Source organism: Pseudomonas sp. H1_A03 (assembly GCF_054685145.1).
The window spans coordinates 4,003,090-4,059,122 of the sequence record NZ_CP162829.1 but is presented as its reverse complement, the minus strand read 5'-3'; the positions used below and the strand labels follow the sequence as shown (position 1 = coordinate 4,059,122).

Annotated in this window: 52 protein-coding genes, 3 pseudogenes and 2 riboswitches (1 of these 57 running past the window's edge); of the genes and pseudogenes, 24 read left to right on the top strand and 31 right to left on the bottom strand. The window is 60.5% G+C overall.

The features are described from left to right. Together AB4O35_RS18945 and AB4O35_RS18940 are read right to left on the bottom strand one after the other, a co-directional pair. Window positions 1–410, bottom strand: partial view of a metallophosphoesterase gene (locus AB4O35_RS18945; protein ID WP_371913935.1) — the start only. The gene continues 565 nt to the left of window position 1, outside the view; 410 of the gene's 975 nt are visible here — the first part of the coding sequence; it begins with the start codon at window positions 408–410; its stop codon lies beyond the left edge, outside the window. Beyond that, window positions 407–1,297, bottom strand: coding sequence for an NAD(+) kinase (locus tag AB4O35_RS18940; RefSeq protein WP_003217892.1), 891 nt, complete (start codon window positions 1,295–1,297; stop codon window positions 407–409). The genes AB4O35_RS18945 and AB4O35_RS18940 overlap by 4 nt, the downstream gene beginning before the upstream one ends. A gap of 145 nt (window positions 1,298–1,442) precedes the next feature. Between AB4O35_RS18940 and AB4O35_RS18935 the strand changes: the two genes are divergently transcribed. Beyond that, entirely contained in the window at window positions 1,443–2,390 is a 948-nt protein-coding gene (locus AB4O35_RS18935) for a DUF1853 family protein (protein WP_065876389.1), read from the top strand. A gap of 135 nt (window positions 2,391–2,525) precedes the next feature. Here the strand turns inward: AB4O35_RS18935 and AB4O35_RS18930 are convergent, their stop codons facing one another. The 5 genes from AB4O35_RS18930 to AB4O35_RS18910 form a co-directional block, all read right to left on the bottom strand. After that, the gene (locus AB4O35_RS18930; RefSeq protein WP_065876390.1) at window positions 2,526–3,128 is read right to left on the bottom strand and encodes a vWA domain-containing protein; all 603 of its coding nucleotides are present in this window, start codon (window positions 3,126–3,128) and stop codon (window positions 2,526–2,528) included. A 53-nt stretch (window positions 3,129–3,181) separates the two neighbouring features. After that, entirely contained in the window at window positions 3,182–4,180 is a 999-nt protein-coding gene (locus AB4O35_RS18925; RefSeq protein WP_065946416.1) for an ATP-binding protein, read from the bottom strand. Then, window positions 4,180–7,941, bottom strand: coding sequence for a cobaltochelatase subunit CobN (gene cobN / locus AB4O35_RS18920; protein WP_186754624.1), 3,762 nt, complete (start codon window positions 7,939–7,941; stop codon window positions 4,180–4,182). Before cobN ends, AB4O35_RS18925 begins: the two co-directional genes overlap by 1 nt. A gap of 3 nt (window positions 7,942–7,944) precedes the next feature. Further along, window positions 7,945–9,006: a cobalamin biosynthesis protein CobW gene (gene cobW / locus AB4O35_RS18915; protein WP_065876393.1), complete on the bottom strand. Its 1,062-nt coding sequence runs from the start codon at window positions 9,004–9,006 to the stop codon at window positions 7,945–7,947. 92 nt (window positions 9,007–9,098) lie between these two features. After that, window positions 9,099–9,298: riboswitch (cobalamin riboswitch) on the bottom strand. Between the two features lie 168 nt (window positions 9,299–9,466). Beyond that, window positions 9,467–10,855 carry a M10 family metallopeptidase C-terminal domain-containing protein gene (locus tag AB4O35_RS18910; RefSeq protein ID WP_460149182.1) on the bottom strand — a complete coding sequence of 463 codons (1,389 nt, stop codon included), beginning with the start codon at window positions 10,853–10,855 and terminating at the stop codon, window positions 9,467–9,469. A 385-nt stretch (window positions 10,856–11,240) separates the two neighbouring features. Beyond that, window positions 11,241–11,454: riboswitch (cobalamin riboswitch) on the top strand. A gap of 96 nt (window positions 11,455–11,550) precedes the next feature. On the opposite strand from AB4O35_RS18910, the gene AB4O35_RS18905 reads away from it, so the two are divergent. From AB4O35_RS18905 to cobM, 4 genes are all read left to right on the top strand, one after another. Next, window positions 11,551–11,739, top strand: coding sequence for a CbtB domain-containing protein (locus AB4O35_RS18905; RefSeq protein ID WP_012723860.1), 189 nt, complete (start codon window positions 11,551–11,553; stop codon window positions 11,737–11,739). 11 nt (window positions 11,740–11,750) lie between these two features. Then, window positions 11,751–12,455 carry a CbtA family protein gene (locus AB4O35_RS18900; RefSeq protein WP_065910627.1) on the top strand — a complete coding sequence of 235 codons (705 nt, stop codon included), beginning with the start codon at window positions 11,751–11,753 and terminating at the stop codon, window positions 12,453–12,455. After that, complete coding sequence (locus AB4O35_RS18895; RefSeq protein WP_065876395.1) at window positions 12,452–12,844, top strand: cobalamin biosynthesis protein; 393 nt, start codon at window positions 12,452–12,454, stop codon at window positions 12,842–12,844. Before AB4O35_RS18900 ends, AB4O35_RS18895 begins: the two co-directional genes overlap by 4 nt. Before the next feature lie 70 nt (window positions 12,845–12,914). Continuing rightward, window positions 12,915–13,661 (top strand): precorrin-4 C(11)-methyltransferase, encoded by a 747-nt coding sequence (gene cobM / locus AB4O35_RS18890; RefSeq protein ID WP_065910628.1) that lies wholly within the window; start codon window positions 12,915–12,917, stop codon window positions 13,659–13,661. A 190-nt stretch (window positions 13,662–13,851) separates the two neighbouring features. Here the strand turns inward: cobM and nfuA are convergent, their stop codons facing one another. The 3 genes from nfuA to AB4O35_RS18875 form a co-directional block, all read right to left on the bottom strand. Further along, window positions 13,852–14,436, bottom strand: coding sequence for a Fe-S biogenesis protein NfuA (nfuA, locus tag AB4O35_RS18885; protein ID WP_065876144.1), 585 nt, complete (start codon window positions 14,434–14,436; stop codon window positions 13,852–13,854). 59 nt (window positions 14,437–14,495) lie between these two features. Beyond that, window positions 14,496–15,521: an acyltransferase family protein gene (locus AB4O35_RS18880; protein WP_065946427.1), complete on the bottom strand. Its 1,026-nt coding sequence runs from the start codon at window positions 15,519–15,521 to the stop codon at window positions 14,496–14,498. A gap of 87 nt (window positions 15,522–15,608) precedes the next feature. Continuing rightward, complete coding sequence (locus AB4O35_RS18875) at window positions 15,609–17,900, bottom strand: fatty acid cis/trans isomerase (RefSeq protein WP_065946418.1); 2,292 nt, start codon at window positions 17,898–17,900, stop codon at window positions 15,609–15,611. Between the two features lie 165 nt (window positions 17,901–18,065). On the opposite strand from AB4O35_RS18875, the gene metH reads away from it, so the two are divergent. Then, the gene (metH, locus tag AB4O35_RS18870) at window positions 18,066–21,776 is read left to right on the top strand and encodes a methionine synthase (protein WP_065946419.1); all 3,711 of its coding nucleotides are present in this window, start codon (window positions 18,066–18,068) and stop codon (window positions 21,774–21,776) included. 206 nt (window positions 21,777–21,982) lie between these two features. After that, a pseudogene (locus AB4O35_RS18865) lies at window positions 21,983–22,195 on the top strand (DUF2970 domain-containing protein); the annotation flags it as partial. Between the two features lie 3 nt (window positions 22,196–22,198). On the opposite strand, the gene AB4O35_RS18860 reads toward AB4O35_RS18865, so the two are convergent. Further along, complete coding sequence (locus tag AB4O35_RS18860; RefSeq protein WP_065876140.1) at window positions 22,199–23,260, bottom strand: ABC transporter substrate-binding protein; 1,062 nt, start codon at window positions 23,258–23,260, stop codon at window positions 22,199–22,201. A gap of 410 nt (window positions 23,261–23,670) precedes the next feature. Here AB4O35_RS18860 and AB4O35_RS18855 point away from each other — a divergent pair, with 410 nt between their 5' ends. From AB4O35_RS18855 to poxB, 3 genes are all read left to right on the top strand, one after another. Further along, window positions 23,671–25,329: a nitrite/sulfite reductase gene (locus AB4O35_RS18855; RefSeq protein ID WP_065881088.1), complete on the top strand. Its 1,659-nt coding sequence runs from the start codon at window positions 23,671–23,673 to the stop codon at window positions 25,327–25,329. Next, window positions 25,313–25,807: a DUF934 domain-containing protein gene (locus AB4O35_RS18850; protein ID WP_048727764.1), complete on the top strand. Its 495-nt coding sequence runs from the start codon at window positions 25,313–25,315 to the stop codon at window positions 25,805–25,807. The genes AB4O35_RS18855 and AB4O35_RS18850 overlap by 17 nt, the downstream gene beginning before the upstream one ends. Before the next feature lie 251 nt (window positions 25,808–26,058). Further along, window positions 26,059–27,783, top strand: coding sequence for a ubiquinone-dependent pyruvate dehydrogenase (poxB, locus tag AB4O35_RS18845; RefSeq protein WP_065876137.1), 1,725 nt, complete (start codon window positions 26,059–26,061; stop codon window positions 27,781–27,783). Between the two features lie 128 nt (window positions 27,784–27,911). On the opposite strand, the gene AB4O35_RS18840 is transcribed toward poxB, so the two are convergent. Further along, window positions 27,912–28,469, bottom strand: coding sequence for an NADPH-dependent FMN reductase (locus tag AB4O35_RS18840; RefSeq protein WP_049708674.1), 558 nt, complete (start codon window positions 28,467–28,469; stop codon window positions 27,912–27,914). 227 nt (window positions 28,470–28,696) lie between these two features. Here AB4O35_RS18840 and AB4O35_RS18835 point away from each other — a divergent pair, with 227 nt between their 5' ends. Beyond that, on the top strand, window positions 28,697–28,933 hold the full coding sequence (locus AB4O35_RS18835; RefSeq protein ID WP_016979714.1) for a hypothetical protein: 237 nt from the start codon (window positions 28,697–28,699) through the stop codon (window positions 28,931–28,933). A gap of 61 nt (window positions 28,934–28,994) precedes the next feature. Here the strand turns inward: AB4O35_RS18835 and AB4O35_RS18830 are convergent, their stop codons facing one another. Continuing rightward, window positions 28,995–29,339: a hypothetical protein gene (locus tag AB4O35_RS18830; RefSeq protein WP_065876136.1), complete on the bottom strand. Its 345-nt coding sequence runs from the start codon at window positions 29,337–29,339 to the stop codon at window positions 28,995–28,997. Window positions 29,340–29,448: 109 nt separating this feature from the next. On the opposite strand from AB4O35_RS18830, the gene AB4O35_RS18825 reads away from it, so the two are divergent. Next, window positions 29,449–30,342: a LysR substrate-binding domain-containing protein gene (locus tag AB4O35_RS18825; RefSeq protein WP_065876135.1), complete on the top strand. Its 894-nt coding sequence runs from the start codon at window positions 29,449–29,451 to the stop codon at window positions 30,340–30,342. A gap of 2 nt (window positions 30,343–30,344) precedes the next feature. Here AB4O35_RS18825 and AB4O35_RS18820 read toward each other — a convergent pair whose 3' ends face one another. From AB4O35_RS18820 to AB4O35_RS18800, 5 genes and pseudogenes are all read right to left on the bottom strand, one after another. Beyond that, window positions 30,345–30,920, bottom strand: coding sequence for a GNAT family N-acetyltransferase (locus AB4O35_RS18820; protein ID WP_065876146.1), 576 nt, complete (start codon window positions 30,918–30,920; stop codon window positions 30,345–30,347). A gap of 8 nt (window positions 30,921–30,928) precedes the next feature. Next, window positions 30,929–33,185 (bottom strand): annotated as a pseudogene (locus AB4O35_RS18815) (Orn/Lys/Arg family decarboxylase). A 204-nt stretch (window positions 33,186–33,389) separates the two neighbouring features. After that, window positions 33,390–34,130 carry a DNA polymerase III subunit epsilon gene (gene dnaQ, locus AB4O35_RS18810; RefSeq protein WP_175403081.1) on the bottom strand — a complete coding sequence of 247 codons (741 nt, stop codon included), beginning with the start codon at window positions 34,128–34,130 and terminating at the stop codon, window positions 33,390–33,392. A gap of 70 nt (window positions 34,131–34,200) precedes the next feature. Further along, complete coding sequence (gene rnhA, locus AB4O35_RS18805; protein WP_010210917.1) at window positions 34,201–34,653, bottom strand: ribonuclease HI; 453 nt, start codon at window positions 34,651–34,653, stop codon at window positions 34,201–34,203. A gap of 30 nt (window positions 34,654–34,683) precedes the next feature. Next, complete coding sequence (locus tag AB4O35_RS18800; RefSeq protein ID WP_065881662.1) at window positions 34,684–35,442, bottom strand: class I SAM-dependent methyltransferase; 759 nt, start codon at window positions 35,440–35,442, stop codon at window positions 34,684–34,686. Window positions 35,443–35,507: 65 nt separating this feature from the next. Between AB4O35_RS18800 and gloB the strand changes: the two genes are divergently transcribed. The 8 genes from gloB (at window position 35,508) to AB4O35_RS18760 (ending at window position 46,484) form a co-directional block, all read left to right on the top strand. Next, window positions 35,508–36,275, top strand: a complete 768-nt coding sequence (gene gloB / locus AB4O35_RS18795) for a hydroxyacylglutathione hydrolase (RefSeq protein WP_065881664.1) — start codon at window positions 35,508–35,510, stop codon at window positions 36,273–36,275. Between the two features lie 98 nt (window positions 36,276–36,373). Then, a complete protein-coding gene (locus tag AB4O35_RS18790) occupies window positions 36,374–37,783 on the top strand; it encodes a lytic transglycosylase domain-containing protein (RefSeq protein ID WP_065876130.1) in 1,410 nt (469 codons plus the stop codon). Between the two features lie 234 nt (window positions 37,784–38,017). Continuing rightward, window positions 38,018–39,847, top strand: coding sequence for an extracellular solute-binding protein (locus AB4O35_RS18785; RefSeq protein WP_065881666.1), 1,830 nt, complete (start codon window positions 38,018–38,020; stop codon window positions 39,845–39,847). Next, window positions 39,844–41,688 (top strand): extracellular solute-binding protein, encoded by a 1,845-nt coding sequence (locus AB4O35_RS18780; protein ID WP_065881667.1) that lies wholly within the window; start codon window positions 39,844–39,846, stop codon window positions 41,686–41,688. Before AB4O35_RS18785 ends, AB4O35_RS18780 begins: the two co-directional genes overlap by 4 nt. Continuing rightward, the gene (locus AB4O35_RS18775; protein ID WP_049708685.1) at window positions 41,689–42,765 is read left to right on the top strand and encodes a microcin C ABC transporter permease YejB; all 1,077 of its coding nucleotides are present in this window, start codon (window positions 41,689–41,691) and stop codon (window positions 42,763–42,765) included. A 1-nt stretch (window position 42,766) separates the two neighbouring features. Continuing rightward, the gene (locus AB4O35_RS18770; protein ID WP_065881669.1) at window positions 42,767–43,786 is read left to right on the top strand and encodes an ABC transporter permease; all 1,020 of its coding nucleotides are present in this window, start codon (window positions 42,767–42,769) and stop codon (window positions 43,784–43,786) included. 1 nt (window position 43,787) lies between these two features. Then, window positions 43,788–45,389: an ABC transporter ATP-binding protein gene (locus AB4O35_RS18765; RefSeq protein WP_065876127.1), complete on the top strand. Its 1,602-nt coding sequence runs from the start codon at window positions 43,788–43,790 to the stop codon at window positions 45,387–45,389. Window positions 45,390–45,590: 201 nt separating this feature from the next. Beyond that, window positions 45,591–46,484 carry an AraC family transcriptional regulator gene (locus AB4O35_RS18760; RefSeq protein ID WP_065876126.1) on the top strand — a complete coding sequence of 298 codons (894 nt, stop codon included), beginning with the start codon at window positions 45,591–45,593 and terminating at the stop codon, window positions 46,482–46,484. On the opposite strand, the gene AB4O35_RS18755 is transcribed toward AB4O35_RS18760, so the two are convergent. Together AB4O35_RS18755 and AB4O35_RS18750 are read right to left on the bottom strand one after the other, a co-directional pair. Next, window positions 46,426–47,013 (bottom strand): LysE family translocator, encoded by a 588-nt coding sequence (locus tag AB4O35_RS18755; protein ID WP_065876125.1) that lies wholly within the window; start codon window positions 47,011–47,013, stop codon window positions 46,426–46,428. The genes AB4O35_RS18760 and AB4O35_RS18755 overlap by 59 nt on opposite strands. A 159-nt stretch (window positions 47,014–47,172) precedes the next feature. Then, window positions 47,173–48,057, bottom strand: coding sequence for an NAD(P)/FAD-dependent oxidoreductase (locus tag AB4O35_RS18750; RefSeq protein ID WP_065891246.1), 885 nt, complete (start codon window positions 48,055–48,057; stop codon window positions 47,173–47,175). A 142-nt stretch (window positions 48,058–48,199) separates the two neighbouring features. Here AB4O35_RS18750 and AB4O35_RS18745 point away from each other — a divergent pair, with 142 nt between their 5' ends. Beyond that, window positions 48,200–48,637 (top strand): Rrf2 family transcriptional regulator, encoded by a 438-nt coding sequence (locus AB4O35_RS18745; protein WP_049708692.1) that lies wholly within the window; start codon window positions 48,200–48,202, stop codon window positions 48,635–48,637. Here AB4O35_RS18745 and AB4O35_RS18740 read toward each other — a convergent pair. After that, entirely contained in the window at window positions 48,634–49,263 is a 630-nt protein-coding gene (locus tag AB4O35_RS18740; protein WP_065946422.1) for a ribonuclease T2 family protein, read from the bottom strand. The two genes, AB4O35_RS18745 and AB4O35_RS18740, sit on opposite strands and share 4 nt — an antisense overlap. Before the next feature lie 36 nt (window positions 49,264–49,299). Continuing rightward, entirely contained in the window at window positions 49,300–50,280 is a 981-nt protein-coding gene (locus AB4O35_RS18735) for a Gfo/Idh/MocA family protein (protein WP_065910632.1), read from the bottom strand. 125 nt (window positions 50,281–50,405) lie between these two features. Between AB4O35_RS18735 and AB4O35_RS18730 the strand changes: the two genes are divergently transcribed. Then, complete coding sequence (locus tag AB4O35_RS18730) at window positions 50,406–50,768, top strand: NUDIX hydrolase (protein WP_065876121.1); 363 nt, start codon at window positions 50,406–50,408, stop codon at window positions 50,766–50,768. Here AB4O35_RS18730 and AB4O35_RS18725 read toward each other — a convergent pair. The 6 genes from AB4O35_RS18725 to AB4O35_RS18700 are packed head-to-tail and all read right to left on the bottom strand — an operon-like array spanning window position 50,754 to window position 53,480. After that, on the bottom strand, window positions 50,754–51,467 hold the full coding sequence (locus AB4O35_RS18725) for a transporter substrate-binding domain-containing protein (protein ID WP_065946423.1): 714 nt from the start codon (window positions 51,465–51,467) through the stop codon (window positions 50,754–50,756). The two genes, AB4O35_RS18730 and AB4O35_RS18725, sit on opposite strands and share 15 nt — an antisense overlap. Beyond that, complete coding sequence (locus AB4O35_RS18720; RefSeq protein WP_139132535.1) at window positions 51,460–51,672, bottom strand: hypothetical protein; 213 nt, start codon at window positions 51,670–51,672, stop codon at window positions 51,460–51,462. The genes AB4O35_RS18725 and AB4O35_RS18720 overlap by 8 nt, the downstream gene beginning before the upstream one ends. Then, window positions 51,669–52,136, bottom strand: coding sequence for a periplasmic heavy metal sensor (locus AB4O35_RS18715; protein ID WP_065946424.1), 468 nt, complete (start codon window positions 52,134–52,136; stop codon window positions 51,669–51,671). Before AB4O35_RS18715 ends, AB4O35_RS18720 begins: the two co-directional genes overlap by 4 nt. Further along, the gene (locus AB4O35_RS18710) at window positions 52,133–52,564 is read right to left on the bottom strand and encodes a hypothetical protein (protein WP_065876118.1); all 432 of its coding nucleotides are present in this window, start codon (window positions 52,562–52,564) and stop codon (window positions 52,133–52,135) included. The genes AB4O35_RS18715 and AB4O35_RS18710 overlap by 4 nt, the downstream gene beginning before the upstream one ends. After that, the gene (locus tag AB4O35_RS18705; protein ID WP_065876117.1) at window positions 52,561–53,139 is read right to left on the bottom strand and encodes an RNA polymerase sigma factor; all 579 of its coding nucleotides are present in this window, start codon (window positions 53,137–53,139) and stop codon (window positions 52,561–52,563) included. The genes AB4O35_RS18710 and AB4O35_RS18705 overlap by 4 nt, the downstream gene beginning before the upstream one ends. Window positions 53,140–53,168: 29 nt before the next feature. After that, window positions 53,169–53,480 carry a YXWGXW repeat-containing protein gene (locus tag AB4O35_RS18700; RefSeq protein ID WP_065881675.1) on the bottom strand — a complete coding sequence of 104 codons (312 nt, stop codon included), beginning with the start codon at window positions 53,478–53,480 and terminating at the stop codon, window positions 53,169–53,171. Window positions 53,481–53,693: 213 nt separating this feature from the next. Between AB4O35_RS18700 and AB4O35_RS18695 the strand changes: the two genes are divergently transcribed. After that, entirely contained in the window at window positions 53,694–53,834 is a 141-nt protein-coding gene (locus AB4O35_RS18695; protein WP_167345841.1) for a hypothetical protein, read from the top strand. On the opposite strand, the pseudogene AB4O35_RS18690 reads toward AB4O35_RS18695, so the two are convergent. Then, a pseudogene (locus AB4O35_RS18690) lies at window positions 53,831–53,965 on the bottom strand (DUF1652 domain-containing protein); the annotation flags it as partial. The gene AB4O35_RS18695 and the pseudogene AB4O35_RS18690 overlap by 4 nt on opposite strands. Before the next feature lie 140 nt (window positions 53,966–54,105). Between AB4O35_RS18690 and AB4O35_RS18685 the strand changes: the two are divergent. Beyond that, window positions 54,106–55,050 (top strand): sensor domain-containing diguanylate cyclase, encoded by a 945-nt coding sequence (locus AB4O35_RS18685; RefSeq protein ID WP_065881677.1) that lies wholly within the window; start codon window positions 54,106–54,108, stop codon window positions 55,048–55,050. 266 nt (window positions 55,051–55,316) lie between these two features. On the opposite strand, the gene AB4O35_RS18680 is transcribed toward AB4O35_RS18685, so the two are convergent. Next, window positions 55,317–55,577 carry a hypothetical protein gene (locus tag AB4O35_RS18680; RefSeq protein WP_083207219.1) on the bottom strand — a complete coding sequence of 87 codons (261 nt, stop codon included), beginning with the start codon at window positions 55,575–55,577 and terminating at the stop codon, window positions 55,317–55,319. A gap of 4 nt (window positions 55,578–55,581) precedes the next feature. Further along, a complete protein-coding gene (locus AB4O35_RS18675) occupies window positions 55,582–56,028 on the bottom strand; it encodes a GNAT family N-acetyltransferase (RefSeq protein ID WP_065946425.1) in 447 nt (148 codons plus the stop codon). Window positions 56,029–56,033 lie beyond the last annotated feature (5 nt).

Here is a 56,033-nt window from a genome sequence, read left to right as displayed (position 1 = left end):
GGCATGTCATAGAACCAGCCGAGGAAGTCGTGCCAGTCGGCCGGGTGGTGTTCGAACTGGGTCAGCGTCTCCTGGAGCAACCGTGCATGCCGTGGGTTGTGTTCACGCACAAACTGCTTGCCGCTGCCCGGCGGCGCTGGCGTGCTCCAGCCCAGCGCATTGAACTCGTGGTTACCCATGATGCACAGCGCCTGGCCAGCCTCGGCCATGTCGTGGACGATATGCAACGCCTCGCGGATACGCGGGCCACGGTCGATGATATCGCCGAGGAACACCGCCATACGCGAAGGATGACGCCAGGTGCCGCCCTGCTTGTGGTACCCCAGCCGCTCGAGCAAGTGCTCAAGGGTATGGGCGCAACCGTGCACGTCACCAATCAGGTCGTAGCTACGCGCGGGATCGAGCATCAGTCGCCTCCACCCCCCAAGCGGCTGCCCCAGCCCAACTTGGTGCGGCACACTTCGTAATAGTTGTGGTCCAGCGGGTGGATCAACCGCAACTTCTGTGCCTTCTTGCTCACGGTGATGGTGTCACCGGGCGCGCAGGTGAAATGGTTCTGACCGTCACAGGACACCTGCGGGTAGATCTGCATGTCTTTGGACACCACGATTTTCAGCTCACTGTTGCCGTCGACCACGATGGGCCTGCTGGACAACATATGGGGATACATCGGCACGATCACAATGGCATCCAGCTTGGGATGCATGATCGGGCCACCCGCCGACAGCGCGTAGGCGGTGGAGCCGGTCGGCGTGGCGACGATCAGGCCGTCAGCCTTCTGGCTGCACACGAACTGGCCGTCTATATACAGTTCGAACTCGATCATTCGCGTGGACTTGCCGGGGTGCAGCACCACGTCATTCAAGGCGTCGCCCTGGCCGATAGCTTCGCCGTGGCGGCGCACTTCGGCCTGCAGCAGGAAGCGGTTTTCCACCAAGTAATGGCCGTCGAGCACCTTGGCCACTTCGACTTCCAGCTCATCGGGGCGGATATCGGTCAAGAACCCCAGGCTGCCCCGGTTGATCCCCAGCACCGGCACATTATGCCGCGCCAAGGCCCGGGCGGCGCCGAGCAGGCTGCCGTCGCCACCGACCACGATGACCATGTCGCAGACTTCGCCGAGCATCTTGCGCGACGAGGTTTGCAGGCCGTGGCCTGGGAGGATTTCGGCGATGGTGTCTTCGAGGATCACATGCAGGTGGCGTTCCAGCAGGAATTTTTTCAGCCGGCGGACGGTGTCCAACACCTGGGTACTGCCCAGGCGACCGATAATGCCGATATTGCGAAATTGCTCCATGGGGCTCCTGCGGGATTTGGGGTGGGGCAAAAAAGAACGATTATGGGCGAAAGGCCGCCCCAGGCAAAATCCTTTGTCGCCATGAACCCTTGATGACAACGGTTCTCAGCCACCTGCGCCACCGTTAAAAGGCTATGCTCGGACCATGACTGTGTTCCCGGATCTGCACACCCTGCCCCGCCAGCTGCGCCACCCTGAAGTGCGCGACCTGGCGTGGGTGATGCTCGCCCCGCCAATGCTGGCGCAGACGCCGTGGCCGCAACGCCACCCGTTGGCCGGCAGTGACTGGGTGCAAGCGCCGCACCTGCTCGAACAATGGTTACGTGCACTCGATCACGACAGCAGCCCCTTGCAACACTGGCTGAGCCTGGCCCGTACCCGTCGTCTTGGGCTTTATTACGAGCGGTTATGGCAGTTTGCCGTGCAGCACGCGCCGGGCGTGGAGTTGCTGGCCGCCAACCTGCCGATCCGTCGCGCCGGGCATACCCTCGGCGAGCTGGATATGTTGCTGCGCGACCGCGATGGCGTGCATCACTTGGAACTGGCGATCAAACTCTATCTGGGGCCGCAGGACGGCGACGGCCAGGACACGGCGCAGTGGCTGGGGCCTGGCTGTCATGATCGGCTGGATCGCAAGCTGGCGCATCTGGCCCAGCACCAATTGCCAATCTCGGCGCGGGCGGAGAGCCGCGAGGTGTTGGCGGCGCTGGATATCCAGCAGTTCGATGCGCATTTGTGGCTGGGCGGGTATTTGCTGTATCCCTGGCCCGGTGAAGCGCAGGCACCCGTGGGTGCCCACCCGCAGCATTTGCGTGGGCGCTGGTTGCATCAGCGCGACTGGCGGGCATTTGTCAGCGCCAGCGCACCCGGCCGCTGGCAACCCCTGCCTCGGCATGCATGGCTGGCGCCGGCGCATTACCCGGTGGATGACGTATGGAGTGAAGAGCAGATGCAGGGTTGGCTGGCGGACCTGGATCCGATGGCGCCAGCGCAGCTATTAGTGCGGCTGGTTCAGGTGGGTGAGGATTGGGAAGAGGCTGAGCGGCTGTTTCTGGTGGCGGATCTTTGGCCGAATGTGCCGGGGGCAGGCTGAAGGATTTGTAGTGAGCGGGCTTGCCCCGCGCTGGGCTGCGAAGCAGACCCAATAAGGCAACCGTTTTTTGTCAGGAAAACCGTGGTGCCTGATTTTGGGGCAGCTTCGCAGCCCAGCGCGGGGCAAGCCCGCTCACTACACGCTATCGATATGCCGATAATCCAGCTGCAACCCGGCCGCCAATTCCTGAGCCCGGCCCAACCGGATCGGCCCACGCTCGATATCTATCAACAATCCCGAGCACTCCAGCAACGGCAGTCCTGCGACATCCTTAAGCCGGCCATCGGTAATCACCAACAACCGCTGCTGCTCAGTCGGAAACCGCTCACGTCGCACCGCCAGCCAATGCCCAGCCTCGTTCAGCGCCGCGAGCAACGGCGTGCCCCCGCCCGCCCCCAACTGGTCCAGCCATCCGGCCAAACCCTTCGCCGCTTTCAGCCCCTGTACCTGCCATTTGGGCGATTGCCCGCTGGCCGTCAACAAGGCCATCCGCGCGCGTTGGCGGTAGGCGTCATCAAACAACTGGGCCAGCAAACCTTTGGCATCGGTGAGCGCACGATGGCGCCGGGTCGACGCCGACGCATCGACAATCACCAGCCACAATTCATGGGCCGAGCGACTGCGCAGGTGAAACCGTAGATCTTCTCGCGATTGCGGCCGGCCATCGAGCAAAGTGCCCGGCCAATTGATCGAACCCTGTTTCGCACTCCGTGCCTTACCGTGCCTGCCTCTATCCAGCCGCCCTGCCTTGGGCCGGGCATCCGCCCCCGCGTCAGGTCGAGGGCGAATGCCTAGGGCTTTTTTGGCCAGGTGGGTACATCCCGGCGTGCGCCCGTGGGCAGGGCCGGTGCGGGCATGTCACCCCATTGGCCTTGACCCGGCGACGTGTCGGAGGACGTTGGCGACTGCCCTTCGCTCGGCGCATTAGACGGCGGCGATGGTGCCTGGCGGCGATGGCGCAGGGCAAACTCGGCGACGGCTTCAATGTCCTCCTCGGCGATGGCATTCGCCCCGCGCCATGCCGCATGCGCCCTGGCGCCGCGCAGCCAAACCAGATCCGCACGCAAGCCATCGACACCGGCGGCAAAGCACCGCTCGGTGATCTGCGCCAGTGCCTGGTCATCCAGTTCGATAGTGTCGAGTCGCGCCCGCGCCTGGGTGCAGCGCTCGCGCAGGGCGGCTTGGGGCGCTGCCCAGTGCGCGCAGAACGCCGCCGGGTCGCTGTCGAAATCCAGGCGACGACGGATGATTTGCCCGCGCTCGGCTGGCAGGGTCTGCCCACTCAAAGCCACGTTGAAACCGAAGCGGTCGAGCAGTTGCGGGCGTAACTCGCCCTCCTCCGGGTTCATGGTGCCGATCAGTACAAAACGCGCCGAATGGCGATGGGAGATGCCGTCACGCTCGATCAGGTTGGTGCCGCTGGCCGCCACGTCGAGCAGCAGGTCCACCAGGTGATCGGCCAGCAAGTTGACTTCATCGACATACAGCACGCCGCCGTCAGCCTTGGCCAAGACGCCGGGGGAAAACTGCGCGCGGCCTTCGCCCAATGCGGCGTCCAGGTCCAGCGTTCCCACCAGCCGCTCTTCGGTAGCGCCCAAGGGCAAGGTGACGAATTGACCACTGGCCAGCAGGTCCGCCAGGCCCCGCGCCAAGGTGGACTTGGCCATGCCGCGTGGGCCTTCGATCAGCACGCCGCCGATCTTCGGGTCGATGGCAGTCAGGCACAGGGCCAACTTCAAGTTGTCGGCGCCGACCACGGCGGACAGCGGAAAATGTGGAATATCAGTCATCAGCTGTCTTCTTCTATATCCAGCAACAGGTTTTCCAACGCTTCTTTATAAGCCCCCGGCTCTTGCCACTGGCCACGTTGCTGCGCTTCCAGCATGCGTTCGGTCATGTCACGCAGGGCGCCGGGATTGTGCTGTTGCACAAAGGCCCGGGTGTCAGGGTCCAGCAGGTAGGCGTCGGCGAGCAAGGCGTATTGATGATCGTCGATCAGCGCGGTGGTGGCATCGAACGCGAACAGATTGTCCACGGTCGCGGCCATTTCAAACGCACCTTTATAGCCATGGCGCTTCACGCCGTCGATCCACTTGGGGTTGGCGGCGCGGGAACGGATCACCCGGTTCAGCTCTTCCTTCAGCGTTCGGATCTTCGGCAGGTCCGGTTGGCTGTGGTCACCGTGGTAACTGGCGGCCTTTTCGCCGCTCAGGGTTTCCACGGCGGCGAGCATGCCGCCCTGGAACTGGTAGTAATCATTGGAGTCGAGCAGGTCGTGCTCGCGGTTGTCCTGGTTCTGCAACACCGCCTGCACCTGGCTCAAGCGCTGGGCGAATTGCTCGCGGGCGGCGGTGCCCTCATCGGAGCCGCCGTAGGCGTAACCACCCCAGTTCAAATAGACCTCGGCCAGGTCTTCGCGGCTTTGCCACAGGCGACCATCGATCGCGCCCTGCACACCCGCACCATAGGCACCGGGTTTCGCGCCGAAGATGCGCCAGCCGGCCTGTTTCGCCGCGGCTTCGGCGTCCAGGCCCGACTTGAGCAACGCCTCACGTTCACTGCGCACTTTGGCCGCCAGCGGGTTCATGTCGTCTGGTTCGTCCAGCGCGGCCACCGCCTGCACCGCCGCGTCGAACAGGCGGATCAGGTTGGCGAAGGCGTCACGGAAAAAGCCAGACACGCGCAACGTGACGTCAACGCGCGGACGGTCCAACAGGCTGATCGGCAGGATTTCAAAGTCGTCCACGCGCTGGCTGCCCGTCGCCCACACCGGCCTCACACCCATCAGCGCCATGGCCTGAGCGATATCGTCGCCGCCGGTGCGCATGGTGGCGGTGCCCCACACCGACAGGCCGAGCTGGCGCAGGTGGTCGCCATGGTCTTGCAGGTGCCGCTCAAGAATCAGGTTGGCCGACTGGAAGCCGATGCGCCAGGCCGTAGTGGTCGGCAGGTTGCGCACGTCGACGGTGAAAAAGTTGCGTCCGGTCGGCAGCACATCCAAACGCCCACGACTCGGTGCGCCACTGGGGCCGGCAGGCACGAAGCGGCCGCTCAAGGCGTCCAGCAGCCCGCGCATTTCTGCCGGGCCACAGGCGTCCAGGCACGGCGCCACCACCTTGCGCAGACTTTCAATCACCGCCTTCACCTCCTCCCAACCGGGCGCTTCCAACTGTTCAAGCGGCCCTTCCAGCGCCTGTTCGATCAACCGCGCTGCATACAACTCCAAGCGCTCGCGGGTATCGCCGGCGGTGCGCCACAACTGCTCATCGATGTTCAGCAACACGTCGGGCCGACGCCCGGTCCAGGGTTCGGCCAGGGCGCAGTCGAGTGGGTCGAAGTCCAGCTCGAAAGCCTTGGCCAACACCCGCAGTACGCTCGATTGCGGACCTCGGCCGTCACCACGCGGGATGCGCAGCAAGGCGAGCAAGGTGTCGATACGCAAGCGGCCTTCAGGCGACTCGCCAAAGATGTGCAGGCCGTCGCGGATCTGCGATTCCTTTAAGTCACACAGGTAGGTATCGAGGCGCGGCAGCCAGATGGCGGCGTCGGCGTCCTTGTCCAGCTCAAGCTCCTGGTCGATACGGGTTTCGCGCACCAGCTTGAGGATGTCTTTCTGCAATTCCAGGGCGCGGCGTGGATCGAGCAGTTGCGCCTCGTAATACTCGTCGGCCAACAACTCCAGGTCACGCAACGGGCCGTAGGTTTCGGCGCGGGTCAGCGGCGGCATCAAGTGATCGATGATTACCGCCTGGGTGCGTCGTTTAGCCTGGGCGCCCTCGCCCGGGTCATTTACGATAAACGGGTAGATATTCGGCAGCGGGCCCAGCAGCGCATCGGGCCAGCAGTTTTCCGACAGGCCCACGCCCTTGCCCGGCAGCCACTCCAGGTTGCCGTGCTTGCCCACGTGGATCACGCCGTGGGCGCCGTAGGTGTGGCGCAACCAGAAGTAGAACGCCAGATAGCCATGGGGTGGCACCAAGTCCGGGTCGTGGTACACCGCGCTGGCGTCCACCTGGTAACCTCGTGCCGGCTGGATACCGACGAAGGTCAGCCCTAGGCGCAGACCGGCGATCATCATGCGACCTTCACGGAACATCGGATCGTTATGAGGCGTGCCCCAGCGCTCCATCACCGCTTGGCGATTGGCCTCGGGCAAGCGACTGAACAGTGTCTCGTAGTCGTCCAGGCCCAGGCTTTGATGGCACGGACGCAGGTCGAGACTGTCCAGGTCGTTGGTGACACCGCCCAGCAGTTGATGAATCAGTGCAGTGCCGCTGTCGGGCAAGGTGTCCGGCAGCGGATAGCCTTCGGCCTGTAGGGCACGCAGGATATTCAGCGCCGCTGCAGGCGTATCCAGGCCTACGCCGTTACCGATACGGCCATCGCGGGTCGGGTAGTTGGCGAGGATCAATGCGATACGCTTGTGCGCATTCGGCACCCGCGCGAGTTCGACCCAGCGCCGCGCCAGCTCAGCCACGAAATCCATACGCTCGGGCGCTGCCCGATAGCACACCACATCCGACTGGCTGCGCTCGCTGCGCCAGGCCAGGTCCTTGAAGCTGATCGGCCGGCTGATGATGCGCCCGTCCAGCTCCGGCAACGCAATGTGCATCGCCAGATCGCGCGGGCCGAGGCCTTGCGCACTGGCCTCCCAGCCGGGCTGATTGTCTTGGGCGCAGATCGCCTGGATCACCGGAATATTGCGGCGAAACGGACGCACGTGCGGCGCTTCGGGGCTGGATTGGGCAAAGCCGGTGGTGTTGAGGATCACCGCCGCGCCGACCTCATCCAGCCAATCCTCGACCACCGTCAGGCAGCCGGGCTCTTTCAAACTGGCCACCGCCATCGGCAACGGGTTTAACCCCGCCGCCTGCAAGCGCTGGCAGAACACATCAATAAAGCCGGTATTGGCCGCCTGCAAATGCGAGCGGTAGAACAGCACCGCCGCCACCGGCCAATCAGCGTTCCAATCCGCCTGCCAATCATTCAGGCGAGCATTGGCGTTGCGCGGGTGATAAATCGCCGTGCGCGGCAGGGTTTGCGGTTCAGCCCAGGCATAGTCGCGGCCCAGGTAAGCACTGGCCAGGCAGCGGTAAAAATCCAGCGCGTTAGCCAAGCCACCCTGGCGTAGGAAGTGCCACAGGCGGTCACGCGCCTGTGCGCCAACAGTGCTCAAGCCGCTGAGCTCAGGGTCCGGGCGATCACACCCCGGCACCAGGATCAGTTGCACGCCGCGTTCCGCCAACTCCACCAGACGCTCGATGCCGTAACGCCAATAACCAATGCCACCATGCAGCGAAATCAGGATGACCTTGGCGTGGCGCAACACCTCATCGACGTACAGGTCGACCGAGGCATGATTCTGCACCTGCATCGGGTTGGCCAGGCGAAACGTCGGGTAATCGTCCGGCAAGTGCTGGGCCGCTTCGGCCAGCAGTGCGAGGCTCGAATCGCCGCTGCACAGGATCACCAGTTCAGCGGGGGTTTGGCCAAGGTCGGCAATATTGTCGTCCGAGACGAAACCACCGGGCTGGGTCCTGAGCAGGTGCATGGGTTAAACGCTGAGGGCGGCGCGCAATTGCGCTTCAAGGCCCGCCGCGTCCAGCGCCTGGCCGATCAGCACCAGCCGCGTTATGCGGGCTTCGTCGGCGCCCCAGGCGCGGTCAAAGTGTTTGTCGAAACGCGTGCCCACGCCCTGGATCAGCAGGCGCATCGGCTTGTTCGGAATAGCGGCGAAGCCTTTGACGCGCAGGATGCCGTGTTGCACGACCAATTGGGTCAGCGCATCGAGCAGCAGCGCTTCGTCAGCCTGCGGCAGGTCGATGGAAATGGAGTCGAAGGCATCGTGGTCATGATCGTCCTCGCCCTCGTGGTGGTGATCGTGATGGCTGTGACGACCGTCGATGTGCTCTTCAGAGCCAGCGCCCAGGCCAATCAATACGTCCAACGGCACGCGACCGCTGCTGGCTTCGATGATCTTTACCGCCGGCGGCAGCTCTTCGGCGACTTCCAAGCGCACCCGGGCCAAGTCTTCAGGGCTGATCAGGTCGGATTTATTGAGGATCACCAGGTCGGCGCTGGCCAGTTGGTCAGCGAACAGTTCGTGCAGTGGCGATTCGTGGTCCAGGTTCGGGTCGAGTTTGCGCTGGGCATCCACTTGATCCGGGAATGCCGCGAACGTGCCAGCGGCCACGGCCGGGCTGTCGACCACGGTAATCACCGCATCAACGGTGCAGGCGCTGCGGATTTCCGGCCACTGGAAGGCTTGCACCAGAGGCTTTGGCAGGGCCAGGCCGGAGGTTTCAATCAGGATATGGTCAAGGTCACCGCGACGGGCGACCAGTTCGCGCATCACCGGGAAGAATTCTTCCTGCACGGTGCAGCACAGGCAGCCGTTGGCCAATTCGTACACGCGGCCGCTGGCTTCTTCTTCGGTGCAACCAATGGAACACTGCTTGAGGATTTCACCGTCAATGCCCAGTTCACCGAATTCGTTGACGATCACGGCAATGCGACGGCCCTGGGCGTTGTCGAGCATATGACGCAGCAAGGTGGTTTTGCCCGAGCCGAGAAAGCCGGTAACGATGGTGACAGGGAGTTTGGCCAGTGTTTTCATCGGATGCCCTTTGGGGCGGGCATACGGGACGATAGGCCCTGCGACGGCGCGCAGCAGCGGATTTCGTCACCGGATCACCCCGCCCGGTTGAATTGAAAATCGGTTGCGAGGCAGGTCTCCTGGCTTGGGGCTTGCGGGTCTTGCGACCGGCGCTGGCTGCGCCTTCCCGCCGTATCGGCAGTGGCGTGGCAGTCAGATAAACCCTTCACAGTTGCGGGGGCAGCCGCGGCTTGGACCGCGTTCCCTTCTTAGCTTCGGCCTGGGCCGAAGAACCTCGAAGGTGCAAGGCTACGCAGTGAGTGACAGCCGGTCAATGTCGGTGTAGCGATTGCTTGAATATCACGAAACACGAATAACAAACCCGCCATATGCCCGCGAACAAATGGCGGGGAATGCCGCCGTAACGCGCATTCAGCTCGCACCCTCATCAGGAAAAATCCGGCATCTTGGAAGCTCTTTTTCAGGAATAACGCCACATAATCGGGACGTTACTGACGATATCGGGTGTATTTATCGGACCGCGGCTTTTGAGGAAAAAGTCAAAACGGCCGTTGCCCGTCAGATCGATAGCCAACCTCGACTCGTTGGTGTTGCGGTTGTAATGCAGAACGGCTTGACCCGGCTCACCCGACAGCCGCTTTACAAACGTTAACGCGGTAATACCGGCGTTTTTCAACAAGACCGAAATGTCGATTTTGTCGGTGCCACTCACAAAGTCCATGATCTGGTCAGGGCGTTCCAGTGTGGAGTCGCTGACGTTGTCGTAGACAAAGGTATCTGCCCCCCTCCCCCCTGAGCCAATCAGCGCCCGCTCCCCCTTGAGCATGTTGTCTGCATGATTACCGATGATCACATCATGGCCAGAACCGCCGATTGCGTTCTCCAGCGTAACGCCTTTGGCGATAGAAACATTCCCCCGCAAGCCTCCAACATCGGAATAGGATTCAGGGTTGAGGTTGATAGTCTGGTTTTGGCGATACTTGGAACAATCCAACGTATCGTTACCGCCACCGTCCCACACGCAGAAGAGTGCCGTATCATTGGGATTATTGAGTTGATAATAGTCTCGACCCGAATTGGAGTTAAAACCGTAAGTGGTGTCTGAATTGCGCGTCCTGTAATTGGCACCATACAAACGCTGGGCAGCAGCAATATCACCCATCAATGGAGCAGCAGAGTAATTTTCTTTATGGTTCTGACCACCTTCGTGAGCGTCGAAGTAGCTCATGACAGTATGACCACGAGTATCCTGCGCATAAACGGCACTGCGAGCGTAACTGGGAGAGGTAGAATTAGAAGCGTCATAGTCTGCGGGGTGCGCAAGACCCAACGTATGGCCTATTTCATGGGTTAGTGTATATCGGCCATGATTATGAAGTGCAGGAGAAGTATTGGTGCCATAGTGGGGATTGATGAACACTTTACCGTCTTGGCCTGGGTACTGGCCAAAAGCAACCGCGGGGCCCTCGTTGTTGGAAAAAGCCAAGCGTCCTTCGCCACGGCCGGTACGTTCTTCGAACGACACATTCGCCACATCGGCCCAAGATTGCATGGACAGTCTGGCTTGGTTTTTCTGTGTAGTATTGAACTCTCTATCCCCTCTCGTCAATTTGTTGAATGAAAAGGAGATTGCCGTGACACCATCACCGTTTCTGTCAGCCCATTTCACATTTTCTCGAGTGAGCTGCTGAGCAACTTGATCCACGGTAAAGATCGGTTTGGCAAAGTTCCGCCTTATATGCGGGTCGGCGCTGCGCAACGTGGGATCTGAGGAACCGGCTCGCTGAAGGCCGGCGGACGGATTATAGGAAGGCTGCTGGCTATTAGTTATTTTCAAAATCACCACCATATTTAATTATTCGACGGAGATAAACCTCGATCACAAGCACAATTTGGAAAAAATCACTCAACCCGTTCCTGAATAACCCGGCAATCTTTAAAATCTGGAAATACAATAACTGGCAACGATAACAATTTAACATTACTCCACGGCATCTGGCCGCCCCAATGGCCGACTGAAAAAAAAGCAAAATTCAACTTAAACTCAAATATCTACACAATATATTTTTAGATTTCAGCAACAGGATGAACAACAGGCGAAACTTATGAAACACATGGGAGGATAAGCCCCTGCATCAGCCCGCCAATAGAAACTCCGGCGTCAGACATTTTCACCTCTCGTGCCATCAAGGCGGCGCAGTCCTCATTTGACGGGAGCGTTCTCTCCATGCTCTCCTACACATCTTGTTTCGGGTGCCCTTCACAGGGTGAAACGGGAAACCGGTGCGCCATAGATCTATGGCAAGTCCGGTGCTGCCCCCGCAACGGTAAGCGAGCGAAGCGTCAAATCCACTGTGCTGTGCATGGGAAGGAGATGCTTATCAGGCTGGGCTCTTTCAAGAGCCGCCCCTCGCAAGCCCGGAGACCGGCCCGAAAAATCAGATAACAAACCCGCGGTGGGCGGGCGCTGTTCAGAACCCTGCGTGCCTGGCTCGCGGGGTTTTCATGCGCTCGTTTCACCCTGACACCTGAAAGGGACGCGCCATGTCGATCATCAGCAGCACTTCGCACTCCGCCAGCAGCACCTCCACCTTGAGCCAACGCCTGACCGCCGCAATCGGCGCGTCGATCCTGGGCGCGTGCCTGGTGTATTTCGCCGGTTTCTCGCACATCGAGGCGGTGCATAACGCTGCCCACGATACCCGCCACAGCGCCGCGTTCCCGTGCCACTGAGACCTGCCGACATGATCAAGCGTATTGCGCAAACTGCAGGTTTCACCGGTCTTCTGGCTGCCCTGCTGCTGACCCTGCTGCAAAGCTTCTGGGTCGCCCCATTAATTCTGCAGGCGGAAACCTTTGAAAAGGCCCCGGCCGCGACTGAAGTGGTGCATGAGCACGCAGCCGGTAATGCCGCGCACACCCACGACGCCGAAGCCTGGGAACCGGAAGACGGCTGGCAGCGCGTATTGTCTACCACCGGCGGTAATCTGGTGGTGGCTGTCGGTTTCGCGCTGATGCTCGCCGGCCTCTATACCCTGCGCGCACCCACCCGCACTGCCCAGGGCCTGCTTTGGGGTTTGGCCGGCTACGCGACCTTCGTGTTGGCGCCGACAATGGGCCTACCGCCTGAGCTGCCAGGCACTGCTGCCGCTGATCTCGCACAACGGCAGATCTGGTGGGTGGGCACCGCCGCCTCCACCGCTGCGGGCATAGCGCTGATCGTGTTCGGCCGCAATTGGCTGCTCAAAGCGCTGGGCGTAGCGATTCTGGTCGTGCCACACGTGATCGGCGCGCCGCAGCCGGAAGTGCATTCGATGCTAGCCCCCGAAGCCTTGGAAGCGCAGTTCAAGATTGCTTCGCAGTTGACCAATGTCGCCTTCTGGCTGGCGCTGGGCCTGATCAGCGCCTGGCTGTTCCGCCGCAATCGTGATGATCAATACTCAGCATGATTTTAGTGGTCGGCCTGGGGTGCCAGCGGGGTTGTGACGTTCACACCCTGCGGGCCCTGCTCGACAGCGCCCTCGCCGAGGGCGGTATCGAGCTTCAACGGATCACCGCGCTGGCCAGTATCGACCGCAAGCGCGATGAACCTGGCCTTCAAGCCCTGGCCGATCTGTTGAACTTGCCATTCCAGTGTTTCGATGCTGATCAGTTGGCGGGTTATGCAGAACAGCTGAGCCACAAATCCGCGATCGCGTTTGCCCATACGGGCTGCTACGGCATTGCCGAAAGCGCCGCCCTGGCCCTGGCTGAATACCTCGCCAACGCCCCTGCTCGCCTGTTGATTAGCCGCAAGCAAACCGCCCAGGCCACCTTCGCATTGGCTTGCGCCGGCTGAAAACCTGATAATCGCCCGTTCCGATCATGAGCGTTGTTCATGCTCGTGCGTTTTTCCATAGGATATTCCCATGACCGTCTACTTCATCGGCGCAGGCCCCGGCGACCCGGAATTGATCACCGTCAAAGGCCAGCGGCTGATCCGCAGTTGCCCGGTGATCATCTATGCCGGCTCGCTGGTGCCGACGGCAGTGCTCAAAGGCCACCAGGCAGAACAGTTGGTCAACAGTGCCGAATTGCACCTTGAACAGATTATCGACCTGATCAAGACCGCCCATGCGAAAGGCCAGGACGTGGCACGCGTGCATTCTGGCGACCCAAGCCTGTATGGAGCGATTGGCGAGCAGATCCGCCATTTGCGTGAGCTGGGCATTCCATTCCAGATCATTCCCGGCGTCACCGCAGTGGCGGCTTGTGCAGCGTTGTTGGAAACCGAGCTGACCCTGCCGGACATCGCCCAGAGTGTGATCCTGACCCGTTATGCGGATAAAACCAGCATGCCCGCTGGCGAGGACTTTGACAGCCTGGCGCGACATGGCACCACCATGGCGATCCATCTGGGGGTCAATCACTTGGAGAAAATCGTCGCGCAACTGCTGCCGCACTATGGCGCAGATTGCCCGATTGCCGTGGTGCACCGCGCGACGTGGCCGGACCAGGATTGGGTCGTTGGGACGCTGAGCGATATTGCCGGGAAGGTGGCCGAGAAGGGATTTCGGCGGACGGCGTTGATTGTGGTGGGTCGGGTGTTGGGCAGTGACGGTTTTAGTGAGTCTTCGCTGTATCGCGCAGGGCATGCGCATCTTTACCGATCTTAACAAGCCAAATTAAATTAAAGATACAACATATTGATTTATATGAATAAACACTATTAAAACTGTGGGAGCGGGCTTGCTCGCTCCCACAGTTGATTTGTTTTGTTAGATAGGCATCTCAAGACATTGAATTTAAACAATAAAAAAACGGCGCTCACGGGGCGCCGTTTTTTGTCCGCAGTGAACACCTTACTCAGTAGTAGGCGTTTTCTTTCTGCGTGTGGTCGGTCACGTCACGTACACCCTTGAGCTCTGGGACACGCTCCAGCAGGGTGCGCTCGATGCCTTCGCGCAGGGTCACGTCCGCCTGGCCGCAGCCTTGGCAGCCGCCGCCAAACTTGAGCACGGCAATGCCGTCATCCACCACGTCGATCAGACTGACCTGGCCGCCGTGGCTGGCCAGGCCCGGGTTGATCTCGGTTTGCAGGTAGTAGTTGATACGCTCGTTCACCGGGCTATCAGCGTTGACGTTCGGCACCTTGGCGTTCGGCGCCTTGATGGTCAGTTGGCCGCCCATGCGATCGGTGGCGTAGTCGACCACGGCGTCGTCGAGGAAGGCTTCGCTGAAGGCGTCGATGTACGCGGTGAAGCTTTTCAGCCCCAGGGCGGTGTCTTCAGGCTTCTCTTCCCCTGGCTTGCAGTAGGCAATGCAAGTCTCGGCGTATTGGGTGCCGGGTTGGGTGATAAAGACGCGAATACCGATACCTGGGGTGTTCTGCTTGGACAGCAGGTCAGCCAGGTAATCGTGGGCGGCGTCGGTAATGGTTATGGCAGTCATGGAAACTCCTCACAGGCTTGCCGGCAGTTTACGCCAAATTATTACAGAGGTACAAAGTCCTAGTATTTTTGTCGGGAAAGGACTGCGGGATCATCAATGCCGAACCAACGCTTGAGCGTGCGATAGGTCGACTTTTCCAGCCATTGATAGCTCGCAAAGGCGCAAAGCGCTGTTAATACAATGCAAACAGGCAGCATCGCATAGGGATCTATTCCCGTACGCTTGACCACCCACAGCCCAGCGCACAGAACCAGCACGTGGATCAGATACACCGAGTAAGAGCAGTCCCCCATCAGTTTCAACACGCGTGAGCCATGGAAGTAAGGCTCCAGTGCCACGCAACTGATGACCAGGATCGCGCTGGGCACGCCCCACTCCAACGCACGGGGCACATCCGCCCCGTGATAAAACATCACACACGCCACCACAATCCCCAGCAACGGCACCCACGCCCTGACCCGGCAAAGGCCGCGGCGATACAGCATGCCGATGACGATACCCATAAGAAACTCCAGGACAATATCATTGCTGTAAAAACCGTCGGCCAAGTCCAGGGCGGGACCGATGAGGTAGCACACCAGGTACAACAGCACGGCCACCACCCACAACCGATAGTCCCCACGAACCCACAAGGCGACGGCGAACAGGCCATAGAACAGCATCTCGAAGTTCAGGGTCCAGCCGACATCCAGCAGCGGATAGACGCCGTAGCCTGCCGGGTGTTGGGCAGGGATAAAGAGCAACGACAGGAGCACATGGCCCAGCGCGAGTTGAACATCGGGGAACATCGAGGGCACAGCCAGGGTGAGCAGGGCCAGCAGCAAGGTATAGAACCAATACGCCGGCGCGATCCGTGCCACGCGCATGAGCATGAAACGCCAAGGTGTCAGGGCTTTGTCTGCGGTCGCAAGGAAGATCACCAGGCCGCTGATGACAAAGAACACATCCACCCCTGCGCCGCCTTTTTCGACGAACAGGTACTCCAGCGCGTTGTGCACCTCAAAGTTGAAAAACAGCTGCATAAAGTGATGACCCACCACCAGCCACGCAGCCAAGGCGCGAAGAAACTGCACTGAAATCAACATCATCGGACTACCTTTTAGAACCCCGCACAGTAGATATCCGATTACTTCAACGCCCGCCTGGAGAGATGACTGGATCAGTGCCTGTAGTTATAGGTTCTCATAACGGTTCATGTCCAACACACCCTCTTCCACGGGCGCGACTTCGTGGAGGTACTGCGACAGATCGTGGAAGTACTGCCAGAACAACGGATGACTGCGCCGCACGCCCCAGCGGTCGACGATCTTTTCGAAACGATTGGCATCTTTGGCCCGCTCCATTTCAGCCACGAACTCGGGCACTTCCTGGGCGGGGATATTGAACATGAAGTTCGGGTAACTGCTGAGTACGCCGGGGTAAAGGGTCAAGGTGTCGAGTCCCGGCTGGTAGCGATAGGCTTCGCCCAGCAAAAACGCGACATTACTGTGGGCACGGTTGCGCAGCAGGCTGTAGATCTCGCGCTTGCCGCTGGCAGTTTGAATGCGCAACATCGTGGCTTCGGGCAATTGATCGATCACCTTGAGCCCGGCGGCCGGGCGTGAGGTCAAGCGGCTCAACGCCTGCTCCGCATCCTGCAAAACCGGATCAATACCGCTGCGCGAGCAATACGCACTCACACATCGGTTAAACGGGTCCGGGCTGGCGTTCAAGCTGGCATAACGGGTCAACAACTGGTTGGCAAAGTCGCGCTTCGGGTCGTTTTCGTTCAGGTGCAAACCCGTGGGCTTGTCATCATCAATGGCCTCATAGTCCAGCCAGAGCTTGATCTTGCCGCTGTTCTGGTACCAGTCGTCGAGGAAGTCTTCGCGGGTATCGGCGGGCATCAGGCGCAGGAAGTTCTGCTCGGCGCCGTTACGGATCAGGTCGAAGTACAACCGGGTCTGGGCCTGGTGCGAGACATTGCCGAACACGTCGAAATTCACCGCCAATTGGTAATACGTGCGCTCCAGCAGCGGATAGTCGAACAGCCACATCGTCTGCGGCACATCGCCGATCAGGCCTTTGGTCACCGAGGCGCTGTCGAAGTGGCGGAAAATGCTCAGCAAGGCATCATCATTGCCCGCCCACAGGCTCGACCAGCTTGGCGGCGGCAGGTCAGCATAGCTGTCACGGCGCAGGGCCTCGTATTCATTGCGTTTGTCGCGGTAGGCCCGCCACAGGCTGAGCACGCTGCCCACATCGTCATTCTGTCCCGGCATGGCCAGTAATGGCGTGGCCTGGCCGCGATAGCGCGCATCGGTGATGTAGAGGTCGTGGTCCGGGTCCTGGAACAGGGTCCAGAAGTTATCGCGAATCACATCCGTGGCAATCTGCCCACGGCACACCGGCCCACGAATGAACGTGCGCACGAAGTATTCGGCGTTATCCAGCATGAACTGGTAACGCGCCTTGGCGGGGATGGCCTCGAAGGTTTCGAATGGATTGGCGCGACGGGCTGGGCCGTAGCCCGGCAAGGCGCTGACCTGCCAGTCGCCGGCGTAGAACAGCGCCTTGATGCGCGCCATTTTCGCAGCACTGAAGGGGTAAGTGATGTGGGTTTTGTGCACGATCACGCCCTGCACTGGCCACAGGCGGTAATACACCTGGGTACCGGGGTCATCGTTGGGGCGACGGGTATTGATCAGATCAATCGGCTGCCCGCTCGGGGTGCGCGACCGCACCCACTGGAAGAAATGCCCCGGCTCGCCATGCTCGAAGTAAATATGCGCCAGGTACAAATGCTCGAATAACCAGCGTGCCACCAAGCTTTCGCGGGCGCCCGGCTTGTTGAACAGGTTCTCCCACTGCTGCACCTGCGAGGCTTCGCTGGCACTCGGCGCCAGGCTTTGTTCATCAATAGGTGCGCCGGACGCGAGCCAGCGTTGCAGCGTCTGGTACTGCTGCTCGGTCAGGCCGGTGACGGCCAGTGGCATGCCTTCCTTGGGGTGGGCGCCGGCGTAGGCGTTGAATTCGCCGGGCATTGCGCACATATTCGCGCGGTTCAGGCCCAGGACGATGTCTTCAGGCAACTTGGCATTGGGTGCCAGTGCAGCGTTGTGCCCCAGTTCGAGCATGCGCGCCATCAATGCAGCCTGGCTGCCCTGCGCGTCCAGCACCGAGTAAAAGCCCTTCTGTTGCCAGGCCGCCTTGCCAGAGGCATCTATAAACAGGCGGGTGGTCGGCGCCGCCTGGCTGCGCTCGCCGTCATATACCGGCATTTTGCTCGCACCGCGCACCGCGCCTTCGGCACTGCCCAGGTTGAGCTGGCAGGCAGAGTCGTAGCAGGCATGGCAGGCCACGCACTTCTCGGTGAAGATCGGTTGAATGTCGCGGGTATACGAAATCGCCGGGGCGGGTCCGTCGGCCTGCGCAGTGCAGGCAACCAGTGCCAGGACGGCGCTGGTGATGAGGCGAAATGACATGGATCCGGTCCCGATTCAATGCGTGCGGCGAAAAGTGGCGGTGATTCTACCGGGCCATCCCCCCAGCCAACATGAACGATATTCATGTAAAACCCGTGCATGCTCCAAATCGGCACAGGTTTGCTATGATTCACGCCCTCCGAAATGCCTGACCAGAGTAGTCCCATGTCCGATCGTAGCGCTCGTCTGCAATCCCTTCACCAAGCCCTCAAGGAACGTATCCTGATCCTCGATGGCGGTATGGGCACGATGATCCAGAGCTACAAGCTGGAAGAACAGGACTACCGTGGCAAACGCTTCGCGGACTGGCCAAGTGACGTCAAGGGAAACAACGATTTGCTGGTGATCACCCGTCCGGACGTGATCGGCGGTATTGAAAAAGCCTACCTGGATGCCGGTGCCGACATCCTCGAAACCAACACCTTCAATGCCACCCGCGTTTCCATGGCCGATTACGGCATGGAAGAACTGGCCTACGAGCTCAACGTAGAAGGCGCACGCCTGGCGCGCAAGGTCGCTGATGCCAAGACCCTGGAAACCCCGGCCAAGCCGCGTTTCGTGGCTGGCGTGCTCGGCCCGACCAGCCGTACGTGCTCGCTGTCGCCCGACGTGAACAACCCCGGCTACCGCAACGTGACCTTTGATGAACTGGTGGAAAACTACACCGAAGCCACCAAAGGCCTGATCGAGGGCGGCGCCGACCTGATCCTGATCGAGACCATCTTCGACACCCTCAATGCCAAGGCGGCGATCTTCGCCGTGCAGGGTGTGTTTGAAGAGCTGAATATCGAACTGCCGATCATGATCTCCGGCACCATCACCGACGCCTCCGGCCGCACCCTGTCGGGCCAGACCACTGAAGCGTTCTGGAACTCCGTCAGCCACGCCAAGCCGATTTCCGTGGGCCTCAACTGCGCCCTGGGCGCCAGCGAACTGCGCCCGTATCTGGAAGAGTTGTCGAACAAAGCCAGCACCCATGTGTCCGCGCACCCCAACGCCGGCCTGCCCAACGAATTCGGTGAGTACGACGAACTGCCGTCGGAAACCGCCAAGGTCATCGAAGAGTTCGCCCAAAGCGGCTTCCTCAACATTGTCGGCGGCTGCTGCGGCACCACACCCGGCCACATCGAAGCGATTGCCAAAGCCGTGGCAGGTTATGCGCCGCGCCAGATCCCGGACATCCCCAAGGCCTGCCGCCTGTCGGGCCTGGAGCCGTTCACGATTGATCGCAGCTCGTTGTTCGTCAACGTCGGCGAGCGCACCAACATCACCGGTTCCGCACGTTTCGCCCGCCTGATCCGTGAAGACAACTACACCGAAGCACTGGAAGTCGCCCTGCAGCAGGTGGAAGCCGGCGCCCAGGTGATCGACATCAACATGGACGAAGGCATGCTCGATTCGAAGAAGGCCATGGTGACCTTCCTCAATCTGATTGCCGGCGAGCCGGACATCTCTCGCGTGCCGATCATGATCGACTCCTCCAAGTGGGAAGTGATCGAGGCCGGCCTGAAGTGCATCCAGGGCAAGGGCATCGTCAACTCCATCAGCATGAAGGAAGGCGTCGAGCAGTTCATTCACCACGCCAAGCTGTGCAAGCGCTATGGCGCCGCCGTGGTGGTGATGGCGTTCGACGAAGCCGGCCAGGCCGACACCGAAGCGCGCAAGAAAGAGATCTGCAAACGCTCCTACGACATCCTGGTGAATGAAGTCGGCTTCCCGCCGGAAGACATCATCTTCGACCCGAACATCTTCGCGGTCGCCACCGGTATCGAAGAGCACAACAACTACGCCGTCGACTTTATCAACGCCTGTGCCTATATCCGTGACGAGCTGCCGTATGCGCTGACCTCCGGCGGCGTGTCCAACGTGTCGTTCTCGTTCCGTGGCAACAACCCGGTGCGTGAGGCGATCCACTCGGTGTTCCTGCTGTACGCGATCCGCAACGGCCTGACCATGGGTATCGTCAACGCCGGCCAGTTGGAGATCTACGACCAGATCCCGGCCGAGCTGCGTGACGCCGTGGAAGACGTGGTGCTCAACCGCACCCCGGAAGGTACCGACGCGCTCCTCGCCATCGCCGACAAGTACAAAGGCGACGGCAGCGTCAAGGAAGCCGAGACCGAAGAATGGCGCGGCTGGCCGGTCAACAAACGTCTGGAACATGCGCTGGTCAAGGGCATCACCACCCACATCGTCGACGACACCGAGGAATCCCGGCAGTCATTCGCGCGCCCGATCGAAGTGATCGAAGGCCCGTTGATGTCCGGCATGAACATCGTCGGCGACCTGTTCGGCGCCGGCAAAATGTTCCTGCCCCAGGTGGTGAAATCCGCCCGTGTGATGAAGCAGGCCGTGGCCCACTTGATTCCGTTCATTGAACTGGAAAAAGGCGACAAGCCGGAAGCCAAGGGCAAGATCCTGATGGCCACCGTGAAAGGCGACGTGCACGACATCGGCAAGAACATCGTCGGCGTGGTGCTGGGGTGCAACGGCTATGACATCGTCGACCTCGGCGTGATGGTGCCGGCGGAGAAGATCCTGCAGGTGGCCAAGGAGCAGAAATGCGACATCATCGGGCTGTCAGGCCTGATCACGCCGTCCCTGGACGAGATGGTGCATGTCGCCCGTGAGATGCAGCGCCAGGACTTCCACCTGCCGCTGATGATCGGTGGCGCCACCACCTCCAAGGCGCACACGGCGGTGAAAATCGAGCCCAAGTACAGCAACGACGCGGTGATCTACGTGACCGACGCCTCGCGCGCCGTGGGCGTGGCCACGCAATTGCTGTCCAAGGAACTCAAGGCCGGTTTCGTCGAGAAAACCCGCCTGGAATACATCGACGTGCGTGAGCGCACCTCGAACCGCAGCGCGCGGACCGAACGCCTGAGCTACCCGGCGGCCATCGCCAAGAAGCCACAGTTCGACTGGAGCAACTACACCCCGGCCAAACCGACGTTCACCGGCTCCAGGGTGCTGGACAATATCGACCTCAAGGTGCTGGCCGAGTACATCGATTGGACCCCGTTCTTTATCTCCTGGGACTTGGCCGGCAAATTCCCACGCATCCTTACCGATGAAGTCGTGGGTGAAGCGGCCACCGCGTTGTACGCCGACGCCCAGGAAATGCTCGCCAAGCTGATCGACGAAAAGCTCATCAGCGCCCGCGCGGTATTCGGCTTCTGGCCGACCAACCAGGTGCAGGATGATGACCTGGAAGTCTACGGCGACGACGGCCAGCCGATTGCCCAACTGCATCACCTGCGTCAACAGATCATCAAGACCGACGGCAAGCCGAACTTCTCCCTAGCCGACTTCGTGGCGCCAAAAGACAGCGGTGTAACCGACTACATCGGTGGTTTCATCACCACCGCCGGCATCGGTGCCGAAGAAGTCGCCAAGGCCTACCAGGACGCTGGCGACGACTACAACTCAATCATGGTCAAGGCCCTGGCCGACCGCCTGGCCGAAGCCTGCGCCGAGTGGCTGCACCAACAAGTCCGTAAGGACTACTGGGGTTACGCCAGGGACGAGCAACTGGATAACGAAGCGCTGATCAAGGAGCAATACAGCGGCATCCGCCCTGCCCCGGGCTACCCCGCGTGCCCGGATCACACCGAGAAAGCCCAACTGTTCCAACTGCTCGATCCCGAGGCCCGCGAAATGCAGGCCGGCCGCAGCGGCGTATTCCTCACCGAGCACTACGCGATGTTTCCGGCGGCAGCCGTCAGCGGCTGGTACTTCGCCCATCCGCAGGCGCAGTACTTTGCCGTGGGTAAGGTCGACAAGGACCAGGTGACGAGCTACACCGCACGCAAAGGCCAGGAGCTTGCTGTGACTGAACGCTGGCTGGCGCCGAACCTGGGTTACGACAACTGATTGACCGCCCCCCAGGTTCTGTAGTGAGCAGGCTTGCCCCGCGCTGGGTGGCGAAGCCGCCCCAACATAGCCACCGCGTTCTTTCAGGTAAAACGAGATGGCTGGATTGGGGCGGCTTCGCCACCCAGCGCGGGGCAAGCCCGCTCACTACAGATCTAAACATCGTCAGCTATGCTGTCCCTCACACACCTTGTGTCGAGGGATTTATGGACGATCCAGTCAACAACAAGCCCCCTACTTTCTGGCAGATGCTGCACAGCGTCATGGCGGCCGCCTTTGGCGTGCAGAGTGGCAAGAACCGCGCCCGCGACTTTACCCACGGCAAGCCCAGCCACTTTGTGGTGCTGGGCATTCTGTTCACAGCGGTGTTTGCCTTAGCGTTGTTCGGCATCGTCAAGCTGGTGCTGCTCCTGACCGGGGGTCTAGCGCAGCAGCAGTTGCAGGCTGAAGGGGTAACGGTAGGGCACCGGCTTGCCGACGGCAGACAGTGCGCGGAAATCAACTCGCGCTGTGGGCCCCAATAAGCGCTGCGCTTGGGCGGCATCAATCAGCTGGAATAACGCCTCCTGGCGGTCGCGCCCACCGTATGCACCGATATTCACGCCCTTGGCATCATCATGAATCAACACCATCGCCCACCCGCCCAGGGTGAAATGCCCGGCCACCAGCGTACTCAGTCGGCCGTCCAACCGCGCCTGCAAGATCTCCGGCGAGTTGTTGGCCGCACTGAACAACACGTGCTTGCCCGGCATTTGCCCGCGGCCCTGCAGCGCCTGCATGGCACCCAGTGCCATCTCATCGTTGGCCGACCACACCAGCGCGGTCTTCGGGTAGCGCTTGAACAGTTGCGTGGCTTGCTCGAACGCGCGCTTACGGCTCCATTCGCCATAGACCAACTGGCGCAGCCGCACCTCGGGGTGCTCGGCCAAGGCGCGATGCAGGCCCTGTTCACGCAGCTGCGCGGCCGGGGTGTTCTTGACGCCGGAGAAGGCCAACAACTCAATGCTCTCGCCTGGTGCGACAGGGCCGTGCAGGCGCAGTAGATCAATGAGCATCAGGTAACCGGCCTGCTCGTTGTCGGGAACGATGCTGCCGAGCCAATCGACGTCGTGGCCGAGCATTTGCACCTGGTCGGCAGTCAGCGCGTTATTCACCATCAGCAGCTTGACCCCACTGCCCTGGGCCATGCGCAGAATCTGCGGGGCAACGTATTGTTCATTCACCAGCACCAGGTAATCCGGCCGCTCGTTGCCTTGCAGCGCCTCGCGGGCCTGGATCAGCGTGTTTTGGGTATCGCGCTCGGAATAGCGCACGCGTAAATGCAGGCCGAGGTCCTTGGCACCGGCCTGCATGAATTGCGTGTAGCTGACCCAGAAGGTTTCCGTCGACATGCCCGGGTTAAGAAACACAACCGACGTGGCATGGGCCGTTGCCCCATACGCCGATCCCAGCCACCAGACACACGCAATCAGCACCTTCAACATGGTTATCAAACCTAGAACATTGACCGCCATGATAGTGTCAATGCGACAGTCAATCGAGGCCGTTTACTGGTGGCTCACCCAGAACACGGCAGTTCCCACCACCAGGATGATCAAAAACAGAATGGCCCAGGCATCAACGGTACTGTCGGGTTTACGGGCTTTTGTAGGATTGCTCATCGCATCGCCTCTTGTCGGTTTTATAGGTGATTGCAGTCAAACACGCTCACAGTAAAGTTGATGATTGCCCGCATGACAAATGTGGGTATCTCGATAATGGCCCTCATTAGGCGATCTGGTTATTTGCATATACTCAAACATCACTTTTGCGCATAAACGCAAACTGGTATCGTGCGCCGGCTCCGTTGGGAGTGCGCGGCCGTGCGCGCAGATTTGCCGAGAACAGGACCTATATGTACGTATACGACGAATACGATCAGCGCATCATCGAGGACCGCGTCAAGCAGTTCCGTGATCAGACCCGACGCTACTTAGCAGGTGAACTGAGCGAAGAAGAGTTCCGCCCTCTGCGCCTGCAAAATGGCCTCTATGTGCAGCGCTTTGCGCCGATGCTGCGGGTGGCCGTGCCCTATGGCCAACTGACGTCGCGCCAGACGCGCATGATGGCCAAGATTGCCCGCGACTTCGACAAAGGCTACGCCCACATCAGTACCCGCCAGAACGTCCAGTTCAACTGGCCGGCGCTGGAAGATGTGCCGGACATCCTGGCTGAATTGGCGACCGTGCAGATGCACGCGATTCAGACCAGCGGTAACTGCCTGCGTAACGTGACCACCGACCAATTCGCCGGCGTTGCAGCCGATGAACTGATCGACCCACGCCCCTGGTGCGAAATCATCCGTCAGTGGACCACTTTCCACCCTGAATTCGCCTACTTGCCGCGCAAGTTCAAGATCGCCCTCAACGGCTCGACTTCGGACCGCGCGGCCATCGAAGTGCACGATATCGGCCTGGAGCCGGTGCACAACGCGGCCGGTGAGCTGGGCTTCCGCGTACTGGTGGGTGGTGGCCTTGGCCGGACCCCGGTGGTCGGCGCGTTTATCAACGAGTTCCTGCCGTGGCAGGACCTGTTGAGCTACCTCGACGCCATCCTGCGGGTCTACAACCGCTATGGCCGTCGTGACAACAAATACAAGGCCCGGATTAAGATCCTGGTCAAGGCGCTGACCCCTGAGGTGTTTGCCCAGAAAGTCGACGCCGAGATGGAACACCTTCGCGGCGGCCAGACCACCCTGACCGAAGCCGAAGTGCACCGCGTAGCCAAACACTTCGTTGATCCCGAGTACAAGGCCCTGACGCATCAGGACGCCGAGCTCGCGGCACTCGACCAGCAGCACCCAGGTTTCGCCCGTTGGCGTACCCGCAACACCCTGGCGCACAAGAAGCCGGGTTATGTCGCGGTGACCCTGTCGCTGAAACCTACCGGCGTTGCACCGGGCGATATCACCGACAAGCAGCTGGACGCCGTCGCCGACCTGGCCGAGCGCTACAGCTTTGGCCAACTGCGAACCTCCCACGAGCAGAACATCATTCTCGCGGACGTTGAGCAGCGCCAATTGTTCACCCTGTGGGGCGAGCTGCGCGAAGGTGGTTTCGCCACGCCGAACATCGGCCTGCTGACCGACATCATCTGCTGCCCGGGTGGCGATTTCTGCTCCCTGGCCAACGCCAAGTCGATCCCGATCGCCGAATCGATCCAACGTCGTTTCGACGACCTGGACTACCTGTTCGACATCGGCGAGCTGGACCTGAACATCTCCGGTTGCATGAACGCCTGTGGTCACCACCACGTCGGCCACATCGGCATCCTGGGCGTGGACAAGAAAGGCGAAGAATTCTACCAAGTGTCCCTGGGTGGCAGCGCCAGCCGCGATGCGAGCCTGGGCAAGATCCTAGGCCCGTCTTTCGCCCAGGAAGCCATGCCCGAGGTGATCGGCAAACTGATCGATGTGTACATCGAACAGCGCACCGAAGATGAGCGTTTCATCGACACCTACCAGCGCATCGGCATTGACCTGTTCAAGGAGCGCGTCTATGCAGCGAATCATTAAGAACAACGAGGTCCTCGACGAAACTTGGCACCTGCTGCCCAAGGACGCGAGCTTCGACGGCATCTCCAATTGCGACGACCTGATCGTGCCGTTGGCGCTGTGGCGCGAACACGGCCACGCCCTCAAGGCCCGCGACGGCGGCCTGGGTGTGTGGCTGGACGCCGATGAAGAAGCCGAAGAGATCGGCGACGACGTGGAACACTTCCAAGTCATCGCCCTGAACTTCCCGGCCTTCACCGACGGTCGCAACTACTCCAACGCGCGCCTGTTGCGTGACCGTTACGGTTACAAGGGCGAGTTGCGCGCCATTGGCGACGTACTGCGCGACCAACTGTTCTACCTGCGTCGCTGCGGGTTCGATGCCTTCGCCCTGCGCGCCGACAAAGACCCGTACGAAGCGCTGGAAAGCCTCAAGGACTTCTCCGTGACGTACCAGGCAGCAACGGATGAACCGTTGCCGTTGTTTCGTCGTCGCTGAGTCTTAGCGAAAGAAGAAGCCCTGGCATGCCAGGGCTTTTTTATGGGCACTGGCGATGAGGTTCATCAACGAATCCTCGCCGCCTGCCCCACCGCTATCGCGGCCTCGCTGAAGCTCGACGGCTCCCACAGGGGATCGGCGGTGAAGTCCCTCTCTGACGCAATCTTCACATTAAAGGCGGAGCATTCGCCGTGATCGAACTGTCCCCTATTGATCAGCAGTTTTTAACCTCACTGACGATTGAGTTCTTCATGGCGAAAATCAACCTGGCCCAGCAATTGGCGACCACCCTTGAACAGGCGGGCATCAAGCGCATCTGGGGCCTGACCGGCGACAGCCTCAACGGCCTCACCGACGCCCTGCGCAGCATGGACAGCATCGAGTGGATGCACGTGCGCCACGAAGAAGTAGCCGCGTTCGCCGCCGGTGCCGAAGCCGCGGCCACGGGTGAGCTGACGGTCTGCGCCGGCAGCTGCGGGCCGGGCAACCTGCACTTGATCAATGGCCTGTTTGACTGCCATCGCAACCATGTGCCGGTACTGGCGATTGCCGCGCAGATTCCGTCTTCGGAGATCGGCCTTAACTACTTCCAGGAAACCCATCCTCAGGAACTGTTCAAGGAGTGCAGCCACTTTATCGAGCTGGTAACCAACCCCGAGCAAATGCCCCACGTGCTGCACCGTGCCATGCGCTCGGCGATCCTCAATCGCGGCGTCGCGGTGGTAGTGATTCCGGGCGACGTTTCGCTGCTGGAAGTGGAAGACACGCTCAAACCCTGGCCCGCTCTGCACGCGCCACGCACGTTGCCGGCTGAACAGGACCTGCAACGCCTTACCGAAATCCTTGAAAGCAGCCATAAAACCACCCTGCTCTGCGGCAGCGGCTGTGCCGGCGCACATGACCAAGTGGTCGCCCTGGCCGACGCACTCGGCGCCCCCGTGGTGCATGCGCTGCGCGGCAAGGAGCACGTGGAGTGGGACAATCCGTTCGACGTGGGCATGACCGGCCTGATCGGCTTCAGCTCCGGTTACCACGCGATGCTCGACTGCGACACCTTGATCATGCTCGGCACCGACTTTCCGTACCGTCAGTTCTACCCGACTGACGCGAAGATCATCCAGGTTGACCGCAACCCGCAGGCGCTGGGCCGTCGTGCCACGCTGGACTTGGGCATCGCCGCTGACGTCAGTGAAACCATTGGCGCGTTGCTACCGCGCCTGACACGCAAGACCGATCGCAGCTTTCTCGAAACGTCCTTGAAGCACTATGAAAAGGCCCGCCAAGGGCTGGACGATCTTGCTCAACCGTCGAAAGCCAATCGACCAATCCACCCGCAGTACGTGGCGCGCCTGCTCAGCGAGCTGGCTGATGATGATGCGATCTTCACTGCCGACGTCGGCTCGCCAACTGTCTGGGCGGCACGCTATTTGAAGATGAACGGCAAACGCCGCCTGATCGGTTCGTTCAACCACGGTTCGATGGCGAATGCCATGCCCCAGGCCATTGGTGCGCAGGCAGCCTTCCCGGGTCGCCAGGTGATTTCAATGTCCGGTGACGGCGGTTTCGCCATGCTGATGGGCGACTTCATCTCGTTGGCGCAGTTGAATCTGCCGGTCAAAGTCATCGTGTTCGATAACTCGTCCCTGGGCTTTGTCGCCATGGAAATGAAGGCGGCGGGTTACCTGGATGCCGGCACCGAACTGAAAAACCCGGACTTTGCCGCTATGTCCAACGCGATGGGCATTCTAGGCATTCGCGTGGAGCAATCCGAAGACCTCGAACCGGCGTTGCGCCGCGCCCTGGCCCATGACGGCCCGGTGTTGGTGGATGTGGTCACGGCGACGCAGGAGTTGGTGATGCCACCGACGATCAAGCTGGAACAGGCCAAGGGGTTCAGCCTGTATATGCTCAAGGCGGTGATGAGCGGGCGCGGTGATGAAGTGATTGAACTGGCGCGGACTAACTGGCTACGCTGATCAAAAGGTCGGCACAGTCCGAATGTGGGAGCTGGCTTGCCTGCGATAGCATCACCGCGATCTGACTGCTGCATCGCGCTGACGCTATCGCGGGCAAGCCCGGCTCCCACATTGGATCTTCAGCGTTCTCAGCCCTTCTGTTTTTCCACCCACTTGCCGTAGGCATCAATGAACGCCTGCAAAAACGGCTTGGTCTTCTCCGACACTTTGCCCGCCTCATCAAACACACTGCCAGCGCCACCCAAGTAGGCCTCCGGCTGCTGCATGCACCACACATCCAGGAACACCAGGGACTGGCGCAGATGATGATTGGCGCCAAAGCCACCAATGGCCCCCGGCGACACGCTGATGATCGCACCCGGCTTGCCGCTCCAGGCACTCTGCCCGTACGGCCGAGAACCCACGTCGATGGCATTCTTCAACGGAGCGGGCACGGAGCGGTTGTATTCCGGGGTCACAAACAGCACCGCGTCGGATGAGCTCACCTGTTGGCGGAAAGTGCTGTAGGCTGCGGGCGGTGCAGCGCCGTCGATGTCTTCGTTGTAGAGCGGCAAATCGCCAATTTCCACGATGTTCAACTTCAGGTTGGCAGGGGCCAGTTCGGCCAATGCCAGGGCAACCTTGCGGTTAATCGAGTCTTTTCTCAAGCTGCCAACCAGGACGGCTACCGTGTAGACCTTGCTCATTGGGGTTTCTCGACGTCTGACTAAAGGAACTTGTAGTTATAAAGTCTTCGCGGCATGTTCACCAGAAGGTTTTGCTCCTCCTCCGGACGTTTGCATCGCCCTACAACGTGTAGGAAGCGTCCAAAAAGATCAGCGAATAGTATTTTTATTCCGTAAGTAAACTACCCCGCTCCATAACGGTCTACAGAACCGCAAATCGAGTGTTTATCTCCAGAGGTTCTAAACAGATGGCAGCAGTACTAGTCGGACAGTTTCATGCCAGAGACGCAGAAGGACGCGTGTATTCGGTGCATGAGTTCCAGGAATCCAACCCGGCGCAAGGCGACCTGGCTGGCTCGGCACCTACCACCACCTACAAGCTGGCCATTGGCGACCGTGTAGAGAAACTGGAAGGCGACGAATTCAAGTTGATTCAGTCGGGCACCATTCTCGTGCGCGAATCGCAAACCACCCTCGCTTCATAAGATCTCGCCCTATCCACCTGCTCAGTCCTGGCCATTGATGGCATTGACTGGGCTGGGGTGATCACGGGCGGCGGATCTCCGTGACTTCAATGCCCTGCTCCCCCTCGACCTTTTTCAACGTCACCACTACCCGCCCACGCTCGCCTTCCACCGCAAACATCGAACGCTGGTAGCCCGCCGAGTTGTAACCGGGATGCGCGTCCACCTGCCTGACCAACTCAATGCCAAGGACTGCCCCCACCTGTTCGGCCACCTGTTCCTGGGAACGGATAAACGTTTCAAGTGCCAGGTTTTCCGGCGTGGTTTCGCTTTGGGTATTGAAGAGATAAGCAGCCACGCACCCTACGGTCACCAGAACCAGCAGTTGCTTGGCCGTTACCCCGAGGAATATCGAGGGTAGAGGCATTTGAGACCAGACCTGTTTTTGTTGTTAATGCCGGTAGCCGGCTGTGGTCATTGATGATCAGTGTAGCCATTCTATTGAATACGCGGCGCGCTGCACATAGACTCCGGCGATGCGTTTACGTCATATCGAAGTGATTCAGGCCATCTTGCAGACCGGACACCCAGGCTTGGCCGCCGAGTGGTTGCAACTCCCCGTGGGCGACGTGGACGCGGCGCTCAAGGAAGCCGAGGCGCAATTGGGCTTTATGCTGTTCGCCAGCGTCCGTGGGCGATTGCAGGCGACGCGGGAAACCCTGGAGCTGCAGGCGGAAATCGCCCATGTGTACGAGGCGCTGGAGCCGGTGCAACGCCTGGCCAGTCGCTTGAAACACCATCACGCCCCGACCCTCCGCGCCCTGTGCACGCCGCCCCTGGCCAACCAACTGTTGCCGCACAGTATTGCGGTGCTGCGCCGACGCTTCCAGGACACACCGTGCAACCTGTCGAGCCAGCCGACACGGGAGATCGTCAGGAGCCTGCTGCTGCACGAGGCTGACGTCGGTTTAAGCCTGCATGACCCGGAACACCCACAGATCCACAGCACCGTACTGGCCCAGGGCAAGCTGCAATTGCTCGCGCCCCATGGCTGGCTCAAACCCAAGCAAAAGTACATCGCGCTGCAGGACCTGGCGGGGCAATCGATGATTGGCCTGGAGGGCCAGGACCCGCTCAGCCGCCAGCTGGACGCCAAGCTGCAAGCGTTGCGCCCGCTGCCGGTGGTGCAGACGCGCGTGCAGACCTATCAAATGATGCGCAGCATGGTGGAAGCGGGAGAAGGCTTGGCGGTGGTTGACCCGTTCACCGCGTTTGGCGCGCGTGAAGCCGGGCTGGATGCGTGCCCGGTGTCGCCGCCGATCATGGTCAACCTGTATGCGCTGACCCTCAAGGATGGCGTGACTTCCCCGGCGCTGAATGCACTGCTGGAGATCGTGACGCAGAAGGCTGAAGGCCTGTTGGTGGGCTAAGCCTATTTGACTTCGCTTTTGAATAACCGATACCAGAAGATCGCCACTTCGCGGGTTTGCGGATCGATGCCGCGATAGCGCAGGTGGTCAATGCCCCCCATTACGTAGCCACAACGTTCATACAAACGGCAGGCGCCGAGGTTGTTGTTCTGGGTTTCCAGCATCATGCCGGGCAGGTTTTTCTTGCGGCTCCAGAACTGCGCCACATCCAGCAATGCCTTGGCCACCCCATGACGCCGTGCGGGCAAGACCACCGCCAGTTCATCGACATGGGCATAGCCGTTCCAATTGGTACTGACCACGATATGCCCGACCGGGCGGTCGTCCAGGTAGGCCATGAAGATCGCGCTGTCGGGCGCATCGCGAAAACTGGCGAACTCCTCCGGATCAATGCCATAGCACTTGCGGTACGGCACGATGCGCTCCACGGGCCATTGATCGACCCGCGCGCCCATCTGCGGCTGCCCATAGGCGCTGACCTCAAAGCTGAAGTCATTGCCCCACACGTAGGCATCAAAACCTTCGTCAGCGACCCGTACACTGAGCCCCGGATACTTCGGGTTCATTACAGCTTGCATAAACATTCTTAACCCTTGATGCAATCGACGGTGTAACAACGACCACTGCCGTCATCTTCGTGTTGTAACCCATGAACATCGGCGACAAAACCGGGAAAACTGCTATCGAACGTCCGGGCAAAGGCCAGGTAGTCGATGATCGAGCGCGTAGAATCGGTAAACCGCTCGCCCGGCATAATCAATGGAATGCCAGGTGGATACGGCACCAGCATTACTGCTGCGATGCGCCCTGGCAAGGCGTCAATCGATACCGCTTCGACTTCACCTCTTACCAATTGGTCGTAGGCGTCGGCCGGTTTCATCGCAATTTCCGGTAACACCGTGTACATGCGCTTGAGGTGTTTGGCGGTGGCATTGCTGCGATAACAGCTGTGCAATTGATCGCACAGGTCGCGCAAACCCAGGCCCTGATAGCGCGCCGGCCCTTGTGCAAAGACCGATGGCAAACAATTGGCCAGGCTGACATTGGCGTCGTAACTGCGCTTGAACTCCAGCAATTCGGTGAGCAGGGTACTCCATTTGCCTTTGGTAATACCCATGGAGAACAGCACGAGGAAGGAATACAACCCGGTTTTTTCCACTACCAGGCCACGCTCCCACAGGAATTTGCTGACCACCGCAGCAGGAATCCCGCAGTCGCTCAGAGCGCCGCCGGCGGTCAGGCCGGGCATCACCAGTGTCACTTTTATCGGGTCCAGCAGCACGTAGTCCTCGGCCACATCACCAAAGCCATGCCAATCGTCCTGAGGATGCAACAGCCAATCGGCGGTCACCCACCCGATCGATACCCGCCACCGACGGCGGCTGCCAGATGGAAAACCACCAGTCCTCGGCGGCAATGTGTTGGCGCAGGTTGGCCAGGGCACGGCGGAAACTCAAGGCTTCATCGAACATTTCCTGTAACAGCGAGCGCCCGGCCGGGCCTTCCATCATCGCTGAAGCCACGTCCAACGAAGCGATAATGCTGTATTGCGGCGAGGTTGAGATATGCATCATGAACGCTTCGTTGAAACGATCACGGTCCAGCTGGCGCGCACCGCCGTCCTGCACGTGGATCATCGAGGCCTGGCTGAAGGCTGCCAGCAGTTTGTGGGTGGAGTGAGTGGTGAACACCAACGGACTGTCCGGCGTGCGCGACGTACCCATGCCGTAGCGCCCGGCAAAGAACTCGTGAAACGCCGCATAGGCATACCAGGCTTCGTCAAAGTGCAGCACCTCGACGCTGTTGCCCAATTGCTGCTTGATCAGCTCGGCGTTGTAACACAGGCCGTCGTAGGTGGAATTGGTGACCACCGCAAGCTTGACCTTCGGCGCTCGGCCACGGGTCAGCGGGCTGGCGTCGATCTTGGCGCGGATCGACTCGGGGCTGAATTCGCTCAGGGGAATCGGCCCGATGATCCCCAGTTCGTTGCGCTCCGGGCACAGGTACAACGGGATCGCGCCGGTCATGATGATCGAGTGCAACACCGACTTGTGGCAGTTGCGGTCTACCAGCACCAAGTCATCGCGGCCGACCATGGAATGCCAGACGATTTTGTTGGCGGTGGACGTGCCGTTGATCACGAAGAAGGTGTGGTCGGCGCCAAAATTGCGTGCCGCGCGGGCTTCGGCTTCGGCCAGCGGGCCGGTGTGATCCAGCAGCGAGCCCAGTTCCGGCACCGAGACGGACAGGTCCGAGCGCAGGGTATTTTCCCCAAAAAACTGATGAAACGCCTGCCCCACCGGACTTTTTCGATAGGCCACGCCACCGCCATGGCCGGGGGTGTGCCAGGAATAGTTGGAGTCGGCGGTGTGTTGCACCAACGCTTTGAAGAACGGCGGCAACAGGCCATCCAGGTAAGTGCGGGCCGCGCGGGCGACTTGCCGGGCAAGGAACGGCACGGTGTCTTCGAACAGGTAGAGAATGCCGCGCAGTTGGTTGAGTTCGCTCATGGCGTCGGCCGGCGCGTTTTCCAGGGTGACTTGCTCGCCCAAGGCAAAGATCGGCAGGTTCGGCGCCCGTAACCGCGCCAGGCGGATCAGTTCGACCATGTTTTGCAGCAGGTGGGTGTTCTCGCCAGCACCTTCGGCGGCGATCAGCATGCAGGCCAAGCCATGATGGGTAGAAGCCACCAGCCGGCCTTCGGCGTAGTCCACGGCGGAAAAGATACTGAAGCCCTCTTGTTCCAACTCCCGGGCGATACCTCGGACCCGGTCACCGGCGACGGTGTCGGCCTTGATGTCGCGGTGCACGATGAGGATGGGGAACTTCAGGTCTTTGTACATGAGGGCGTGGAGTCCTGAGGGCTATGCACTCAAGGGTAGAAGCTAGGGGGCGATGATGCGAATGAAGATTTTGAAAGCAATGAGAAACAAATGTGGGAGCGGGCTTGCTCGCGAATGCGATGTGTCAGTCTCCGAATGAGTCGACTGAACCACCGCATTCGCGAGCAAGCCCGCTCCCACAGTTTTGACCGTATTCTGCCAGGGTTATTGCTGGGTCAACTGGGTCCACAATGCCGGCGCACCCGCTGACTTGGCAATCGCCTCCAACCGCGCCGCATGCTCGGCCAGGTCTTGCTCACTGGCGCGGATAATCGGGGTCGGCTTGCGATCCGCCGGCAAGCGGCGGATTTCCGAAGGGCGGTTGCCCGAACCTTCCGCCGAACCATTGCCATCGGACGCATTGCCGGCCAGGGACAGGCTGGTCTGCCCGCCGGTCATGGTCAGGTAAACGTCGGCGAGGATCTCGGAGTCGAGCAAGGCGCCGTGGAGTTCACGGCCGGAGTTATCGACGCCATAACGTTTGCACAAGGCATCGAGGCTGTTGCGTTGGCCCGGGTGACGCTCACGGGCCATCATCAGGGTGTCGAGGATCGAGCAGTGCTTGGAGATGTCGGCGCGATCCGTCTGCCCCATCAGGGCAAACTCGTTATTGATGAAGCCGACGTCGAACGCTGCGTTATGGATGATCAGCTGGGCGCCATTGATGAAATCGAAAAACTCATCGGCGACTTCGGCAAAGCGCGGCTTGCCCTTGAGGAATTCGTCAGTGATGCCGTGGACGCCGATCGCGCCTTCGTCACTGTCCCGGTCCGGTTGCAGGTAGACGTGGAAGTGACGCCCGGTGAGGCGGCGGCCCATCAGTTCGACACAGCCGATTTCAATGATCCGGTGGCCGTCAGTCACCGGCATGCCGGTGGTTTCGGTATCGAGTACAACAGATCGGATGGCCATCAGGGTTCAGCTCTCAACGGTGTGGTGTGAATCAAAGGGCGCGATGTTAACACGTGAGCCGGCATCAGCTCTGCTTGTAGCCGCGCACTTCGTCCACGCCACGGTTGGCCAGTTGGTCGGCACGTTCGTTGCCAGGGTGGCCAATGTGACCACGCACCCACTTCCAGGTGATGTCGTGGCGATTGCATTGCTCATCGAGCAGTTGCCACAGGTCAGCATTTTTAACCGGTTCCTTGGCCGCGGTCTTCCAACCACGCTTCTTCCAGTTGACCATCCACTCGTTGATGCCCTTCATCACGTACTGCGAGTCGGTCACCAGCAGCACGTTGCAGCGGCGCTTGAGTTCTTCCAGGCCACGAATGGCGCCCATCAGCTCCATGCGGTTGTTGGTGGTGTTGGGTTCACCGCCCCACAATTCCTTCTCCACGCCCTTGCACACCAGCAGTGCGCCCCAGCCGCCAGGGCCCGGGTTGCCCTTGCAGGCGCCATCGGTGAAGAGTTCTACGCTATCGGTCATCGGTTGCTCGGTCTGAATTCAAAAAAGAAGTTACGTATCGCTTTGCTCACGGCTAACCTTGGCCAGCGGCATCGGCACCAGCTTGCCGATAGGCTCGCGACGTACCTGACGCACCGGCCGCAGCCCGACCACGATCTTGCGTGCGACCAATAAATAGAAGCCGCCGCCCGACAGCTGCCAGGCACCTGCGCGGCGCTCCCAGCCAGCCAGGCGGCCTTGCCACTTGGTCGAAGCAAGCGGCGGACGATAGCACCCGAAGCGGCGTTTCTCCAGCGCGAAGCCCAGCAGGTTCAGCCAGTCCCCCACCCGTTGCGGCGAGATGCAGCGCGCCTGGCGCAGGCCGTCATGGGCAAACACATGGCGCAGGCCCCAACTGCTCCAGGGGTTGATGCCCACAATCAGCAAATGGCCACCGGGGCGCACACTGCTCGCTGCTTCGCGCAACAAACCGTGGGGTGACAGGCAGAAATCCAGGCCATGCTGCAACACCACCACGTCGGCGGCGTGCTCGCTCAACGGCCAGGCCTGTTCCTCGCACACAATCTCCACCCCCGGCAGCGGTGCGCCCAGGCGTACATTGCGTTGCACCTGGGGCGCGGTGGGTGGCGTATCGGCTGATGGTCCGTAATGCACCAGGTAGCCACCAAAGAACCGGCCCAACTCGTCTTCGAGCATGCGCCGTTCTTCGTCCAGCAGAAATTGCCCGATGGGTCCGGACAGCCATTCACGGGCTGCGCTGATCAGGGCCAGCCACTCAGGATCGGCCTGGGCGAACGCTTTATCAGTCATTGCATTCTCCAACTCGCCTAGACGTTCTAAGATGCACCAATGTGTTCAGCTTGGCGAATCGAAGAATGATACAGATCACTGCCCTGCCCGCCTTCACCGATAACTACATCTGGTTGTTACAAGACCCCCGCACCCAGCGCTGCGCCGTGGTCGACCCCGGCGACGCCGCGCCCGTACTGGCCTGGCTCGAGCAAAACCCTGGCTGGGCCCTCAGCGACATCCTGATTACCCATCATCACCATGATCATGTCGGCGGTGTCGAACAGCTCAAAGGTGCTACCGACGCCAAGGTCTACGGCCCGGCCAACGAGATGATCCCGGCGCGGGACGTAGCGTTGAACGACAATGACCGCATCACGGTGCTCGGCTGGGACTTCGACATTTATACAGTGCCTGGCCATACGCTGGGCCATATCGCCTTTTATCACCTAGGCGTGCTGTTTTGTGGCGACACCCTGTTCGCCGCCGGTTGCGGGCGCCTGTTCGAAGGCACGCCGGAACAGATGTATACCTCTCTCGAACGTCTGGCCGCGCTGCCTGCCGATACCTTGGTGTACTGCACCCACGAATACACACAAAGTAACCTCAAGTTTGCCCAGGCGGTGGAACCCCACAACGCCGATATCGCCGAACGCGTGGAAAACGTCCTTCAACTGCGGGCCCGCGGCGAGATCACGTTGCCTTCCAACCTGGCCCTGGAAAGGCGCACCAACCCCTTTCTGCGCACCTCTGAAACATCCGTTAAACAAAAAGCGGACGAACGGAATGGGCGCGACAACCGCTCTGGGGCCGAGGTGTTTGCTAGCTTGAGGGCCTGGAAAGATAAGTTCTAACAGGAAGCAATCTGATACGTAATTTCTGAATGGTTGACCGGAACCAAAGCGCTTTCTAGAATCGCCCGACATTTTTGCCCGGAACTTACTTCCAGCCAATGTCGTCATCTATTCGTAAATCCAACCATTCAGACGCATTGACCCGCCTGGCTCAAGCTGTGGCGGTGGCTGTGTCCGCCACGCTGGCGGGCTGCCAATCAAACAATTTCACCGCACAATCCACCGTGCAACCCAAGCCAAACCTTACCGCCAAGATCAAACAGAAACCCGTCATCTGGCTTTCAGAGAAGCCTGCTCCCGAAGTCCCACAAGACGTCTGGGAACGCATGCGACGCGGCTTTCAATTGCAGGACGGCGTAGGCGTCAACCCGCGCATCGAGCAACAGCGCCTGTGGTTCGCCAGCAACCCCTCCTTCCTGGAAAACGCCGGCGAACGCGGCAGCCTCTACATTCATTACATCGTCGAACGCCTTGAAGAACGCAACATGCCCCTGGAGCTGGCGCTGCTGCCAGTGATTGAAAGTGCCTATAACCCAATGGCCTACTCGCGCAGCGATGCGGTCGGCCTGTGGCAGTTCATTCCCTCCACCGGGCGCTACTTCAACCTGCGCCAGACCCGCGCCTACGACGGCCGCCGCGATATCACTGCTTCCACCACCGCCGCCCTGGACTACCTGACCCGCCTTCACGACATGTTCAACGGTGACTGGTTGCTGGCCCTGGCTGCCTATAACGCCGGCGAAGGTACGGTGAGCCGGGCGATCGAGCGCAACGAGAAGCTCGGCCTGCCGACCGACTACTGGAACTTGCCGCTGCCCCAGGAAACCAAGGACTACGTGCCCAAGTTCCTGGCGCTGTCCCAGGTAGTGCTGGCGCCGGAAGCCTACGGCGTCAACCTGAACCCGATTGCCAACACACCGTACTTCGAAGTGGTTGAAGTCAAGCAAAGCATGGACCTGTCACGGGTTGCCGCGCTGGCCGAGATCGACGAAGACGAATTGTTCCAGCTCAACCCGGCCCTGAAACAGCGCACCACCCTGGACGGCCCGCAGCATCTGCTGGTGCCAAGTTCCAAGGCGCAACTGCTCACCAGCACCCTTTCGACGATGAAGCCGGAAGAATTACTGGCGATGCGTCCGAAAAAGCAGGTGTTCGACGAAGTTGAGACCGCACGGGTTGCCGGGCGTACCCGCAGCTACAAGGTGCGTACGGGTGACAATCTGACGCTGATTGCCAAGGCCAACAAGGTCGACGTGCATGACCTGCAACGTTGGAACCAGCTCAATGGCCAGGCCCTCAAGGTCGGCCAGACCCTGGTGATGCAGGACACCCGCCGCGCGGTAGCCAGTAGCAAGAAGCCGGTGCAATACAAGGTCAAGAAAGGCGACTCGCTGTATATCGTCGCCAAGCGCTTCAACGTCGAGATGCAACATCTCAAGCGTTGGAACCCACGCACTGGCCAGGCGCTCAAGCCGGGGCAGATGCTGGTGGTTTCCGGACCAAGATAAGCCGCATGAGAGCTGGCTTGTGTGGGAGCTGGCTTGCCTGCGATGCAGACACCGCGGTGTATCAATGACACCCAGGTGATGCTATCGCAGGCGAGCCAGCTCCCACATTTGATCTTCACACCATTCAATACCGCGCCAGCCCTCAAAGGGTCTTCCCAACGGCCTTTTTCCAACCGGAACAAGCTGTTACTGTACCGATCATAAAGCCCAAGCCGCCTGGATCGGATCTCTGACTTGAAGCGTCCCCTCCTTCTACTAATAAGTCTGGCCTTGAGCTTTGGTGCGAACGCGACGATTACCGAGAGCCACGGGTATACGCAGTTCGGCAGGCTCAAGTACCCGGCCAAATTCACCCACTTCGACTGGGTAAACCCTGCAGCGCCGAAAGGCGGGACATTGCGGGTAATGGCCTTTGGCACCTTCGATACGCTCAACCCCTATACCTTCAAGGGCTCCAGCCCGGTTTCCACCCCCAATTTCCTGCAATACGGCATAAATGAGCTGAACGAGCCGTTGATGGTCGGTACCGGCCAGTACGCGCCCTCCGGCGACGAACCCACCTCCAGCTACGGGCTGATCGCCCAGTCGGTGGAGTACAGCGAGGACCGCAGTTGGGTGGTGTTCAACCTGCGCCCGGAAGCACGCTTCCACGATGGCAAGCCGATCACCGCCTATGATGTGGCGTTTTCCTATCGCACCCTGCTCACCGAAGGCCACCCGCAATACCGCACCAACCTGCAGGAAGTGGCGCGGGTGGACATCCTCAATCGTCACCGCATCCGCTTTGTGTTCAAGCGCGCCGGCAACCCGCTGCTGATCCTGCGCCTGGGCGAGTTGCCGGTATTGCCCCAGCACTACTGGAAAAATCGCGATTTCAAGGCCACCACCTTCGAACCGCCGTTGGGCAGCGGGCCATACCGCATCAGCAAAGTCAGCCCAGGCCGGCAACTGGTGTTCGAACGGGTCAAGGATTACTGGGGCAAAGACCTGCCGGTCAATCAGGGCTTCTATAACTATGACAGGGTCGAAGTGGAGTTCTATCGCGACAGCGATGTGGCCTTCGAAGCCTTCAAGGCCGGCGAATTCGATATCTATATCGAACACCAGGCCAAGAACTGGGCCAATGGCTACAACTTCCCGGCGGTGAACCGTGGCGATGTGATCAAAGCGCAGATTGCCCACCAGATCCCGACCCAGAGCCAGGGCCTGTTCATGAACACCCGTCGGCCAACCTTCAGCCAGACCAAGGTGCGCGAAGCACTGGGGCTGATGTTCGACTTTGAATGGACCAACCGCACCCTCTTCAGCAATGCCTATAAACGCACCTTGAGCTACTACCCCAACAGCGAATTCGCCGCTACCGGTGTTCCAACCGGCCGTGAGTGGCTGATGCTCTCACCGTACCGCGAGCAGTTGCCGGCCAGCCTGCTTACCCAGCCGTTCAGCCTGCCGCAGACCGATGGTCGCGGCATCCCCCGCGAGACGATGCGCCATGCGCTCACCCTGCTCGGTGAAGCCGGCTGGAAGCTATCGGGTCAGCGCCTGCTGAACAAGGATGGGCAACCGCTGCGCTTCGAAATCCTGCTGGTCAACCCGAACCTTGAGCGCATCCTGCAGCCCTATGTCGAGAACCTGATCAGCATTGGCATCGACGCGCGCCTGCGCACCGTCGACCGCGCCCAGTACAAGCAGCGCCTGGATCAATTCGACTTCGACATGATCCTGATCACCCTCAACCAGACCCTGAGCCCGGGCCTTGAGCAGTGGCAGTACTTCCACTCCAGCCAGGCCGCGATCAAGGGCAGCAAGAATTACGCCGGCATCAACAACCCCATTGTCGATCACTTGCTGGAACAACTGCTGGCGGCGCAGACCCGCGAAGAGCAACTGGCCGCCGGCCGTGCCCTGGACCGCGTGTTGCTGTGGCAGCACTACAGCATTCCCAATTGGTACCTCAACTATCATCGCCTGGCCTACCGCAACCGGTTCGCCTTTGTCACCACGCCGCCCTATACCCTGGGCCTGAGCGCATGGTGGCTGAAAGCTTCGGAGAAAGCCCAATGATGTATTTGCGCAACGCACTGCTCGGCAGCCTGCTGCTGTGCACCGCCGCCCATGCCGCTCCGCAACATGCACTGACGCTTTACAACGAACCGCCGAAGTACCCGGCCGACTTCAAGCACTTCGACTACGTCAACCCGCAAGCGCCCAAGGGCGGCACGTTCCGCGAGTCGGCCATGGGCGGTTTCGATAGCCTCAACCCCTACATCAGCAAGGGCGTGCCGGCCGACAACCTGGGCCTGATCTACGACACCCTGGCCATGCAAAGCCTGGATGAGCCGATCACCGAATATGGACTGGTCGCCGGCAAGATCGAAAAAGCCCCGGACAACAGCTGGGTGCGTTTCTACCTGCGCCCCGAGGCACGCTTCCACGACGGCCACCCGATCCGCGCCGAAGACGTGGTGTTTACCTTTCAGGAGTTGATCAAGGACGGCTCGCCGATCTACCGCACCTATTACGCCGACGTCGACGAAGTGATCGCCGAAGACCCACTGAAGGTGTTGTTCAAGTTCAAGCGCACCAACAACCGCGAGTTGCCGCTGATCCTCGGGCAATTGCCGGTATTGCCCAAGCATTGGTGGGCGACCCGCGACTTTGCCAAGGGCAACCTCGAGATACCACTGGGCAGCGGGCCGTACAAAGTGGCCGAGGTCAAGGCCGGGCGCATGATCCGCTACGAGCGGGTCAAAGACTACTGGGCCAAGGACCTGCCGGTCGCCAAAGGTTTCTACAACTTCGATAACCGCATCACCGACTACTACCGCGACAGCACCGTGTCCCTGGAGGCCTTGAAGGCCGGGCAGTTCGACTACTGGCTGGAATTCAGCGCGAAGAACTGGGCCAACGCCTACAACATCCCGGCAGTCAAAGAAGGCCGTTTGATCAAGGAAGAGATCCCCAACGGCAACCCTACCGGCATGCAAGGTTTTGTGTTCAACATGCGCAAGCCGATGTTTCAGGACGTGCGCGTGCGCAAGGCCATCAGCCTGCTGCTGGATTTCGAGTGGAGCAACAAACAGCTGTTCAACGGCGCCTACACGCGCACCCGCAGCTACTTTGAAAACTCGGAGATGGCGGCCACCGGCCTGCCCGGCCCGGATGAGCTGAAAATCCTCGAGCCCCTGCGCGATAAGATCCCGCCCGAAGTTTTCACCCAGGCGTTTGAACCGTCCAAAACCGACGGCAGCGGCATGATCCGTACACAGCAGCGCGAAGCCTACCAACTGTTGCAGGAAGCCGGCTGGCGCATTGTCGATGACAAGATGGTCGACACCACCGGCAAACCGGTGACCATTGAGTTCCTGCTTGCGCAGACCGAGTTCGAACGTATCCTGCTGCCGTTCAAGCGCAACCTGGCCGACCTGGGCATCGACCTGGTGATCCGCCGGGTTGACGTCTCGCAATTCGTCAACCGCATTCGCTCGCGGGACTTCGACATGCTGGTGGGCAGCTTTCCGCAATCCACCTCGCCGGGTAACGAACAACGGGAATTCTGGAAGTCTTCAAGCGCCGACAAACCCGGCAGCCGTAACTACATGGGCCTCAAGGACCCGGCCGTCGACCAACTGGTGGAAGAGCTGATCGACGCCGATTCGCGCAAAAGCCTGGTGGCCCATGCCAAGGCCCTGGACCGCGTACTGCAGTTCGGCTACTACGTGATTCCCAACTGGCACATCAAGACCTTCCGCGTGGCGTACTGGGACCATCTGGGTCACCCCAAAGTCCCGCCGCGCTACGACGTCGGCACCGCCACCTGGTGGGCAAAACCCGACGTCAAACCGGCTGTCACCCTAGACACAAGCACAAACACGAGCGCCGATTCGGCGAGCGGAGGCGATTAAATGCTGGCCTATATCTTTCGTCGCCTGTTGCTGATCATCCCCACGCTGTTCGGAATTCTGCTGATCAACTTCGTCATCATCCAGGCCGCTCCCGGTGGGCCGGTGGAACAGATGATCGCCAAGCTTGAAGGCTTTGAAGGCGCCACCAGCCGCATAGCCGGTGGCGGCGCCGAGGTCTCGGTGGCCGGCTCCAGCAGCTACCGCGGCGCGCAGGGCCTGGACCCGGCGCTGATCAAGGAAATCGAAAAGATGTACGGCTTCGACAAATCGGCGCCGGAACGCTTGTGGATCATGGTCAAGAACTACGCCACGCTGGATTTTGGCGATAGTTTCTTCCGTGACGCCAAGGTCATCGACCTGATCAAGGAAAAGATGCCGGTGTCGATTTCCCTTGGGTTATGGAGCACGCTGATCATGTACCTGGTGTCGATCCCCCTGGGGATCGCCAAGGCCACGCGGCATGGCAGCCATTTCGACGTGTGGACCAGTTCGGCAATCATCGTTGGCTACGCAATCCCGGCGTTCCTGTTTGCGATCCTGTTGATCGTGGTGTTTGCCGGGGGCAGTTATTTCGACTGGTTCCCCTTGCGCGGACTTACGTCGAACAACTTCGACGAGCTGAGCTGGGGCGGCAAGATCCTAGATTACTTCTGGCACCTGGCGCTGCCGATCACCGCGTTGGTGATCGGCAACTTCGCCACCATGACCCTGCTGACCAAGAACAGCTTTCTCGACGAAATCAACAAGCAGTACGTGGTCACCGCCAAAGCCAAGGGCCTGACCAACCACCGCGTGCTCTACGGCCATGTATTCCGCAATGCGATGTTGCTGGTGATCGCCGGTTTCCCGTCGGCGTTTATCGGTATTTTCTTTACCGGTTCGCTGTTGGTGGAGGTGATCTTCTCCCTCGACGGCCTGGGCCTGATGAGCTTTGAAGCGGCGATCAACCGCGACTACCCGGTGGTGTTCGGCACGCTGTTTATCTTCACCTTGCTGGGGCTGATCGTAAAACTGATCGGCGACCTCACCTATACCCTGGTCGATCCGCGTATCGACTTTGCCAGCCGGGAGCATTGAGATGAACCTGTCCCCCCTCAATCGCCGCCGGTTCGAGCGGTTCAAGGCCAACAAGCGTGGCTGGTGGTCGCTGTGGCTGTTCCTGGTGCTGTTCGTGCTGAGTCTGGGCGCGGAGCTGATTGCCAACGACAAGCCGCTGGCCGTGCACTATGACGGCGGCTGGTACTTCCCGGCGCTCAAGCGTTACCCGGAAACGACGTTCGGCGGTGAATTCCCGCTGGAGGCCAACTACAAGAGCCCGTACATCCAGGAACTGCTCAAGGCCAAGGATGCCTGGACCTTGTGGGCGCCGATCCCGTTCAGCTACCAGAGCATCAACTACGACCTGAAAGTGCCAGCTCCGGCGCCACCCTCTAGCGTCAACCTGCTCGGCACCGATGACCAGGGCCGCGATGTGTTGGCGCGGGTGATCTACGGCTTTCGTGTGTCGGTGCTGTTTGCCCTGACACTCACCGTGCTCAGCTCGCTCATCGGCGTGATCGCCGGCGCGTTGCAGGGCTTCTACGGCGGCTGGGTCGACCTCGCCGGGCAACGCTTCCTGGAGATCTGGTCCGGGTTGCCGGTGCTGTACCTGTTGATCATCCTCGCCAGTTTCGTGCAGCCCAACTTCTGGTGGTTGCTGGGGATCATGCTGCTGTTTTCCTGGATGAGCCTGGTGGACGTGGTGCGCGCCGAGTTCCTGCGCGGACGCAACCTGGAATACGTGCGCGCGGCCAGGGCCTTGGGCATGCAGAACGGCGCGATCATGTTCCGGCATATCCTGCCCAACGCCATGGTGTCGACCATGACCTTCATGCCGTTCATTCTTACCGGCGCCATCGGCACCCTCACCGCGCTGGACTTCCTTGGCTTTGGCTTGCCCGCCGGTTCGCCGTCGCTGGGTGAACTGGTGGCCCAGGGCAAATCCAACCTGCAAGCGCCGTGGCTGGGCATGAGTGCCTTTGCCGTGCTGGCGATCATGTTGAGTTTGCTGGTGTTTATCGGCGAGTCTGCTCGCGATGCCTTCGACCCGAGGAAATGAGATGAATCAGGACAATCTGATCGAAATCCGCGACCTCTCTGTCGAGTTCGTCACGGGCGAACATCACCACCGTGTGGTGAACAACGTCAGCTTTGATATCAAGCGCGGCGAAACCCTGGCCCTGGTCGGCGAAAGCGGCTCGGGCAAATCGGTGACCGCCCACTCGATCCTGCGCTTGCTGCCCTACCCGCTGGCGCGGCACCCATCCGGCACCATCAACTACGCCGGGCAAGACCTGCTGACGCTCCAGGAAAAAAGCCTGCGGCACATTCGCGGCAACCGCATTGCGATGATCTTCCAGGAGCCAATGACCTCGTTGAACCCGCTGCACAACATCGAAAAGCAGATCAACGAAGTGCTCGGCCTGCACAAGGGGCTCACCGGCAAAGCCGCCACACTGCGCACCTTGGAACTGCTGGAGCTGGTGGGTATTCCCGAACCGCACAAGCGCCTCAAGGCCCTGCCCCACGAGCTGTCTGGCGGCCAGCGCCAGCGGGTGATGATCGCCATGGCCCTGGCCAACGAGCCGGAGTTGCTGATCGCGGACGAGCCGACCACCGCCCTCGACGTCACGGTGCAATTGAAGATCCTCGAATTGCTCAAAGCGTTGCAGGCACGCCTGGGCATGGCGCTGTTGCTGATCAGCCATGACTTGAACCTGGTGCGGCGTATCGCCCATCGCGTGTGCGTGATGCAAAAGGGTTGCATCGTTGAGCAGGCCGATTGCGAGACGCTGTTCCAATCACCTCAGCATCCGTACACCCAGGAACTGCTCGCGGCTGAACCCAGCGGCGGGCCGGCGACAAATGAAGTCGGCCCGCCGTTGCTGGAAGTCGATGACCTGAAAGTGTGGTTCCCGATCAAGAAGGGCTTTTTGCGCAACACCGTCGATTACGTCAAGGCGGTGGACGGCATTAACTTCAGCCTGCCCCAGGGGCAAACCCTGGGCATCGTCGGCGAAAGTGGCTCGGGCAAATCCACCCTGGGCCTGGCGATTTTGCGGTTGATCGCCAGCAAGGGCGGGATTCGCTTCGAAGGCCAGCAACTGGATCAACTGACCCAGCAACAGGTGCGCCCGTTGCGCCGGGAAATGCAGGTGGTGTTTCAGGACCCATTCGGCAGCCTGAGCCCACGCATGTGCGTCAGCGAGATCGTCGGCGAAGGCCTGCGCATCCACAAGATGGGCACAGCCGCCGAGCAGGAAGCGGCGATCATCGCAGCGCTCAAGGAAGTGGGCCTCGACCCGGATTCCCGGCACCGCTACCCCCACGAGTTCTCCGGCGGCCAGCGCCAGCGCATTGCCATCGCCCGCGCGCTAGTGCTCAAGCCTCGCCTGATCCTGCTTGACGAACCCACCTCCGCGCTGGACCGCACGGTGCAACGCCAAGTGGTGGAATTGCTGCGCAGTTTGCAGGCCAAGTACAACCTGACCTACCTGTTTATCAGCCATGACCTGGCGGTGGTGAAGGCGTTGAGTCACCAGTTGATGGTGGTCAAGCACGGGCAAGTCGTAGAGCAAGGCGATGCGCGGGCGATTTTTGCCGATCCGCAGCATGCCTATACTCGACAACTGTTGGAAGCCGCCTTCCTCGTACCCGCCTGACGTACATAGATAGACATGTGGGAGCGGCGGTTCGACGCTTCGACTTGCTCGCGAACTCGGTGTGTCAGCCAACGATGTATTCACTGATCGAACGCATTCGCGAGCAAGCCCGCTCCCACATTTTTGACCGATTTGCGGGCTGACGACCCTGGCGGTCTGTGCAATGATCTTGCCTCGATTTCAAGGGATGGAACCACCGCCATGTCGTTGAACACCACCGCTCACCCCGCACACGCACCACGCTTTTGGCGTGATGAGCGCTTGCCGTTCATTGAAGCGCGGACCATCGACGACGGGCGCAAGGTCACCTACACCCGTCATGCTCATGAGCACTTTTCCATTGGTGCGATCACCACCGGAAGGAGCTACTACCACTACGGCGCGCAAACCTTTGAGATCAGCGCCGGCACCGTGGTGTTGATGAACCCCGGTGATGTCCACGCGTGCAATCCCATCGAGAATGAACCGTGGTCCTACCAGATGGTGTACCTCGACACGCCTTGGCTGACCGACCTGCAGCACCAACTGGGTTTCAGCACGGACCAGGGTTACCGGCCCTTTGATACGCCTTACACGCGTGACTCGCTGCTGTACAACGGCCTGCTGGCGTTGTATCGAATACTGGTGGACGAACAGGCTGAACACCTGCAAAAACAGAGCGCGCTGGTGAGTTACTTCACCGAGGTGCAACAGCGCCTCAACCCCTCCGACACCCCGGTACGCGAGGTCAACCACAAGCTGGAGCGCGCCGCCGAGTACATCCGCGAACACTGCACCCTGGCGTTGAAACTGGAAGATATCTGCGCGGCAGCCGAGTTGTCGGCGTCTTACCTGATCCGCGCCTTCAAGCAGTATTACGGGCTGACGCCCCATGCCTTCCTGGTCAACCAGCGTATCCAGTTCGCCCGTACGCAATTGCGCCAGGGCGAGCTGATCGCCGATGTGGCCCTGGCCGCAGGTTTTGCCGACCAGGCGCATTTCCAGCGCGCGTTCAAACAGCATTTCGCCGCCACGCCGGGGCAGTACCGTGACCGCCTCAAGCCATCAGCAAATAACCCACACTGGCCACCAGCAACGCGGCCATCGAGCGGTTGAACAGCCGCACGCCCTGGGGGTTGCTGAGGTAGCGGCGCAGGAACGTGCCGGCGTAGGCCCAGCAAGCGACCGACAGGTAACAGATCACCAGGTAAATCGCCGCAAACAGCCAGACCTGTGCGGTATCGCCATCCGCCACAAACAAGCCCATCCCCGCCACGCAGGCCAGCCAGGCCTTGGGATTGAGCCACTGCATGATCGCGCCATAGAGTATCGACGGCGCAGTGGCCGTGCCGTCGGCGTCCAGCCGGCCGTCGTCCACCGCCAGTTTCCAGGCCATGTACAGCAAAAACGCCACCCCTCCCCACTGGATCAACTGGGTCAGGATCGGCCAACGCAGCAGCACTTGATGCAAGCCGAGGCCAATCAACACCAACAGCAACGTAAAGCCCACGGCGGCGCCAAGCACGTGTTTCTGGCTGGCGGCAAAACCGAAGCGTGCGCCTGTACTAAGCGCGACGACATTCACCGGCCCCGGTGTGATGGAGGTCGCCAGGGCGAAGGCAGCCATGGAAATGATCAAGCTCATGGAGGTTCCCTTTTAGGGTGATGGGTGCAGATGGCATCACGGTAAAGGGCAAAACAGCGGCGGTATTGAAGAAAATGCCCCCCGCCGGCTTATTTGACAAACAACTCCCGATCCCGGGCTTTCACGTGCCCGGCGCGGTGCCAGTGCCGTCTGGGCGCCTCAACCGTCGATCAACGAGAAGTGCGCGCCCACGCCGGCACGCACGCCCTCGGCCACGGCCAGCGCGACGGAACCGGCGGCAAGGGAGACATCACCACCGGCAAACACACCGGGCACGGAGGTCTGGCGCATTTCATTGGTGTGCAGATAACGGCCGGTCGGGCCATCGACGCGCTCACAGCCCAGTTGCTCCGCCAATGGGCTGATGCGAGTGCGCGCCATGGTGAAGATGCCATCGAGGGCGAACACCCGGCCATCATCCAATTCCAGGTCGGCGCGCTCACCGCGGATGCGCCGTACAGCGCCGTGTTCGACGCTGACCCTACGTCGATCCAACTGCGCTTGCTGCTCGGCATCTGGGGTAAACACAGCATTGGTGAACAAGGTGGTGGTGCCCCAGTCGGGCAGCATCAGCGCGTGGTGCATGGCCAGGGGTGATGTGGCCAGTACGCCGATGCGGCCTTGGTCCAGCTCATAGCCATGGCAGTAAGGGCAGTGGAACACGTGCTTGCCCCAACGCTCTTCGAGGCCTTCGATGTCAGGCAAGTCGTCGACCACGCCGGTGGCAAGGATCAGGCGCTTACTGTGAAACGTAGCGTGATGTTCGGTGCGCACACTGAAACCTTCCGGCTGCGCCACCGCCTGCACCGCATTGCCCTGCACCCAGGTGACGGTCGAATACGCCATTAATTGGCTGCGCCCTTGCGCGGCGATGACCGCCGGCGCCTGGCCGTCCTGGCTGAGAAAACCGTGGGACGTGGCCGCAAAGCGATTGCGCCGCTGCCCTGCATCAATCACCAGCACCTGGCGTCGCGCCCGCGCCAATTGCAGGCCCGCCGACAGCCCGGCATAGCTGCCGCCCACGATAATCACGTCGTACATCATGAAAGTAACCCCAGGTGGTGCCCTCGGTTATCCGAGCGCTTTCACGACACACCATAAGTTACGTGAAAATACCCCGTCAAGGGTCTCGCAACTTTTCAGGTTACAAACGATACTTTCCGCCGAATTGATCAGAGATCCCTTGATGAGAAACGACACCCGCCTCTCGCGCATGCTCCACGTGTTGATCCATATGGGCCGCCATGAAGAGCGCGCCACCTCGGAGACCATCGCGCAGATGCTCGGCACCAACCCGGTGGTGGTGCGGCGCACGCTCGGGCTGCTCAAGGAAAAGGGTTACGTACGCTCGGAAAAAGGCCACCAGGGCGGCTGGTGCCTGGGCAAGCCCTTGAGTGAAATCACCCTGCTGGATATTCACAACGCCCTGGGCACGCCGTCGCTGTTTGCTATCGGCCTGTCCACCGATCATCCGGAGTGCCTGGTGGAACAGGCCGTCAATGCGGCACTCACGGGGGCTTTCGAGCAAGCCCAGGCGTTGCTGCTGGAACGCCTGGGCAAGGTCACGCTGGCGCAGTTGGCCGAGGATTTTGACGAGCGCTACCGCGTCGCGATGCTGCCCTAGCGCTGCGCGGGAATGCGGATATCGCCGGCGCGGCACTGGGTTTTGACGCTGCGCGGGCAGCCGGCGAAAGCCAGGTCCTTGGTCAGGCACACGCGCACTTCCGACAACACCTTGCCTTTGCAGATCACCGCCAGCCCATGGTTGCCCATGCGCGGGTTGCTCTCGCGAAACAGCGCCTCGATCTCACGGGCTTGCAGCGATGGCGGCGTATTGAACGGCTGCAGTTGCTGCGGAATCGTCACCACACCCAGCGCGTCGTCGGTTTTTTCCAGATACGCCAGCGGCTCCAGCCCGCTGCAGGTGCCATGCTTGGCCCATTCGTGTTTGGGCAGTGAACGGGTCGGGAACAGTGCAGCACCCTTTTCGATTTCTTCGCGACTCAACTGCGATTGCGCTGAGCACGAAGCCGGCCACCCTCCCCGTGCGTACTGCGGCCACAAGCCATGCAGCACAAAGCCGTAGCCCTTGCCCGAACACTGTTCATTGTCCGGGTGCGTGAGGCAGAAGGTTGGCGACCATGACAACGACAACACGTAGAAATCAAACTCCCCCGGCGTGCCTTGACTACGCGGGGACGCCACTGCACTTGTGGCGAGTACCAGCCACACCATCATCCAATATTTCATCGGTCTGTTCCTTGGAAAAAGAAAACCCTATCGCGACTACCCAGGATGATGAGGGTTACGTTGTAGCACCTTGTCCAGGATCCGATCGGTCTTCAACGCTTCGATGGCCAATGACGGATGCTCGGCTTCGCCACGGATATGCGCATTCATGGCCAATACGTGATGCCACTGGATATGCGCGTGGCAGGGTATTTCCAGCACCTCATGGGTCTCGCCCTCAAGGTGCAGGGGCTGGTCCTCGAACACCGAGAACCGGATGCGCCCACGACTGCCGATCATCTCGACCACATCTTCACGCCGGTCCGCGACGAAGTTCCAGCAGCCCATGCCCAACGCGCCGGAGCTGAAGGTCCAGCACGCCGTCACTGCATCCTCGGCCGCATAGCGCCCGGCCTGGCGCGCGGTGAAGCCCGAGACTTCGATGATGTCCCCGGCCAGGTACTGGAACAGGTCGAAGCCATGGCTGGCCAGGTCGGCGAAATAGCCGCCACCGGCAATCGTCGGGTCGGTACGCCAGTTGGCAGCGCTGGCGTCGTCGGCACCCGCAGGTTTGCACAAGGTCCAGCTCAGGTGACGCAGTTCACCGATGCGTCCGTCCCGCAGCCAGTCACGCACTTGCTGGAAGCGCGGCAGCGAGCGGCGGTAGTAGGAGACAAACAGATGCAAACCGGCGCGTTCGAAGGTGCGCTGCATCAATGCGCTCTGCTCGGCATTCAGCGACATGGGCTTCTCGACGCAGCAATGTTTGCCGGCTGCGGCCACCATCAGGCTGTATTCGAGGTGGCTGTCGGGCGGCGTGGCGATGTAGACCGCGTCAACGTCAGGGTCGTTGATCAGTGCCTGGGCGTCGGTATAAAAGCGTGCAATACCGTGGCGTGCCGCATAATCACGCACAGCAGCTTCACGGCGCCCCATCACGGCCACCAGCGCAGAACCTGGCGCTTTGTAGAAAGCCGGTCCACTCTTCAATTCAGTGACACTGCCACAGCCGATCATGCCCCAGCGTACGGTGCTCATCTGCTCTCCTCGTCCGTTTTGATCAATCGGGCAGTATCCACATCCCCACACGTCAGCGCCATAACCACTTAGCATGACAATTGCATTACACTTTTATGACATTCATTGCGCTGCGGGGCTAAACGATGAAAATACGCGCCACGGTCATCTGCGAACACGAGGGGCATATCCTCTTCGTGCGTAAGGCCAGATCAAAATGGGCCTTGCCGGGCGGCAAGGTAGAACGCAACGAGCGCCCGGTCGGCGCCGCCGAACGCGAGCTGCAAGAAGAAACCGGATTGAACGTGGACGGCTTGCTCTACTTGCAGGAGCTGAAAGCCCGCGACACCGTTCACCACGTTTTCGAAGCATCCGTTGTGAACATCGCCGATGCAAAACCTTGCAACGAAATAATCGATTGCCAGTGGCATCCCTACGGCGCGATGGAAGAACTCGACACCACCGACGCCACCCGGCACATCGTTAAATCCTTCCTACGTCGCCTGTAGTTCAGCGCTCTGCCCGCTGGCGACCAATCCTCGCTTCACCCTGCCATTCTCTTTTTGCCGTTCGACAAAGGATCTGACGAACGCGGCAGCGGCTGCGTGCGCAATCGGTACTGCCATGGCCTGGCGGATGGTCATGAAGTCATCCTCTACCAGCCGCCACTGCTCGTTAACCCTGGTTTGCAGGAAATCCCGTACGCCCGCCGCTGCGTCCAGGCCTTGCTCGATACACACGTCTACCGCCGCAGATGAGGTGGGTGCCCGGACCAGTTCGGCATGCTGGACCGTGCGGCTCAAATACAGGTCATAGGCCGCACCCTGGCCGACGGCGATACGTCGACCCGGCGCATCCAATTGCGCAACCTGCGTGAAGGGTGAGTCCTTCGCCACCAGGTAGGTGCCCTTGATTGCCACGTACGGCGCGCTGAAGGCAATCTCTTGCTCACGCACCGGCTCGATGGCCAGGAACGCCACGCGCCACACATCCTCAGCCAATGCAGCAAACACCTTGCCCGCCGACTCGAAGGTGATCAGCTCCAACTCGACACCCAGTTCATCGGCGAGCGCCTTGGCCAGTGCCACGGACACGCCCAGGGGTTCACCGCCCGCACCGCGTTGCGCCAGCACCGGGTTGCCGAAGTTGATGGCGGCGCACAGCACGCCGTTGGGGGCCAGTTGTTGCAGTACCTGGGGGTCAATCATTGAGCGGTCCTTGCGAATCAGGTTTTAGAGGGTTGCCACGCGGCTCAGGTAATAACCGCGAACTGCTAAAGGAAGCAAGTTGAACGTGCTCTGCGATGCGGGTGTTGTGGTCTGGCAGTTGCTGCGCGGCGATGCCATCGTAGCCTCGCTGGCGCTCGACAACTCCCACATTTTGATCCTTGGTGTCGCCAAGACCAATGCTCAAGACCGAGGCTTTTTCCCGGCCATCTGCCCGCGCACATACAACGCCTCCACCAACGTCTGCCGCTCTTCCCGAGGCAACGTACTGGCAAACTGCGCCAATGTCGTATCCACCAACGCCCGCAGCGCCATATCCGCCTCACGCGCCTTGGCCAATTCAGTCACCAGCACATCCCGGTCCAACGCCGGCGCTTCCAACTGTTTGATCACCCCAAGCCGCGCCTCACGGCCAGCCATGACCAGCGGCTGGCTGTCAGCGCTGTTACGGCGCAACAGCTGACGCAACTCCCTGCGCCGCTCCGGCGGCAAGTTGACCATGGCCTGGCGCAGGCCGTGCTGGTTGACCATCGCTACGGCGGGCTTGGCGTTGACCCTCCAATGGTAGAGGCCTCCGCCCACGCCGCCGATCAAAAATACATTGAGCAATACCGAGACAAGCAACCACGGTTTCAGGGATTTAGCGGTCATTGCTCGGTGTCCTCGGCGTTGACGGTAAAGATCACTTGCGCATCGCCCTGATCGAAGACACTGGGCAACACTTCGGATGACAACATGGGCAGCGGCACGCTCATCGACGCTACCAGCATCCCGGTAACGATGCCGGCAATGCCCACGCCCACCAAGCCCGCCGGCGATAACCAGTTGGCGTAGCGCGACCAGAACGACCTGCGGCGCGGCGCAGACTGGCGGATCTGCCTCGCCAGCGCCGGGTCGGTGAGCGCCAGTAGATAGCTGTTCAGCTGGACGTCGAGCCAACCAGCCTCCTCCAAGGCCTCGCGGGCACTGGGATGAGCACTTTCAAGCAGTGCCTGCGCTGCGCCTTGCTCCGCCAGAGGCCAGCGCTTTAAATCGGCCCCATAGGCGTCGGCCAGATACGCAAATCGTTCGGGTGTCATGTCTTTCCCCTTCCTGGGCGGGCAAGCCCGGGTGTGTCGGCAAGGCTGCTGCGCAACTGACGTCGGGCCCGCGACAGCAGGCTCTCCAGTGCCTCGACGCTGATATTCATCAGGGCCGCGGCGTCGATGTTCGACAGCTCCTGGTAGTACTGCAACACAATGGCTTCGCGCTGGCGTTCGGGCAATGCCGCCAAGGCGGCGGCCATGCATTCGCTGCGGTCGGCGGTCTCCAACTGTTCATCCAAGGACGGTGCGCTGTCGGCCAGCTCCAGCGCTTGCGCGTCGCTCAGAGGGCGCTCCTTGCGCCGGCGCAGGCGGTCATGGCAAAGGTTCAGCGCGACCCGATGCAACCAGGTGTCGAAGCGCGCTTCGCCACTGCGCCAACTCGCCGCCTGGCGCCAGATGCGCAGGAAACTTTCCTGGGCCACGTCCCTGGCTTCGTCGGCATCCCCCAGGATCCGGCTGGCAAGCGCCAGCAGACGCGGCAGTTTGCGCGTCACCATTTCGTTGACGGCCGCGGGTTCGTTGTTGCCGATGCGTGCCAGCAGTTCAACATCCGGATCAGTGTCTTTCAATCGGGCAACTCTCAGTCCGGGTGGCTGATTCAGCGGATCCAATGCCCCTCACGCCAGTACCAATTGGGGCCGTGGGCTTCCCAATGGCCAGGTTCCCAGCGCGCATTGCGCATCACAGCCTGCCAGTGGCCGGGCTTCCAAGCGTAGCCGCGTCCCTCCCAGCGCCAGTGTCCACGGTCCCAGACGTAACCCGGGCGCTCCACGGGGATCATTTCCACGCGCTCCGGCGGCGGCGCCTGGCGGATGATGATTTCGGTCTGGGCAAACGTGGGGGTGCTGACAAACGCGGCGAGCGCCAGCGGAGCAAGCAAGGCAAAACGCAATTTGGCCAGGGGTCTCATGGCAACTCCTTCATTCAACGCGCGAAAGTGCGGGTTGCTGATGGGTTGAACGGTGGGTGCAAAAAAATCCGTCGCAGAATGTGCAGGTTATTTGCGCAGGCAGTATTGCCCGGGGGATGGCGGCGCTTGATGAAATGTTTGAAAGCTTCGCGACGGATTTACGCCGCTGGCAGCGTTGAAGGATTAACGCCTATCAACCCAAGAGGACACACCATGTACCGTCGACTTTCCATGCTGGTTGCCGCGTTGCTGATCGTCAGCCTCAGCGGCTGCGTGATCCTGCCGGAACACCGCCATTGTTGCTGGCGCTATTACGGCGCGCTCGATACACCGACCCACACCGTCAACGGCTAGCCTACTCCCGCAAACCCACGGCGCCCGGCCTTGATCTCGGTGCGCAACTCGACAATCAGGTTTGAGATGGAACGGATGCTGTCCAAACCCTCGGGGGACGCGCCGGTCAGCAGCAGGTCGACCCGGCCGGACACCGTTCGAAGATGTCGATTCGCTGACGTCAAAAACCCCTGCCTGCAACCTCTCGTCTGCTGTTTCGGAGGGCACTTGACTCCACGCGTCGATCACAAGAGGCTCTTGGCCTTTCGCCATCACTCTGAGCCAAGCCCCCATGAGTATCGACCCTCCCAGCCAGCCCGACAGCGATGTGTACAAGACGTTATTGGAGTCGACCAAGGCCATCCCCTGGCGCATTGATTGGCAGAGCATGACCTTCAGTTATATCGGCCCGCAGATCGAGACCCTGCTCGGCTGGACCCCGCAAAGCTGGGTCAGCGTGGACGATTGGGTCGAACGCATGCACCCGGACGACCGTGAATACGTGGTGAATTTCTGCGTGTCGCAATCCCGCGCAGGCGTCGACCACGAGGCGGATTACCGGGCGCTGACCGCGAATGGCGACTACGTGTGGATTCGCGACGTGGTGCACGTGGTGCGCAAGGACGGCGAAGTCGACGCGCTGATCGGCTTTATGTTCGATATCAGCGAGCGCAAGAAGACCGAAGAACACTTGGTGCGCCTGCAAAAACAACTTGAGGAATATTCCTATCAGGATGGACTGACCGGCATCGCTAACCGTCGCATGTTCGACACGGTGCTGGAACGGGAATGGGCCAGCGCCCAGCGCAGCCAGTTGCCACTGTCGCTGATCATCCTGGATATCGATTTTTTCAAGCAGTACAACGACCACTATGGCCATATCAAGGGCGACGAATGCCTGCGCCAAGTCGCGCGCACCCTGTCACAGGCGGCCAACCGGCCACGGGATTTCATTGCGCGTATCGGCGGCGAAGAGTTTGTATGGTTGCTGCCGGAAACCGATGCAGCGTCGGCCAGGCAAGTGGCGCAACGCTGCCTGCACCTGATTCGCCAGCAGCAGATCGAACATGGTTTTTCGGCGGTATCGAATCTGTTGACCTTGAGCCTGGGCGTCGGCACGCACATCGTAAAACCCGATAGCCCGATGCTGGAGTTTGTCGAAAAGGTCGATAAGTTGCTGTACCAGGCCAAACGCAACGGGCGGATGCGTGCAGAGTTCGCCAGCGGTGAAGTTTGACGTTGAGGTCAAATTGCAGGCAAAAAAAATCCCAAGTAGCTGATGGAAACTTGGGATTTAAAAATGCATAAACCGTGGGAGGTGAACGCCCGGCTATAGTAACGACTGTAAAAAGCTGTAACAAGATTATTTTAATCCTTTCGTCGGATTAAAAGCGCTGTAAGTCATTCAATAACCACACATTTTTTAAGGTAGCGGACGCTATGAGTGCCACTTTTTGGTGCAAATACCACCAATATTTCCACTTATAAAAAAGGGTTATTGAATTAAGGCAGCGTCGCACTTTTCGACATACGCCCGTTCAACGGCTCACATGTCTCGCGTGTATCAAGGCTATTAGGCAGTAATGAACGCGCGATACTTTCCACCTGCCGACAGAGTGCCAAGCGCTCGTTGGCGGTTTCCCGCGCGCGGTCAACCTGGGCGTTGAGCTGGACAAAATAAATCCCCAGCACTACTGCAACGCAGAGCACTCCGAGCACGAAGTAGCGCACGCTGTTAGAAGATGAAGGCTCGGGCGCGTTCATGAGACTACTGCGCCCTGATCTTCTCGTATCGCACATCATCGCCGTCGACCTGGCCGACCACGACCCAACCCAGCCGCTGATAAAAACCGTTGGCGCGTATTTCGTCGCGGCCATCGGTGATCAGATACAGTCGGTCATGGTGTTCAAACAGCGCGGCTTCGGCGACCGCCATCAGTTGACGGCCCAGGCCCAGGTTTTCGTGAGTGGGCCGTACGAACAGCGCAAATACCTCGCCTTCGGCCAGGTCGACCATGGCAAAGGCAACGGCGCGGCCATCCACTTCAGCGACCCACACGCAGGGCGCTGCTTCGATGCTCGAAGCCAGCACCTGCGGCGTGATGCCCAACTCAGCCATCTGTTCGACACTCAAATGGTTCTGCACCACCGACGTGCGGATGCTGAACAGCGTGTCGATATCGTCCTGCGTCGCGGTGCGGATTAGCGTTTGCATACTGG

What these genes read in the sequence shown, in the direction of transcription:
- AB4O35_RS18860 (WP_065876140.1), bottom strand. Translation starts at nt 23,260, where the DNA reads ATGTTGAAGGTGCTGATTGCGTGTGTCTGGTGGCTGGGATCGGCGTAT.
- AB4O35_RS18765 (WP_065876127.1), top strand. Translation starts at nt 43,788, where the DNA reads ATGAATCAGGACAATCTGATCGAAATCCGCGACCTCTCTGTCGAGTTC.
- metH (WP_065946419.1), top strand. Translation starts at nt 18,066, where the DNA reads ATGTCCGATCGTAGCGCTCGTCTGCAATCCCTTCACCAAGCCCTCAAG.
- AB4O35_RS18835 (WP_016979714.1), top strand. Translation starts at nt 28,697, where the DNA reads ATGGCAGCAGTACTAGTCGGACAGTTTCATGCCAGAGACGCAGAAGGA.
- AB4O35_RS18940 (WP_003217892.1), bottom strand. Translation starts at nt 1,297, where the DNA reads ATGGAGCAATTTCGCAATATCGGCATTATCGGTCGCCTGGGCAGTACC.
- AB4O35_RS18695 (WP_167345841.1), top strand. Translation starts at nt 53,694, where the DNA reads ATGTACCGTCGACTTTCCATGCTGGTTGCCGCGTTGCTGATCGTCAGC.
- AB4O35_RS18895 (WP_065876395.1), top strand. Translation starts at nt 12,452, where the DNA reads ATGATTTTAGTGGTCGGCCTGGGGTGCCAGCGGGGTTGTGACGTTCAC.
- AB4O35_RS18855 (WP_065881088.1), top strand. Translation starts at nt 23,671, where the DNA reads ATGTACGTATACGACGAATACGATCAGCGCATCATCGAGGACCGCGTC.
- AB4O35_RS18820 (WP_065876146.1), bottom strand. Translation starts at nt 30,920, where the DNA reads ATGCAAGCTGTAATGAACCCGAAGTATCCGGGGCTCAGTGTACGGGTC.
- AB4O35_RS18900 (WP_065910627.1), top strand. Translation starts at nt 11,751, where the DNA reads ATGATCAAGCGTATTGCGCAAACTGCAGGTTTCACCGGTCTTCTGGCT.
- AB4O35_RS18750 (WP_065891246.1), bottom strand. Translation starts at nt 48,057, where the DNA reads ATGATGTACGACGTGATTATCGTGGGCGGCAGCTATGCCGGGCTGTCG.
- AB4O35_RS18680 (WP_083207219.1), bottom strand. Translation starts at nt 55,577, where the DNA reads ATGAACGCGCCCGAGCCTTCATCTTCTAACAGCGTGCGCTACTTCGTG.
- cobW (WP_065876393.1), bottom strand. Translation starts at nt 9,006, where the DNA reads ATGAAAACACTGGCCAAACTCCCTGTCACCATCGTTACCGGCTTTCTC.
- AB4O35_RS18715 (WP_065946424.1), bottom strand. Translation starts at nt 52,136, where the DNA reads ATGACCGCTAAATCCCTGAAACCGTGGTTGCTTGTCTCGGTATTGCTC.
- AB4O35_RS18745 (WP_049708692.1), top strand. Translation starts at nt 48,200, where the DNA reads ATGAGAAACGACACCCGCCTCTCGCGCATGCTCCACGTGTTGATCCAT.
- cobN (WP_186754624.1), bottom strand. Translation starts at nt 7,941, where the DNA reads ATGCACCTGCTCAGGACCCAGCCCGGTGGTTTCGTCTCGGACGACAAT.
- AB4O35_RS18880 (WP_065946427.1), bottom strand. Translation starts at nt 15,521, where the DNA reads ATGTTGATTTCAGTGCAGTTTCTTCGCGCCTTGGCTGCGTGGCTGGTG.
- AB4O35_RS18840 (WP_049708674.1), bottom strand. Translation starts at nt 28,469, where the DNA reads ATGAGCAAGGTCTACACGGTAGCCGTCCTGGTTGGCAGCTTGAGAAAA.
- AB4O35_RS18780 (WP_065881667.1), top strand. Translation starts at nt 39,844, where the DNA reads ATGATGTATTTGCGCAACGCACTGCTCGGCAGCCTGCTGCTGTGCACC.
- rnhA (WP_010210917.1), bottom strand. Translation starts at nt 34,653, where the DNA reads ATGACCGATAGCGTAGAACTCTTCACCGATGGCGCCTGCAAGGGCAAC.
- AB4O35_RS18740 (WP_065946422.1), bottom strand. Translation starts at nt 49,263, where the DNA reads ATGAAATATTGGATGATGGTGTGGCTGGTACTCGCCACAAGTGCAGTG.
- AB4O35_RS18710 (WP_065876118.1), bottom strand. Translation starts at nt 52,564, where the DNA reads ATGACACCCGAACGATTTGCGTATCTGGCCGACGCCTATGGGGCCGAT.
- AB4O35_RS18800 (WP_065881662.1), bottom strand. Translation starts at nt 35,442, where the DNA reads ATGACTGATAAAGCGTTCGCCCAGGCCGATCCTGAGTGGCTGGCCCTG.
- AB4O35_RS18850 (WP_048727764.1), top strand. Translation starts at nt 25,313, where the DNA reads ATGCAGCGAATCATTAAGAACAACGAGGTCCTCGACGAAACTTGGCAC.
- AB4O35_RS18675 (WP_065946425.1), bottom strand. Translation starts at nt 56,028, where the DNA reads ATGCAAACGCTAATCCGCACCGCGACGCAGGACGATATCGACACGCTG.
- AB4O35_RS18775 (WP_049708685.1), top strand. Translation starts at nt 41,689, where the DNA reads ATGCTGGCCTATATCTTTCGTCGCCTGTTGCTGATCATCCCCACGCTG.
- nfuA (WP_065876144.1), bottom strand. Translation starts at nt 14,436, where the DNA reads ATGACTGCCATAACCATTACCGACGCCGCCCACGATTACCTGGCTGAC.
- cobM (WP_065910628.1), top strand. Translation starts at nt 12,915, where the DNA reads ATGACCGTCTACTTCATCGGCGCAGGCCCCGGCGACCCGGAATTGATC.
- AB4O35_RS18925 (WP_065946416.1), bottom strand. Translation starts at nt 4,180, where the DNA reads ATGACTGATATTCCACATTTTCCGCTGTCCGCCGTGGTCGGCGCCGAC.
- AB4O35_RS18875 (WP_065946418.1), bottom strand. Translation starts at nt 17,900, where the DNA reads ATGTCATTTCGCCTCATCACCAGCGCCGTCCTGGCACTGGTTGCCTGC.
- poxB (WP_065876137.1), top strand. Translation starts at nt 26,059, where the DNA reads ATGGCGAAAATCAACCTGGCCCAGCAATTGGCGACCACCCTTGAACAG.
- AB4O35_RS18830 (WP_065876136.1), bottom strand. Translation starts at nt 29,339, where the DNA reads ATGCCTCTACCCTCGATATTCCTCGGGGTAACGGCCAAGCAACTGCTG.
- AB4O35_RS18735 (WP_065910632.1), bottom strand. Translation starts at nt 50,280, where the DNA reads ATGAGCACCGTACGCTGGGGCATGATCGGCTGTGGCAGTGTCACTGAA.
- AB4O35_RS18755 (WP_065876125.1), bottom strand. Translation starts at nt 47,013, where the DNA reads ATGAGCTTGATCATTTCCATGGCTGCCTTCGCCCTGGCGACCTCCATC.
- AB4O35_RS18730 (WP_065876121.1), top strand. Translation starts at nt 50,406, where the DNA reads ATGAAAATACGCGCCACGGTCATCTGCGAACACGAGGGGCATATCCTC.
- AB4O35_RS18700 (WP_065881675.1), bottom strand. Translation starts at nt 53,480, where the DNA reads ATGAGACCCCTGGCCAAATTGCGTTTTGCCTTGCTTGCTCCGCTGGCG.
- AB4O35_RS18770 (WP_065881669.1), top strand. Translation starts at nt 42,767, where the DNA reads ATGAACCTGTCCCCCCTCAATCGCCGCCGGTTCGAGCGGTTCAAGGCC.
- AB4O35_RS18725 (WP_065946423.1), bottom strand. Translation starts at nt 51,467, where the DNA reads ATGATTGACCCCCAGGTACTGCAACAACTGGCCCCCAACGGCGTGCTG.
- AB4O35_RS18905 (WP_012723860.1), top strand. Translation starts at nt 11,551, where the DNA reads ATGTCGATCATCAGCAGCACTTCGCACTCCGCCAGCAGCACCTCCACC.
- AB4O35_RS18910 (WP_460149182.1), bottom strand. Translation starts at nt 10,855, where the DNA reads ATGGTGGTGATTTTGAAAATAACTAATAGCCAGCAGCCTTCCTATAAT.
- gloB (WP_065881664.1), top strand. Translation starts at nt 35,508, where the DNA reads ATGATACAGATCACTGCCCTGCCCGCCTTCACCGATAACTACATCTGG.
- AB4O35_RS18790 (WP_065876130.1), top strand. Translation starts at nt 36,374, where the DNA reads ATGTCGTCATCTATTCGTAAATCCAACCATTCAGACGCATTGACCCGC.
- AB4O35_RS18760 (WP_065876126.1), top strand. Translation starts at nt 45,591, where the DNA reads ATGTCGTTGAACACCACCGCTCACCCCGCACACGCACCACGCTTTTGG.
- AB4O35_RS18685 (WP_065881677.1), top strand. Translation starts at nt 54,106, where the DNA reads ATGAGTATCGACCCTCCCAGCCAGCCCGACAGCGATGTGTACAAGACG.
- AB4O35_RS18825 (WP_065876135.1), top strand. Translation starts at nt 29,449, where the DNA reads ATGCGTTTACGTCATATCGAAGTGATTCAGGCCATCTTGCAGACCGGA.
- AB4O35_RS18935 (WP_065876389.1), top strand. Translation starts at nt 1,443, where the DNA reads ATGACTGTGTTCCCGGATCTGCACACCCTGCCCCGCCAGCTGCGCCAC.